Here is a 55,965-nt window from a genome sequence, read left to right on the forward strand (position 1 = left end):
CGACAGACGCACGATCACGCGCTTCGGATAAAACGCCGCACCGAGCGTCGCGATCCCTTCGGTCAGACGGCCAACGTAAAACTCTTTCGGCGAGTCGTAGCCTTTCATCATCTCGCGAATTTCGTTCTGCAGCTTTGCGTCCTGGTCGTCAAACTCCAGCAGCGCGCGCGGGTGAACGCCAATCATACGGTTGATGATGAATTCCAGACGCGCCAGGCCCACGCCTTCGTTCGGCAGGCAGGCGAAGTCAAACGCGCGGTCCGGGTTACCGACGTTCATCATGATCTTCAGCGGCAGGTCCGGCATGGTATCGACGCTGGAGCTTTTCACGCTGAAGTCAAGGATGTCAGCATACACGTAGCCGGTATCCCCTTCGGCACAGGAGACGGTCACGTTCTGTCCGTCCTTCATGCGTTCGGTTGCGTCACCGCACCCGACAACCGCCGGGATCCCCAGCTCGCGGGCGATGATCGCCGCGTGACAGGTACGCCCACCACGGTTGGTGACGATAGCCGCGGCTTTCTTCATGATCGGTTCCCAGTCCGGGTCGGTCATGTCGGTTACCAGCACGTCGCCCGGTTCAATGCGGTTCATCTCGCTGATATCGTGGATCACTTTCACCGGACCGGCACCAATGCGGTGACCAATCGCGCGGCCTTCCGCCACGATTTTGCCCTGCGCGTGGAGGGTATAACGCTCCATCACCTGGCCGCGAGAGCGAACCGTTTCCGGGCGCGCCTGGACGATGAACAGCTTGCCGGTGTGACCGTCTTTGGCCCATTCGATGTCCATCGGACGGCCGTAGTGTTTTTCAATCTGCACCGCCTGCTTCGCCAGCTCCTGCACTTCGGCGTCGGTCAGGGAGAAGCGGTCGCGCAGCTCCTGCGGTACATCTTCAATCTTCACCTGCTTGCCATGCTCCTGGGTCGGGGCATAGATCATGCGGATTTTTTTCGAGCCCATGGTGCGACGAACCACCGCCGGACGGTTGGCGGCAAGCGTCGGTTTGTGGACGTAGAATTCGTCAGGGTTCACGGCCCCCTGCACCACCATCTCACCCAGGCCCCACGCGGAGGTGATGAATACCACCTGGTCGAAGCCGGACTCGGTATCAATGGAGAACATCACACCGGAAGAGCCCACGTCGGAACGCACCATACGCTGTACGCCCGCAGAGAGCGCGACGCCGCGATGGTCATAGCCCTGATGCACGCGATAGGAGATAGCGCGATCGTTAAACAGGGAGGCGAACACGTGTTTCACCGCCACCAGTACCGCGTCATACCCCTGAACATTCAGGAAAGTTTCCTGTTGTCCGGCGAACGAGGCATCCGGCATGTCTTCTGCGGTTGCCGAGGAGCGCACGGCGAAAGAGGCCTGCGCATCATCAGCGGAGAGCTGGTTGTACGCATCGTGAATGGCTTTTTCCAGTTCCGGCTGGAAAGGTGTGTCGATAATCCACTGGCGGATCTGCGCCCCGGCTTTAGCAAGCTCGGTAACGTCATCAATATCCGTTTTATCCAGCAGGTCGTAAATGCGCTGGTTTACACCGCTCTGGTCTAAAAACAGGTTAAACGCATCGGCGGTCGTGGCAAACCCGTTTGGTACGGAGACACCCATACCGGACAGATTTGTAATCATTTCACCCAGGGAGGCATTTTTGCCCCCAACTCTGTCTACATCATTCATGCCGAGTTGGTTATACCAAAGCACCAGCGGTGACGAGCCATTGTTGGACATCGAAACAATCCTTTTGTGATATTTGATCGGAGTAAGAAACACCTGACTACGTATTTATACTGGCATATTTATTTACGCTAAAAAAACGGTGAATCGTGTAAGCAATTTAAATTTTCAACTTTTCGGATACTTTCCCTCCACCGGATAAGCCGATGATTCCTATATATTCAGCCAAAAACCACAAAAATGACGTCGCTATTTGAAAAATGAAATCCACTTTTCAGGAAAATCAAAAACACCATTTCATTTTAAATTCAGATAACTTCTTTGCTGTGCAATTAACTTTTTTAATTTATGCTTTCAGACAATTAGGTCCGATATTCAGGGTGGATAAAATGGATAATGCTGTCGATCGCCACGTTTTTTATATTTCTGATGGTACGGCGATTACCGCTGAGGTGCTGGGGCATGCGGTGATGTCACAGTTCCCCGTTTCGATTAACAGCATCACGCTGCCGTTTGTGGAAAATGAGAGCCGCGCGCGGGCGGTCAAGGACCAGATTGATGCCATTTACCAGCAGACGGGCGTACGCCCGCTGGTGTTCTACTCCATCGTGATCCCGGAAATTCGCAACATCATTCTGCAAAGCGAAGGCTTTTGTCAGGATATCGTGCAGGCGCTGGTGGCCCCGCTGCAGAGCGAGCTGAAGCTCGACCCGACCCCCATCGCACACCGAACCCACGGGCTGAACCCTGGCAACCTTACCAAATACGATGCGCGTATCGCCGCCATTGACTACACCCTGGCGCATGACGACGGCATCTCGCTGCGAAACCTCGACCAGGCGCAGGTCATTTTGCTGGGCGTCTCCCGCTGCGGCAAAACCCCTACCAGCCTCTACCTGGCGATGCAGTTTGGTATTCGTGCCGCCAACTACCCGTTCATTGCCGATGATATGGACAATCTGGTGCTGCCTGCCGCCCTGAAGCCACTGCAGCACAAGCTGTTCGGGCTGACCATTAATCCGGAGCGCCTTGCCGCCATCCGCGAAGAGCGCCGCGAGAACAGCCGCTACGCCTCCATGCGCCAGTGTCGAATGGAGGTCTCCGAAGTGGAAGCACTGTACCGCAAAAACCAGATCCCTTGGCTGAACAGCACCAACTATTCGGTTGAAGAGATCGCCACCAAAATTCTCGACATCATGGGTCTTAATCGCCGCATGTACTAATATGCTAGTACATTAGCTCAGATTCAGGTATCATCCACCACATCCTCGGGGTGGAGCCGCCCCGAACTTGAAATCAGCAGGGATTGGTTTAAGGTGATGCCCATCACTTCCCGGTAGTCTGCCGATGAAGCAAAAAATTTCTGAGACATTCCATGAATAAAACCGACGAACTCCGCACAGCGCGCATTGACAGCCTGGTTACACCGGCTGAACTGGCACAGCGGCATCCACTTTCCGCAGGCGTTGCGGAGCATGTTACGGCCTCGCGCCGACGCATTGAAAAAATTCTTAATGGTGAAGACAAACGTCTTCTGGTGGTAATTGGCCCCTGCTCGATCCATGACCTGGACGCGGCGATGGATTATGCAAAACGGCTACAGGGGCTGCGGGAACAACACCAGCATCGCCTTGAGATCGTGATGCGGACCTACTTTGAAAAACCCCGTACCGTGGTGGGCTGGAAAGGATTAATTTCAGACCCCGATCTCAACGGCAGCTATCGCGTTAACCATGGGATTGAGCTGGCACGTAAGCTGCTTTTGCAGGTGAACGAGCTGGGCGTTCCCACAGCCACCGAGTTTCTCGATATGGTGACCGGCCAGTTTATCGCCGATCTGATCAGCTGGGGCGCGATTGGCGCGCGGACCACCGAGAGCCAGATCCACCGTGAAATGGCCTCTGCCCTCTCCTGCCCGGTCGGGTTTAAAAACGGAACCGATGGCAACACCCGGATTGCGGTCGATGCGATCCGCGCTGCGCGTGCCAGCCACATGTTCCTCTCGCCGGATAAGAGCGGCCAGATGACCATCTACCAGACCAGCGGTAACCCGTACGGGCATATCATTATGCGCGGCGGCAAGAAACCGAACTATCACGCCGGGGATATCGCCGCGGCCTGTGAAACGCTGGCCGAGTTCGATCTGCCGGAACATCTGGTGGTGGACTTCAGCCACGGTAACTGTCAGAAACAGCACCGTCGCCAGCTGGATGTCTGCGATGAGATCTGCCAGCAGATCCGCAGCGGTTCAAGCGCCATTGCGGGCATTATGGCCGAAAGCTTTATCCGCGAAGGCACGCAGAAAATCGTGTCGGGTCAGCCGCTGGTTTACGGCCAGTCGATCACCGACCCGTGCCTGAGCTGGGAAGACAGCGAACTGCTGCTGGAGAAGCTGGCGTCTGCGGTAGATTCGCGCTTCTGATGTTATTGTCGGGTGGCGCTGCGCTTACCCTACCTACGATACGTACCCTTCTCCCTCTCCCTGTGGGAGAGGGTCGGGGTGAGGGCATCTGACCGCACTTCACCCCCAAATTTGATCCTCTCACCCTTTTTTCACAAAAACGCTTGCCGCGAATTTGCAGTTTATTGATAATGATTATCATTGTTACATTGATTGTTATTTATAAACATTATGTCACGTACGGATAACACTGCGGCAACGCCGCCAAAAACAGACACAGTATCCGCCCCCGCCGAGCGTCGCATTGACAGCAAAACCCTGCTGGGCGATGAGGGACGGGTCATTATCGAGCATGACGGTCAACGCTACCTGCTGCGCCAGACCCATGCCGGAAAATTGATCCTCACAAAATAAACAACACAAAAACTCCGCCAGCCACCCAGGTGAACCCCAGGCAGCCAGCGCTTTCAATTCTTAATGGAGAGTTGCTATGCCACACCTGCCTTCCGCGCCTTTACGTCCGTCACTTCTGGCGCTGGCGATTGTCAGCACCCTGCCGGGCGTCGCGTTTGCTACCACAGATGAAATGACCGTGACCGCCACGGGTAACGCCCGTAGCGCCTTCGAAGCCCCCATGATGGTGAGCGTGATTGACGCCAGCACACCGGATAAACAGACTGCCAGCTCGGCAGCCGACCTGCTGCGTAACGTCCCCGGCCTGACGCTCGATGGCACCGGACGTACCAACGGCCAGGACGTTAACCTGCGCGGTTATGACCGTCGCGGCGTGCTGGTACTGGTTGACGGCGTGCGCCAGGGAACCGACACCGGCCACCTGAACAGCACGTTCCTCGATCCGGCTCTGATTAAACGTATCGAAGTGGTGCGCGGTCCGTCGGCCCTGCTGTACGGCAGCGGCGCGCTGGGCGGTGTGATTGCCTATGACACCGTCGATGCCAAAGATCTGCTTGAGCCGGGTAAAAACAGCGGCTATCGGGTGTTCGCTACCGGTGCGACGGGCGATCACAGCATCGGCATGGGGGCCAGCGCCTATGGCCGCACCGATACCCTGGACGGGCTGCTCTCCTGGTCGAGCCGGGATCGTGGCGATCTGCGCCAGAGTGACGGCACCACCGCCCCGAACGACGAATCCATTCAGAACATGCTGGCGAAGGGCAGCTGGAAAATCGACGCGGCCCAGAGCCTGACCGGCTCCCTGCGCTATTACAATAACGCTGCACAGGAGCCGAAAAACCCGCAAACCAGTGCAGCAGACAGCAGCAGTAACCCGCTGACCGACCGCTCCACCATCCAGCGTGACGCGCAGCTCGGCTATCACCTTGCCCCACAGGGTAACGACTGGCTGAACGCCGACGCGAAAATTTACTGGTCCGAAGCGCGTATCAACGCCCAGAACATCGACGGCAGCGGTGAGTTTCGCAAACAGACCACCAAAGGCGGCAAAGTGGAGAACCGCACCCGCCTGTTCAGCGATTCCTTTGCCTCACATCTGCTGACCTACGGCGGTGAGTATTATCGTCAGGAGCAACGCCCGGGCGGGGCAACAACGGGCTTCCCGCAGGCACAAATCGATTTCAGCTCCGGCTGGCTGCAGGATGAAATCACCCTGCGCGACCTCCCCGTGACCCTTCTTGGCGGCACGCGCTACGACAACTACCGCGGCAGCAGCGACGGCTACAAGGATGTGGATGCCGATAAGTGGTCCTCCCGCGCCGGGTTAACCGTCAGCCCGACCGACTGGCTGATGCTGTTCGGCTCTTACGCGCAGGCGTTCCGCGCGCCAACCATGGGCGAAATGTATAACGACGCCAAACACTTCTCCATTGGCCGCTTCTATACCAACTACTGGGTGCCCAACCCCAATCTGCGCCCGGAAACCAACGAAACGCAGGAGTATGGTTTTGGTCTGCGCTTTGATGATCTGATGCTGGCCAACGATGCACTGGAGTTTAAAGCCAGCTATTTCGATACCAACGCCAAAGACTACATCTCCACCACCGTCGATTTTGCGGCGGCGACCACCATGTCATATAACGTCCCGAACGCCAAAATCTGGGGCTGGGACGTGATGGCGAAATACTCCGCCGACCTGTTCAACCTCGACCTCGCCTATAACCGCACGCGCGGAAAAGATACCGACACGGGCGAGTACATTTCCAGCATTAACCCGGATACCGTCACCAGCAAGCTGGATATTCCGCTGGCACAAAGCGGCTTCTCCGTCGGCTGGATCGGCACCTTTGTCGATCGCTCAACGCACATCAGCAGCAGCTACAGCGAGCAACCCGGCTACGCGGTTAACGATTTCTACGTGAGCTACACCGGCCAGGCGCAGCTTAAAGGCGTCACCACGACGCTGGTGCTGGGCAACGCCTTCGACAAACAATACTGGTCGCCACAGGGCATTCCGCAGGATGGCCGAAACGGGAAGATTTTCGTCAGTTATCAATGGTAATCCCCGCCCCGGCTGGCCGGGGCAATGCTTTGAGAGGAAAAGACAATGAATCACTACACACGCTGGCTTGAGCTAAAAGAAGAAAATCCGGGTAAGTACGCGCGCGACATTGCAGGTTTAATGAACATCAGCGAAGCCGAGCTGACCTTCGCCCGTGTGGGCCATGACGCCTGGCGCCTGCGCGGTGACGTCCGCGAGATCCTGGCCGCGCTGGAAGCGGTGGGCGAAACCAAATGCATCTGCCGCAACGACTACGCCGTTCACGAGCAGGTCGGCGCCTTTACCCATCAACACCTGAGCGGCCACGCCGGGCTGATCCTCAACCCGCGCGCGCTGGATCTGCGCCTGTTCCTTAACCAGTGGGCGAGCGTATTTCATATCAGCGAGGCCACCGCCCACGGCGAGCGGCAGAGCATTCAGTTCTTCGACCACCAGGGCGACGCCCTGCTGAAGGTTTACGCCACGGATAACACCGACCTCACCGCCTGGGGCGATCTGCTCACCCGCTTTATCTTTGCCGGGAATCCGCCGCTGGCGTTGAAAACGGCCGATGTCCCGGCTCACGCTGAAAACCCGGACGCCTCGCTCGTGGACACAGAGTGGCGTGCCATGACCGACGTGCATCAGTTCTTCAGCCTGCTCAAGCGTCACAACCTCAGCCGCCAGCAGGCGTTTCGCCTGGTGGGCGACGATCTGGCTTGCAGGGTCGACAACACCGCGCTGGCCCAGCTGCTGGAAACGGCGCGCCAGGACGGGAACGAAATCATGATTTTCGTCGGCAACCGCGGCTGCGTGCAGATCTTCACCGGCGTGGTGGAAAAACTGATGCCGATGAAGGGCTGGCTGAACATCTTCAACCCGGCTTTCACCCTCCATCTGCTGGAAGGCGCCATCGCCGAATCCTGGGTCACGCGCAAACCGACGGCTGACGGGCATGTCACCAGCCTGGAGCTGTTTGCCACCGACGGCACGCAGATTGCCCAGCTGTACGGCCAGCGGAGCGAAGGCGAACCCGAGCAGAGTCAGTGGCGCAGCCAGATCGACGCCTTAACGGCAAAAGGGCTGGCCGCATGAAAAAATGGCTTGCCCTGATCAGCGCCCTGCCGCTGCTGGCACTTGCTGCGCCGCAGGAGAAAATCGTCGCGCTCGGCGGCGACGTCACCGAGATTGTCTATGCGCTCGGCGCGGCATCTTCGCTGGTGGCACGCGACAGCACCAGCCAGTGGCCACAGGCGGCGAACACGCTGCCGGACGTGGGCTATCTGCGCCAGCTAAATGCCGAAGGCATTTTGTCCATGCGCCCCACGCTGGTGCTGGCCAGTGCACAGGCACAGCCGTCTCTGGCGTTAAAACAGGTAGAGCAGAGTCACGTCAGGGTGATCACCGTTCCGGCAGGCAATGACCTCAGTGTTATCGATGAAAAGGTTCGGGTTATTGCTGAGGCGACGCACCACGAGGCAGAAGGGGAAACGCTGCGCAACTCGCTGCGTCAGGCGCTGTCGGCGCTTCCCGCGTCACCGCTCAATAAACGGGTGCTGTTTATTCTCAACCACGGCGGGATGACCGCGATGGCCGCCGGGCAACAAACCGCAGCGGATGCTGCCATTCGTGCGGCAGGGCTGCAGAACGCGATGCAGGGTTTCACTCGCTATCAGCCGCTGTCTCAGGAAGGCGTTATCGCCAGCCAGCCCGACCTGGTGGTGATCTCGCAGGATGGCGTGAACGCTCTGGGTGGGGCGGATGCGGTGTGGCAACTGCCCGGTCTGGCGCAAACTCCAGCGGGACGTCACCGCCAGATGCTGGCCATCGACGATATGGCGCTGCTGGGCTTTAGCGTGCGAACGCCACAGGCGATCCAGCAGTTACGCCGTAAAGCGGAGCAACTGCCCTGATGTCCCGACGCGCCGTACTGGCATTGTGGTTGCTGGCCGCGCTGCTGGCCGTCATGACGCTGGCGGCCAGCGGTGTGGGCGCGTTGCGCCTGCCGGTCAGCCTGCTGTGGACCGGCAGCGACGACGCGCTGCGTCAGATCTGGCTGACGATCCGCCTGCCCCGCGTGCTGCTGGCGCTGGCAATCGGCGGCTCACTGGCGCTGGCGGGCTGTGTGATGCAGGGACTGTTTCGTAACCCGCTGGCCGATCCGGGCCTGCTGGGGATCAGCAGCGGCGCAGCACTCGCCGTTGCGCTGTGGGTGGTTATTCCGCTCTCGCTGCCCGCGCTGGTGATGCTGTACGCCCCGATGCTGGCGGCGTTTCTCGGCGCGCTGGCCGCGACTTTCGTCATTTTCCTGCTTAGCCGGCAACGTGACAGTTCCCTGTCGCGACTGCTGCTGGTGGGGATTGCCATCAATGCCCTGTGCGGGGCGGCCGTCGGCGTGCTGTCATGGCTCAGTAATGATGCCCAGCTTCGCCAGCTCTCACTCTGGGGCATGGGCAGCCTCGGCCAGGCGCAGTGGTCAACGCTGCTGGCCGTCTGCTCGCTGATGGTTCCCACCATGCTGGTTATCTGGCGCCTGGCTGGTGCCCTCAACCTGTTGCAGCTTGGCGAGGAAGAGGCGCACTACCTCGGGGTGGAGGTGGCCGTTGTACAGCGGCTCCTGCTGCTGTGCAGCGCCCTGCTGGTGGCCGCCGCGGTGGCCGTCAGCGGTGTCATCGGCTTTGTTGGCCTTGTGGTGCCACACCTGGTGCGCATGTGGCTGGGGGCCGACCACCGGGCGGTGATCCCCGGCTCAGTACTGGCCGGTGCGTTACTGTTGCTGGCTGCCGATACGCTGGCGCGTACCCTGGTCGCCCCGGCGGAAATGCCGGTCGGTTTATTGACCAGTCTTCTCGGTGCGCCGTGGTTCCTGTGGCTTATCTTTCGTCGCGGAGGTGCGCATGGCTGAACGCTACTGTGCGGAAAATATTGTCTTTCACGCCGGGCAACGGACGCTGATCGACGACGTGTCGCTGACCCTCTCTCAGGGCGAACTGGTGGCGTTGATTGGCCCCAACGGTGCCGGGAAATCGACCTTGTTACGCCTGCTTACCGGCTATCTCAAACCCGCGAGCGGACGGTGCAGTCTGGCGGGAACGCCGCTTGCGGCCTGGCCGCCGGACAGACTCTCCCGCTACCGGGCGGTCATGCGCCAGAATACCCAGCTCGGATTCGACTGGCCGGTAGAAGCGGTGATCGGGATGGGGCGTGCGCCGTGGACGCGCCGCCCTGAGGCGTCGGTGATTGAGGAGGTGATGGCTATCTCCGGCTGTTTACCGCTGGCGGGCAGGCAGTTTGCGGCGCTCTCCGGCGGGGAGCAGCAACGCGTTCAACTCGCCCGCGCACTGGCACAGCTCTGGTGCGACGGTGCGCCGCGCGGCTGGCTGTTTCTGGATGAACCCACGTCCGCGCTGGATCTTTACCACCAGCAGCATCTGCTGCGCCTGCTCTCTTCCCTGACCCGTCGGGGGCATCTGCATGTCTGTGTGGTGCTGCACGATCTCAATCTGGCGGCGCTGTGGGCGGATCGGATCCTGCTGTTACATAACGGCAAAATGGTCGCTCAGGGAGCCCCGGAGGCGGTTCTGCAGGCCGATACGCTGACGCGCTGGTACGGCGCGCAGGTGCACGTTGGCCGACACCCGGCTCATGCCGCACCGCAGGTGTTTCTCGCCCCCTGACCGGGCTGATAAAAATCTTTCAGGGTTTCCAGCAGGGCATGCGCCGCTTTTGAGAGCTGCGTGTGCCCTGGATGGATCACCCCGATACATTTTTCTATCGGCGGGCTGTCCAGCGGAATACAGACCGCACCCAGCGATGTCATTTGCGCCTCGCACAGCGCCGGTACGGCACTGCCGCCCAGCCCGCTGGCGACCATCCTTCCTACCGTCACCAGCTGATGGCTCTCCAGCGCCACCTCCAGCTTGCGGCCGCTACGGGCCAGCTCCTCTTCCATCATCAGGCGCACCGCCGAGGGGCGCTGCAGGGTAATGAAATCCAGCGTCAGCAGTTCATTCCAGGAGAGGCGTTTTTTCATCGCAAGGGGGGACGCTTTCGGCACAATGGCGACAAACCGGTCGAGGCCCAGCGGCGTAAACAGCAGGTTATGCGTCGGTGCTGGTTCAAAGGCGATCCCCATCTCGACCCGCCCTTCCCGCACCATCTCAATCACCTGTTCGTTGATGACATCATGCACGGTGACGTTGATCCCGGCATGGCGATCGCGAAACGCTTTCAGCACCTCCGGCAGGACGTTAGCCGCAAACGACGGCATGGCCGCGACCGAGATTTTGCCACGCTGCAACGTAAAGCACTGGTGCATTGCCTCTTCAACGTTATCCCAGTCAGCCAACAGCTGCCGCGCCATCGGTAAAAAGGTTTCGCCCTCCTGCGTCAGGGTGACCTTACGCGTGCTTCGCTGCAGCAGCGGGCCCCCCAGCGCATCCTCCAGCCCTTTAATCGTCAGGCTGAGGGCTGGCTGAGAAAGATTTAACCGTTCGCTGGCGTGCGCAAAATTGAGAGTGTGAGCTACCGCTAAAAACGCGCGTAACTGTTTGACACTCATTCTCATTTTTCTTCCTGTTAACTAATTGAAAAAATTTAGCTAACAGGAAATTAATAAAAAAACCAAATGAGTGGGTCACAAATTCAAAATTAACAAAAGAGTCGTCGCCCCCAATGATACCGCCACGGACAACGGGAGGGATGGCTATGGCAGGACTGGATAAACGCGTCGGCAGCTATGCGCAGGCGCTGGAGGGGCTGACGGACGGGATGACATTGCTGGCGGGCGGCTTTGGCCTGTGCGGTATTCCTGAAAATCTGATTGCGGAAGTCAAACGCCGTCAGGTGCAGGGCCTGACGGTGGTATCGAACAACTGCGGCGTGGATGGTTTCGGGCTCGGGCTGCTGCTGGAGACACGCCAGGTGCGGAAGGTGGTGGCATCTTACGTCGGCGAGAACGCGCTGTTCGAACAGCAGGTGCTGAGCGGCGAGTTGGAGGTTGAGCTGACGCCCCAGGGCACGCTGGCCGAAAAGGTGCGCGCGGGCGGGGCCGGTATTCCGGCATTTTACACGGCCACCGGCTATGGCACGCCCGTGGCCGCCGGGAAAGAGGTACGTCAGTTTGCCGGTAAGCACTACATCCTTGAAGAGGCCATTACCGGCGATTTTGCGCTGATCAAAGGCTGGAAAGCGGACTGGTACGGCAACGTTATCTACCGCCACACCGCGCAAAATTTCAACCCGCTAATGGCCACCGCAGGACGGATAACCGTGGTGGAGGTGGAAGAGATTGTCCCGCCGGGTGAGCTGCCGCCGTCCGCCATTCATACCCCGGGAATTTATGTCGACAGGCTGATTGTCGGCCAGTTTGAGAAACGCATTGAACAGCACACGCTGCGCGCAGAGGGAGTCTGACCATGTTAACCCGCGAACAGATGGCCATGCGCGTCGCCCGTGAGCTGCGCGACGGTTACTACGTCAACCTGGGGATCGGTATCCCGACGCTGGTGGCGAACTACATCCCCGCCGGCATGGACGTGATGCTCCAGTCAGAAAACGGACTGCTGGGGATGGGGGAATTTCCCGATGCGCAGAGCCTTGATGCCGACATGATTAACGCCGGTAAGCAGACCGTCACCGCGCGAACCGGTGCCGCCATTTTCGACTCGGCCCAGTCCTTCGCCATGATCCGGGGGGGTCACGTCGACCTCACGGTGCTCGGGGCGTTTGAGGTGGACATGGAAGGCAACATCGCCTCGTGGATGATCCCCGGAAAGATGGTGAAAGGCATGGGCGGCGCCATGGATCTTGTCGCCGGGGCGCAGAACATCATTGTCGTGATGACCCACGCGTCGAAGAGCGGTGAGTCCAAACTGCTGTCGCGCTGCACGCTACCGCTCACCGGCGTGGGCTGCATCCGCCGGGTGTTAACCGACCTGGCCCTGCTGGAAATTAAAGACGGTGCGTTCATTCTGCGTGAATACGCCCCCGGCGTCGGCATTGACGAGATCGTCAGCAAAACTGCCGGAAAAATCATCGTGGCGGACGACGTTCGCGAAATGCGCTTTAGCTGAGGACTCAACATGAAAAACGTCATGATAGTCGGGGCAACGCGAACGCCGATTGGCAGTTTTCGCGGTTCGCTCTCTCCCCTTTCCGCCGTTGAACTTGGTGCTGTCGCGGTGCGCCGCCTGCTTGAAGAGAGCTCGCTTTCGGCAGGTGACACAGACGAACTGATTTTTGGGCAGGTGCTGACGGCAGGCTGCGGACAAAACCCGGCACGTCAGACGGCTATCGCCGCCGGACTGCCCGTCAGTACCCCTGCCACCACGGTCAATCTGGTCTGTGGCGCGGGGCTGAAGGCGGTACAGCTTGCGGCACAGGCTATCCGCTGTGGAGACGCAGAGGTGGTGATCGCGGGCGGTCAGGAGAGCATGAGCAATGCCCCTTACCTGCTGGATGGCGCCCGTTCCGGGCTGCGTTTTGGCCACACGGGCCTGCAGGACAGCATGATCGTCGACGGCCTGTGGGATGCGTTTAACGATTACCACATGGGGATCACCGCGGAAAACGTCGCCCGGCAGTACGGCATTTCACGCGAACAGCAGGATGCCTTCGCCGCCGGGTCACAGCAAAAGGCGGCGTCTGCCATCGAATCTGCTCGCTTTGAGGCCGAGATTACCCCGGTAACGGTGAAACAGGGCAAGAAGCCGCCATTGGTGATTCGTCATGACGAACAACCCCGGCCAGGAACCACCGCAGAGCAGCTTGCGCAACTGCGCCCCGCGTTTCGCCAGGAGGACGGCACGGTCACGGCGGGGAATGCCTCCACCCTGAACGATGGCGCCGCCGCGGTGTTGATGATGAGCGAAGAAAAAGCGCGGGCGAGCGGACTACCGGTGCTGGGCCGGATCGTGAGCTACGCCGTTACCGGGGTCGACCCGTCCGTAATGGGCATCGGCCCCGTCAGCGCCTGCCAGACCGCGCTGGCGCGGGCAGGCTGGACGCTGGATGAGGTGGATCTCATCGAAGCCAACGAAGCTTTTGCCGCGCAGGCGCTGGCGGTTGGTAACCTGCTTGGCTGGGATGCGCGCAAGGTGAACGTTAACGGTGGCGCTATCGCGCTGGGCCATCCGATTGGTGCATCCGGCTGTCGGATCCTTGTGACGCTGCTGCATGAGATGCAGCGCCGTGACGCCAAAAAAGGGCTGGTCACTCTGTGCATAGGCGGCGGGCAAGGCATTGCGCTGACCGTCGAGCGTTAAACCTCTCGTGAGTACCCGAATATAACAACAGTAAGGAGTCGCAATGAGTGTGTTAATTGCCCTGGCGGCGCTGGCGCTGCTGATGCTGGCGGCCTATCGCGGATATAGCGTTATTCTTTTTGCGCCCATTGCGGCGCTGGGTGCCGTGCTGTTAACCGACCCGGGCGCTGTCGGCCCGACGTTTACCGGCCTGTTTATGGAAAAGATGGTGGGCTTCGTCAAGCTCTACTTCCCGGTGTTCCTGCTGGGCGCCGTGTTTGGCAAGCTGATTGAACTCTCCAGCTTCTCACGCTCCATTGTTGCCGCAGCGATTCAAATCCTTGGCCGCCGCCACGCCATTCCGGTGATTGTGCTGGTCTGCGCACTGTTAACCTACGGCGGCGTGTCGCTCTTTGTGGTGGCGTTTGCCGTTTATCCTTTCGCCGCCGAACTGTTTCGCCAGAGCGGGATCCCCAAACGGCTGATCCCGGCGACCGTGGCGCTGGGGGCGTTCTCGTTCACCATGGACGCCCTGCCCGGCACGCCGCAGATCCAGAATATTATCCCCACCAGCTTCTTCGGCACTAATGCCTGGGCTGCCCCCTGGCTGGGGCTGATTGGCTCGCTGTTTATTATCTGCTTTGGCCTGCTCTGGCTGGAGCGCCAGCGGCGGAAAGCGCTCAATAACAATGAAGGTTACGGCACGGATCTGAAAAACGAACCGGAAACGCCGGACAACATTAACCTTCCCCATCCGCTGATTGCAATTTCCCCCCTGCTGGTGGTGGGGATCCTCAACCTGCTGTTTACCCGCTGGATCCCCGGCTGGTATGGCACCAGCCACGAGCTGACCCTGCCCGGACTGGCAAAGCCGATTGTGACCGAGGTCAGCAAGATCACCGCCATCTGGGCCGTGGAAGCTGCGCTGATTTCCGGTATCGTGCTGGTGCTGATCTTTGGTTTTCGCAACATCCGGGGACGTCTGGCGGAAGGCAGCCGGACGGCAGTGAGCGGCGCGATCCTGGCGGCGATGAATACCGCCTCGGAATATGGTTTCGGTGCAGTTATCGCCGCCCTGCCCGGCTTTCTGGTCTTATCCCACGCGCTGGCGGCTATTCCGAACCCGTTACTGAATGAAGCGATCAGCGTAACCGTTCTCGCCGGGATCACCGGTTCGGCTTCAGGTGGGATGAGCATTGCGCTGGCGGCCATGGCAGATAGCTTTGTCGCCGCCGCCCATGCCGCGAATATTCCGCTGGAGGTCCTGCACCGGGTGGCTTCTATGGCCAGCGGTGGCATGGATACACTCCCCCATAACGGCGCGGTGATTACGCTGCTGGCCATCACCGGTCTTAGCCATCGTCAGGCCTATGGCGGTATTTTCGCCATCACGATCATCAAAAGTCTGGCGGTGCTTTTTGTCATTGCCGTGTTCTATCTCACCGGCATTGTGTAAGGAGAATAAAATGAATCTGAACGGTAAAACGGCGCTGGTGACCGGCTCGACCAGCGGTATTGGTCTGGGCATCGCCCGCGTACTGGCAAAGGCCGGAGCGCAGCTGATCCTCAACGGTTTTGGCGACAGTGACGCAGCAAGAGAAGAGATCGCCCGGCTGGGGAAAAAACCGGGTTATCACGATGCAGATCTGCGTGACGCTCTGCAAATCGACGCGATGATGCGCTACGCCGACACGCAGTTCGGCGGAGTGGATATTCTTATCAATAATGCCGGGATACAGCATGTCGCCCCGGTTGAGGCGTTCCCGGTGGAGAAATGGAACGACATTATTGCCATTAACCTGTCGTCGGTGTTTCACACCAGCCGACTGGCGCTGCCTGCAATGCGCGAGAAAAACTGGGGACGCATCATTAATATCGCCTCCGTGCATGGGCTGGTGGCGTCAAAAGAGAAGTCAGCCTATGTCGCCGCCAAGCATGGGGTGGTCGGTTTTACAAAATCCCTGGCGCTGGAGACTGCCCGCACCGGTATTACTGCTAACGCCATCTGCCCGGGATGGGTGCTTACGCCGCTGGTTCAGCAGCAGATCGACAAACGTATCGCAGAAGGTGTGCCTGCGGATCGGGCGCGCGAGCAGTTGCTTGCGGAGAAACAGCCATCAGGAGAGTTTGTTACGCCAGAACAGCTGGGTGAACTGGCGCTGTTTTTATGTAGCGACAGCGCCGTGCACGTGCGGGGCGCGGCGTGGAATATGGATGGCGGGTGGGTCGCCCAGTGACGTATCGGCCGGGCAAGCCTGTGCTTCCCGGCCAAAACATTAGCTTGAGCAGCTGACCTCCAGCCGCTTGCCCCAGTCAGGCGGGCGGCTGACATAATCGTCGTCCCGGTCGGCAAACGGCGTGCGCAACGCTACGTGCAGCCGGTGTAATTCTGCATACTCACCTTGCTCCGCCTGCTCAATCGCCCGCTGCGCCAGCCAGTTGCGCAAGACCATCGCCGGGTTCGCCGCGTTCATCTGCGCCTGCCGGGTCGCGTCATCCACCTGCTCTTGTTGCAGGCGCGCGCGGTAAGTGGCAAACCAGTCGTCAAACGCCTGTCGGTCGATAAACTCATCGCGCAGCGGTGAGGCGGCGCTATGCTGCTCTGTCTGGCCGAGCATACGGAAGGTACGGGTATAGTCGCTGCCCTCACGCGCCATGAGCGCAAACAAGCCATTCAGAATAGTGTTATCGCCCTTCTCCTGCGTCATCAGCCCCAACTTGTTGCGCATCAGCGTGCCGTATTCGCGCAGCAATGTCTCCTGATAGCCGTCGAGCGCATCATTCAGGGCATCAACGTCGATAAACGGCGACAGGGATTGCGCCAGACGCTGCAGATTCCACAGCCCCACCGCCGGCTGATTATCAAAGCTGTAGCGCCCCTGATAGTCCGAGTGGTTGCAGATATACCCCGGCTGGTAGTCATCGAGAAAACCAAACGGACCGTAATCAAAGGTCAGCCCCAGAATTGACATGTTGTCGGTATTCATCACGCCATGGGCAAAGCCTACGGACTGCCAGCGGGCAATCATGATTGCCGTGCGGGCAACCACATCCCGGAACCAGAGGTGGTATTTGTCGGCCTCGTCCTGTAACTGCGGCCAGTGCCGTCGGATGGCGTAATCGGCAAGCTGGCGTACGTTTTCCGGCTCGCGGCGATAATAAAAATGTTCAAAATGGCCGAAACGCAGATGGCTTTGCGCAATGCGCATCAGCATGGCGCCTTTCTCTACCGTTTCGCGGACCACCGGGGTGTCACTGGTCACTATCGTCAGCGCGCGCGTGGTGGGAATACCCAGCGCATGCATCGCTTCCGACGCCAGACTTTCACGAATGGTTGAGCGCAGTACCGCGCGCCCGTCGCCCATGCGTGAATAGGGTGTGAGACCCGCCCCTTTCAGGTGCCAGTCGACCGTCTCTCCGCCGGGGAGCTGTTGTTCGCCGAGCAGGATCCCACGGCCGTCCCCCAGCTGTCCCGCCCAGACGCCAAACTGGTGTCCGCTATAGACCTGAGCGAGGGGCTGCATGCCATCGAGCAGCGTTTCCCCTCCCCAGACGCCCGCGCCGTCTGAAGGCTGGAACATTTCCGGTGGGATAGCCAGGTCGTTCGCCAGCGAATCGTTATGCCAGACAAGACGGGAATGATGTAATGGTGTTGGTTTGAGTGCGGTATAAAAACCCGGCAACTCGTCATGCCAGTGCGCAGTAAAAGACAGGGTCATAAGTCCTCCTGCTTTTAGTGTAGAGGGTTTACCCGGACTTAAACACGGGCGAAAGAAAGGGTTATCACTGAACCAGCGTGGTGACGCGCTCTGCAGAGACGGCTGGCCACAGCGCCCCCTGCATGGCACCAAAGTTGAAGGATAAAACGCGCTGCAACAGGGCATGATCGTCAATACCGGCGACGAGCACAGACTGACAATGTGACGTTATTTGCCACAGAATAGCGCGCATAAAGGGCTCAAAAGAAAGCGCTGCCGCGTGCTGCTGGATAAACCCTTTGTCCAGAATGACACGTTTAAACAAACCATCATAAACGGCTTTAAGCGAGGCTTCACCGGCACCAAAGTTTGCCAGCACCAGCGGAAAATGAATCGCCATTCTCGCCAGTTCGGGATCGTCTTTTCCGTTATTTAAACCTGGATAATTCTCATTAACAGTAAACTCAAGAAATGGATAACGCTCAAGTATTGAAACAGCGTTCCCATTACTTAATAAAAACTCAACTATTACAGGTGTAATATTGATCCATGCAATTAACTGATGCTGAATAAAAAACAGTTTGCAGGTATCAAGCAATTGCAGTTTTTCTTGAAACAACGCTAACTCTTCTGCCGGAGTCAGACGCGGGATAACGAGTTCAGTGGGGATCCGTACATCGCTGCCGACGCCAGTAAAGTTAACCGTCACCTCTAATCCTTTAAGCTCACCGGCATTATTGCGGGCAGGCTGGAGCAACAGTTCAGACTGGTAGGCATTATCTAACGTAATAATCATTGCACTCGCCCCGCATTAAAGATGAGAGAGGACATCCTGGAGCAATTGCTGACACAATTCCACTGTCTTGATTTTAATAAGTTTAATTTCATTAGATCCGTATTAATTTTCAGATTTATCCCTGAATCTAAAATAATCTTATCCTGGTTGCTGCGTAATAGCCAGTTTTAGATAAAACAGACACATAAGGACATAAGTAATTTGTTGTAAATTTAACTTTAATCATCTTATTTGCAAAAAAACGGCATGGTTTAATTGTGCCATGCCGTCAGAAATGCGTGGTCGGTGGCGGACTAAATACGTCGTGCCTGCCAGAAATTTTTACGCCAGTAAACATTATCGAGCGAAGAACGCATCACCCCACGACTGGTCGAGGCATGAATAAACTGGTTATCCGTATCATAAATGCCAACATGCAGACCACTTTCACCCGAGCCGGTTTTGAAAAAAACCAGGTCGCCGGGTAACAACTCATCTTTATCAATTTCGGTACCGATTTCAGCCTGTTTGCGCGTTTCGCGTGGAAGCTGCAAATCAAACTTATCCCGGAACGTCATCAGCACAAAGCCGGAGCAATCCACCCCACCGCGACTCATGCCACCGTAGCGATACGGTGTCCCGCGCCAGTTGCTCAGCTGATCGTTCAGGCTGGCAATCACGGTGATTGAATCTGAAAGTCGTGGGTTAGGCGGCGGTGCGCGATGGCTACTGCATCCCGCAAGAAATAACGCTGCCACCATGAGAAACCAGAATCGCATGTCCAGACGAATCCTCTGCTTTTTTTATTCTTTTCGTAATTTAGCGTGCAATGGCGCTAACAGGCAAGAAACGGTTACTCGTGTGCGGTAGAAATCAGCATCTTATGCCCTTCGATATCCAGCCTGCGGAACGGCATATGGTAAGCACGAGCGAGATTTGGCGGCGTAAGGACGCTATCGCGCGTGCCGCTGGCAATCATCTTCCCGCGCGCCAGAAGCCATACGCTGTGCGCATGGCGCAGCGTATGGTTAAGGTCATGGCTGCTCATCACCACGGCAATGCCTTGTTGACACAGCGCGCTGAGGAGCGTGTCCAGCGCCGCCTGTTGCGCCACGTCCAGACCGCTCATCGGCTCGTCCAGCAACAACAGTCGCCCGTGAGGGTTGCCCGCCGGATGGATCTGAAGGATCACCGCCGCCAGACGGACGCGCTGCCACTCGCCACCGGAAAGCTGGCTGGCATGCCGGGAAAGTTTGTCCTCTAACCCCAACGCTGCCGCCACTTCGGTGAGCAGCGCGGTCTGCTGTTTATCGTGCAGATGCAGCATCAGATAGTGCCAGACCGGCATCGCAAACGGCGGGACCTGCTGCTGAACAAGGTAGCTCCGCCGGTGCGCCAGCGCGACCGCCGACCAGTCACCAAGGGGGCTATCGAGCAAGGTGATCGAGCCTGGCCCGACTGTCAGCCCCGCCATGCGCGCCAGCAGCGTACTCTTCCCTGCCCCGTTCGGCCCCACCAGATGCAGGATTTCACCTGCACGGATGGCCGCCGTCACCGGCTCCAGACGCCCCGTCTCGGCAACGTCCGTGAGCTGCATCAGCTGCGTCATTATTTCGCCAGCGCCAGCTTGATTGACTCCATGACGATAGGATCTTCAGGCGTCATATCCGGAGAAAAACGCTGAACGACCTGGCCGTCACGACCAATCAGGAATTTTTCGAAATTCCACAGGATGTCGTCCGGATAGAGCGGTGCTCGCCCTTTGCTGGCCATACGCTCGTAAAAGCCACTGCCTTCCGGTGCCACGGCGGTCGGCGCGGCGGCCACCAGTTTGGCATACAGCGGGTGACGATTTTCGCCATTCACATCAATTTTGCTGAACATCGGGAACGTCACGCCATAGGTGGTGCTGCAAAACGTTTTGATCTCCTCTTCGCTGCCCGGCTCCTGACCCAGGAACTGATTGCACGGGAAGCCCAGTACGGTAAAGCCGTCTTTCTCCCAGGCTTTCTGAATGTTCTCCAGCTGCTCGTACTGCGGCGTCAGACCACATTTGGAGGCTACGTTCACAATGAGCAACACGTTGCCTTTGTAGCGTTCCAGGGTGGTTTTGTCCCCGTCGATGGTGGTCACTTCGGTATTCAGAATATCAGACTGCATAGCATTTCCTCAGGTTATCGATTTAACGTCCAGCTTTTAATAGTAGCCAGATAAACACCGGCGCGCCCAGCGTGGCGGTGACCACACCGATGGGCAACTCAGCGGCGTTCAGGGCGAGCCTGGCGATGATATCCGCCACCAGCAGCGTTGCCGCACCGGCCACTGCCGAGGCGGGAAGTAAGATTCGATGGTCGGTGATGCCACACAGACGCAGCATGTGCGGGATAACCAGCCCGATAAAGCCAATCGCCCCCGCCAGCGCCACGCTCACTCCCACCAGCCAGCCGATTGCAATCACCAGCGCGTTGCGCCAGACGCCAATCGGCATCCCGAGCTGGCGGGCTGAGGTTTCACCAAGAGCGAGAATATTCAGCGGCTGCGACTGCACGCCCGCCCACAGTATGACCGGGACCAGCAGCACCATCAGCCAGCCCTGCCGCCAGTCTACGCCGCCAAACCCGCCCATCATCCAGTACATCAGCTGACGCAGATCGAACGAGGTAGAGAAGTAGACCGCCCAGGTCATCAACGCGCTGCAGATGATCCCCAACGCAACCCCGGCAAGCAGCAGCCGACTGGTTGATAAATGGCGTCGTGCGAAGCGCAGGAGAATAAGGGTGATCAGCAATGCCCCGAGAATGGCACTGAGGCTAACGCCCCAGGGGGAAAGCGCCCCACCGCCGAGCATCACCGCGGCAATCAGCCCTACACCGGCGCCATTTGAGACACCGAGCAGCCCCGGCTCTGCCAGAGGGTTTTCAAACAACGCCTGCATAATGGTGCCTGAGAGCGCCAGCGCGGCACCGACCAGGATCACCGCCAGCGTGCGCGGCAGACGAATTTGCCAGACGAAAAGCTGCCCTTCAGGACCAAACCAGCGTGCCGGGCTTAGCCACTGGTCGCCGGCACACAGGCTGAAACCGGCGGCAACAAAAAGCAGCAGCACCAGCAAAAGCAGGCGGCGTCGATCGGAACGCTGTTGGCGATGGGCAAAATCAAGCATGTGTACGGTTTTATTAGCGTGAGATGTAATTGATTTTACGGCGGGTTTGCCAGCGAGAGCAAAGAAAAAAGGCCGCGAGAGCGGCCTTTTTAGTTAGTTCATATTACTCTGTTTTGGGCGTTGCGTTTTCGACACGGCTTTTTAACTTCTGTCCGGGTCTGAAGGTCACCACGCGGCGGGCTGTAATGGGAATATCTTCCCCCGTCTTCGGGTTACGGCCCGGACGTTGGTTTTTGTCTCGCAAATCAAAATTGCCAAAGCCGGAGAGTTTTACCTGCTCACCATTTTCCAGAGCACGACGGATCTCTTCGAAAAACAGCTCTACCAGCTCTTTGGCATCCCGTTTGCTAAGCCCAAGCTTATCAAACAGATATTCTGACATTTCAGCTTTTGTAAGCGCCATAGGTTCAATCCCTCAATGATGCCTGGAATCGCTCTTTTAATGCCTCTACACATTTGGCGACGGTAGCGGCAATCTCCTCTTCTTCGAGTGTACGGCTGGTATCCTGAAGGATAAGGCTGATAGCGAGGCTCTTGAAACCTTCTGCTACGCCCTTGCCGCGGTACACGTCAAATAAGTTTACGCCAACTACCTGATTTACGCCAACTTTCTTACACTCGGCCAAAATATCTGCTGCAGGCACGTTTTCAGCGACCACAACCGCGATATCACGGCGGTTTGCCGGGAAGCGAGAGACGTCCTGCGCCTGTGGAATCACGCGGTCTGCAACCGGACTCCATTCCAGCTCAAACACGATGGTACGGCCGTTCAGGTCCAGTTTACGTTCCAGCTCAGGATGAACAACGCCAATAAAACCAATGCGTTTGCCCGCTAAATAGATAGCCGCACTTTGGCCCGGGTGGAGCGCCGGAATGGCTTCTGCACGGAATTCAATTTCAGATAATTTACCGGTCAGATCGAGAATCGCTTCCAGATCGCCCTTCATATCGTAGAAATCAACCGTGCCTTTTGCCAGGTCCCAGTGCTCTTCATAGCGATTACCGCTGATGGCGCCAGCCAGCATGAGATCCTGACGGATGCCTAAATTTGCCTGATTATCCGGCACAAAGCGCAAACCGCTTTCGAAAATTCGCACACGGTTTTGCTGACGATTCTGGTTGTAGACAATCGTGCCCAGCAGGCCGGTCCACAGAGACAGGCGCATTGCCGACATCTCGCTGGAGATCGGGCTTGGCAGGATCAGCGCCTCCTGGCCTGGATGGATCAGCTGCTGCAGCTTAGGATCGACAAAGCTGTAGGTGATCACTTCCTGATAACCTTTGTCGTTCAGCATGGTTTTCACACGCTTCAGGGAGAGATCGGCTTCACGGTGGGAGCCCATCACCAGACCGGCCTGTACCGGCTCGTCAGGGATGTTGTTGTAGCCGTAGACGCGGGCCACTTCTTCCACCAGATCTTCTTCAATCTCCATGTCGAAACGCCATGACGGCGCAACGGCTTTCCACTCGTCCTGCCCTTCCGTCACGTCGCAACCCAGACGTTTCAGAATATCGGTGACCTGTGCATCGGCAACGTGGTGGCCAATCAGGCGATCCAGCTTGCTGCGACGCAGGGTAATGGTCGCGCGCTTCGGCAGCGTGCCTTCGTTGGTTACATCAATAACCGGGCCCGCTTCGCCGCCGCAGATGTCGATCAGCAGACGGGTCGCACGTTCCATCGCTTTGTACTGCAGCGCCGGGTCAACGCCACGCTCGTAGCGGTGAGAGGCATCGGTGTGCAGACCATGACGACGCGCACGACCGGTAATAGAGAGCGGGCTGAAGAAGGCACATTCCAGCAGAACGTTTTGCGTTTCATCGTTCACGCCAGAGTGTTCGCCACCGAAGATCCCGCCCATCGCCAGCGCCTTGCCGTGATCGGCAATCACCAGCGTGTCGGCATTCAGTTTTGCTTCGCTGCCGTCCAGCAGAACCAGGGTTTCACCCTCTTTCGCCATACGCACGATAATCCCGCCGTCGATACGATCTTTATCGAATGCGTGCATTGGCTGGCCCAGTTCCAGCAGAACATAGTTGGTCACGTCAACAACCGCATCAATAGAACGGATACCGCAGCGACGCAGTTTTTCTTTCATCCACAGCGGGGTTGGCGCTTTGACGTTGATACCTTTCACCACACGACCGAGGTAGCGTGGGCAGGCCTCAGGCGCGTCTACCTGAATAGGCAGGATGTCGCTGATGGTAGCAGCAACCGGGACGATCTCCGGCGCGTTCAGTTCGGTCTGGTTCAGCACCGCAACATCGCGAGCCACGCCGATAATCCCTAAGCAGTCTGCACGGTTTGGCGTCACGCTGATTTCGATGGTGTTGTCATCGAGCTTCAGGTATTCGCGGATATCGGTGCCGATTGGCGCATCCAGCGGCAGTTCAATAATGCCGTTGTGATCGTCGGAAATACCCAGCTCGGAGAACGAGCACAGCATGCCTTCAGACGGCTCGCCGCGCAGTTTGGCCGCTTTAATTTTGAAATCGCCCGGCAGCACAGCGCCGACAGTCGCCACGGCCACTTTCAGGCCCTGACGGCAGTTTGGCGCGCCGCAGACGATATCCAGCAGACGATCGCCACCCACATTAACTTTGGTGACGCGCAATTTGTCAGCGTTAGGATGCTGACCACATTCAACCACTTCGCCCACAACCACGCCGGTGAAGGCGCCAGAAACCGGCTCTACACCGTCAACTTCCAGACCCGCCATGGTGATCTGGTTGGAAAGCGCTTCGCTGTCCAGCGTGGTGTTCACCCATTCGCGTAACCACAGTTCACTGAATTTCATTGTTCTGTCCTGCCCTTATTTAAACTGTTTGAGGAAACGCAGATCGTTTTCGAAGAATGCACGCAAATCGGTCACGCCATAACGCAGCATGGTCAGACGCTCCATGCCCATCCCAAACGCAAAGCCGGAGTAAACTTCCGGGTCGATACCCACGTTGCGCAGTACGTTCGGATGCACCATGCCGCAGCCCAGCACTTCCAGCCATTTGCCGTTTTTGCCCATCACGTCCACTTCCGCAGACGGTTCGGTGAACGGGAAATAGGACGGACGGAAACGAACCTGCAGATCTTCCTCAAAGAAGTTGTTCAGGAAGTCGTGCAGCGTGCCTTTCAGGTTGGTGAAGCTGATGTTTTTATCAACGATCAGCCCTTCCATCTGGTGGAACATTGGGGTGTGGGTCTGATCGTAATCGTTACGGTAGACGCGGCCCGGTGCAATGATACGGATCGGGGGTTCCTGCTCCTTCATGGTACGGATCTGTACGCCGGAGGTCTGAGTACGCAGCAGACGGGTGGCGTCGAACCAGAAAGTGTCGTGGTCAGCGCGTGCCGGATGATGGCCTGGAATGTTCAGAGCGTCGAAGTTATGGTAATCATCTTCGATTTCCGGGCCAGTCGCCACGGTAAAGCCGAGCTCACCGAAGAAACTTTCAATACGATCGATAGTGCGGGTCACCGGATGCAGGCCACCGTTTTCGATACGGCGCCCAGGCAGAGAAACATCGATCGTCTCTGCCGCCAGACGCGCATTCAGCACGGCACTTTCCAGCGCCGCTTTACGCGCGTTCAGAGCCTGTTGCACCTGCTCTTTGGCTTCGTTTATCACCGCACCGGCTGCCGGGCGCTCTTCCGGCGGCAACTCACGCAGGGTAGTCATTTGAAGGGTCAGATGCCCTTTCTTACCCAAATATTCGACGCGGACATTGTCTAACGCGGCAACATCTGAGGCCTGATTAATGGCGGCTGTTGCACTGGCAACCAGCTCTGCGAGATGTGACATGATTTTCCTCATTATGTCGGTACAGACACCGATTTGGTGGACGTATTCTCTCAAATTCAGGCACAAAAAAAGCCTCCATCGGGAGGCTTATCTGGCGCTGTTTTTCGTTTCATCTTTCACGCGCTAGCCTCCTGAAGTCAGGTGCTAAAGTAAAAGAAGAAGCGGGAAATAGCAGCATTCATGCTTGCGTTACCTTGTGTGGTAAAAACCGTTAAGACCTTATTGAAAAGCCTGCACGGATAAAAGTCAATCTTCTGATAAGGTTATACCCTAAATAATTCGGAACGAACGCAGCCAACGCAGGTACAGCTTGAAGTATGACGGGTATATGAAAAGAGGGAGCCAGGCCCCCTCTCTCAACTGGCTTATGCCAGTGCTGCTTTCGCTTTTTCGACCAGCGCGGTGAACGCGACTTTGTCGAATACTGCGATGTCAGCCAGGATCTTACGGTCGATTTCAACAGAGGCTTTTTTCAGGCCGTTGATGAATTTGCTGTAAGAAATACCGTTCTGACGTGCTGCTGCGTTGATACGCGCAATCCACAGTTGACGGAACTGACGCTTACGCTGACGACGGTCACGGTAAGCGTACTGACCTGCTTTGATAACAGCCTGGAAGGCAACGCGGTATACGCGTGAACGCGCACCGTAGTAGCCTTTAGCTTGTTTCAAAATTTTCTTGTGACGTGCACGTGCAATTACACCACGTTTTACGCGAGCCATGTGTGCTCTCCTGTATCTATTCTAAGTTAAAAAAGTTAAACGTTAACGACTTATGCGTACGGCAGGCACGCGATAACCAGGCCCAGATCGCCTTTAGAAACCATGGCTTTTGGACGCAGGTGACGTTTACGCTTGGTAGCTTTCTTAGTCAGAATGTGACGCAGGTTAGCGTGCTTGTGCTTAAAACCACCTTTACCGGTTTTTTTGAAGCGCTTAGCAGCACCGCGTACGGTCTTAATTTTTGGCATTTTAATAACTTCCACTTCGCATTGTTAAATAAACGAAACATAGGCGAGCAAAACCTATGAGGCCCGAAGGCTCCACAGATTTTGCTGCTTGAAGGCCTTACTGTTTCTTCTTAGGAGCGAGCACCATGATCATCTGGCGGCCTTCGATCTTCGTAGGGAAGGATTCGACTACTGCCAGTTCACTCAGATCGTCACGGACGCGGTTAAGCACTTCCATACCAATCTGTTGGTGGGCCATTTCACGACCGCGGAAACGCAGTGTGATCTTGGCCTTATCGCCATCTTCCAGAAAGCGAATCAGGCTGCGGAGTTTTACCTGATAATCGCCATCGTCGGTACCAGGACGGAATTTAATTTCCTTAACCTGGATAACTTTTTGCTTCTTCTTCTGTTCCTTAGAAGACTTACTTTTTTCATAAAGGAACTTGCCGTAGTCCATGATACGACAAACTGGCGGTTCGGCGTTAGGGCTGATTTCAACTAAATCTACTCCAGCTTCTTCAGCTTTTTCGATTGCTTCTCTCAGACTCACAATCCCCAGCTGCTCGCCTTCCAGACCTGTTAAGCGAACTTCCTGGGCGCGAATCTCGCCATTGATACGATTCGGACGTGCCGTTTGAACTCGTTTTCCGCCTTTAATACCTTATTCCTCCAGTTGTTGAAGACTGCGGCTGCGAATCTCTTGTTGCAGCTTCTCAATCACTTCACTTACGTCCAGGCTGCCCAGGTCTTTACCACGGCGGGTGCGAACGGCAACTTTGCCTGCTTCCACCTCTTTATCACCACAGACCAACATATACGGGACACGACGTAAAGTGTGCTCGCGGATTTTAAAGCCAATCTTCTCATTTCTCAAGTCTGCTTTTACGCGAATGCCCGCATTTTGTAGTTTCTGCGTCAATTCTTTAACGTAATCCGCCTGAGAATCGGTAATGTTCATGACCACTACCTGCACCGGCGCAAGCCAGGTTGGGAAGAAGCCCGCGAACTCTTCGGTCAGGATGCCAATGAAGCGCTCCAGAGAACCAAGAATAGCACGGTGAATCATTACAGGGACCTGACGCTCGTTGTCTTCGCCAACGTAAGAGGCGCTTAAACGCTGAGGCAGGGAGAAGTCCAGCTGTACTGTGCCGCACTGCCAAGCTCTGTCGAGACAGTCATACAGGGTAAATTCAATTTTCGGACCGTAGAAGGCGCCCTCACCCAGCTGGTATTCAAACGGAATTCCGTTCTCTTCCAGCGCCACGGCGAGATCCGCTTCTGCACGATCCCAGGTCTCATCGCTACCGATACGTTTTTCCGGACGCGTTGAGAGTTTGACCACGATCTTCTCGAAGCCAAAGGTACTGTACATATCGTAGACCATACGAATACAGGCGTTAACTTCATCACGTACCTGATCTTCAGTACAGAAGATATGCGCATCATCCTGCGTAAAGCCACGAACACGCATCAGACCGTGCAGCGCACCTGATGGCTCGTTACGGTGGCAGCTACCGAACTCTGCCATACGCAGCGGCAGATCGCGGTAAGATTTCAGACCCTGGTTAAAGATCTGAACGTGGCCCGGGCAGTTCATTGGCTTGATGCAGTATTCTCGGTTCTCAGAAGAGGTGGTGAACATCGCATCTTTGTAGTTGTCCCAGTGGCCGGTTTTTTCCCACAGCACACGGTCCATCATGAACGGACCTTTCACTTCCTGATACTGGTACTCTTTCAGCTTGGAACGCACGAAGGTTTCCAGTTCACGGAAAATAGTCCAGCCGTCGTTATGCCAGAAGACCATACCCGGTGCTTCTTCCTGCATGTGGTACAGGTCAAGCTGTTTACCGATTTTACGGTGGTCACGCTTCGCCGCCTCTTCCAGGCGCTGCAGGTAGGCGTTCAGGGCTTTTTTATCTGCCCACGCGGTACCATAAATACGCTGCAACATCTTGTTGTTGCTATCGCCACGCCAGTAGGCGCCAGCAATTTTCATCAGTTTGAAGTGATGGCAGAAGCGCATGTTCGGCACGTGCGGCCCGCGGCACATGTCGATGTATTCCTGGTGATGATACAAGCCAGGCTTGTCATCATGAGCAATGTTCTCATCAAGAATAGAGACTTTATAGCTCTCGCCACGCTTCACGAAGGTTTCACGCGCTTCGTGCCAGCTGACTTTCTTCTTAATGACGTCATAGTTGGTTTCGGCGAGCTCGTGCATACGTTTCTCGAGCGCGTCGATATCTTCCTGGGTCAGGGTGTGGTCAAGGTCAACGTCGTAGTAGAAGCCGTTGTCGATAACCGGGCCGATCGCCATTTTGGTGTTTGGCCACAGCTGTTTGATGGCATGACCTAACAGGTGCGCACAGGAGTGACGAATGATCTCCAGACCTTCTTCATCTTTTGCGGTGATGATAGAGAGTTGCGCGTCGTTTTCGATCAGATCGGATGCATCAACCAGCTCACCGTTCACACGGCCCGCGATGGTCGCTTTCGCGAGTCCAGGACCGATGTCCAGGGCAACATCCATTGGGCTAACGGCGTGGTCGAAATGGCGTTGGCTGCCATCAGGAAGAGTAATTACAGGCATTTTATATCCTTATTTGCAGTGATGCCCCACACATAAGAGCATATACAAAGAAAATAATCATAGTTTAACAAGAGATTACGACACCATCTGACCAACAATCGTCAAATTGGCTCGTCATCCTGCACCTGCCAAAATCAGAATAATGCCGGTTTACGGCAGGCTTTCTAATGGTAACACTAATGACAGGGCGTATGCACCCTCTGCGACCAGTTTGAACGTATGAGGGCACGATCGCCTGCCAGAGCTCGCAATACCCGATTGTTGAGCTATTCTTGAACAGGTCCTGACACAGCCATGAGGCATCACATGAATGTATCCAGTAGAACCGTAGTGATATTGAATATACTTTCTGCTGCCGGTTTAGCGTTGATCCTTGCCGAGAGATTTCATTGGTTCTAGCCCAACCGATGATGTGGCATAACCTTCTGTCCCCGACAGCGCGTATTTTGATAGACTGAAGGCATCAACAGACAAGGATTAGGTTATGCCAACAAAACGATTTGCCGTCAAACACTGGAAAATGGTGCTGGTCTTAATTGCCATCTGCGGTGCAATGCTGCTATTGCGTTGGGCGGCGATGATTTGGGGCTAAGCGGGAATTTGACGCAACGGCGTACAGAATAAAACACGTTATCGATATTCCACCTGTTTTTCGTCAAGGCGAAATACAGGTGGAATAATGGCGTACACAATTACCTGTCAGGACCATTCACCTGCTACCAGTTTATGTACATCAAACGCGTCATTCATTGATTGACCGGTAGACGGCGCGCCCGGCGCGATGTTTGACCCGGCTTCAACGTCAGAAGCGTGAGTCATTCCAACCTGACTGGCATCATCTGCAGCGAATACACCAAACGAAAGTGCAGAAAGCACCATGGCTGCAGCAGTATTTTTGATTTTTTTCATACTATTATTCTCTTTCTGAAGACATGCAATACTTCTCAAGGCAAATAAATGCCTGTGTATTGAGTATAACGCTGGTTCATCCTTTTGCCTCGCCTGGTTATTATCAATTTGTGTCAAATAAACAGAATGCGGTCTGGCCAGGATGAATTATGAAGAAATTAAGAAGATTTTGAGGACCAATTATTTTAAAACGGCGTTTAATATAAAACAGCACAGTTTCTGAAAATAAAAAACGGGCCGAAATAATCGGCCCGTCTGCATTACATCTTATAGCCCAGTGAAACGGTGGTTCTGCGGTCGGTATGATCCGGCGCAGTCTCTGGAGGCGAAGAGTTCCAGGTCACGTTATAGGCCACTTTCAGGCCAAAGTGTTCGTTGATGTCCACATTCAGCGCTGTCTCAGAATTCAGCGTTGTGTCCCCGGCGCCAAACACAGAAACACCCTGGGTGAACTTCGTGTTGTCGGTCATCTGCCAGGCGTAGGTGCCAGACGCATAGCCGAGCGGTTGCGTTTTGGTATCGCCGTCGGTGAACTCGTCATAACGGACACCCGGACCGAATTCGAAGCGGAAGCTATGAACCGGACCGTTCAGGAACTGACGACCATAACCTGCGGTGAACACATCGCGTTGACGATAGCCGTTGTAGCGGTCAGTCAGCCAGCTTGCCTGGCCAAACAGGTAGTCATAGTCAGTCATGTTGTAACGGCTACGTCCACCTACCGCGTATTTCTCGGAGGAGCGTTCATCGTTAGCGGAGGTGTTGCTGGCGTTTCCCCACAGAGACCAGGCGGTGGTGTTACCGTACCAGGTCAACGTGCTATCCGCCGTCAGAGAGGAGCTTTTCGTGTTACCGGATTGCGCCAGGTACCCGGCGTTCAAATTACCTTCAAAAGGTTTTTTCGCCGCGGTGGGATCGTCCATGACAGTAAAAACGGAATCATCAGCGGTTGCGTTCATAGCCGCAAACACGCCACCCGCCAGCATCAGTGCAGCGGGCACTGTCTTCAAAAGCTTCATTTTATTAAGGAGTCCGTACAACAAAAAAAGAGACCACACGGTCCCGGAAACTTTCTTGAGGATCAATGACAAGGCGTCCAGAGAAAGGTAACAAATTATAAAAAGCCGCAAATAACATAGCAATGTTTTCTTATTTCATTTTTTGAATAAGAACGATCCCAAAATGCGTTTTATTTTATATATCGCTTAGCCTTCGCTTTGTCATTATTCATATTGAAAATCATACTGTTATTTACATTGCCTTCCTGCCAAATGGTGCCAGACTAAAAGGAACCCACGCTAAAAGGAGGTAATGATGGTTTCTATCTACACTCTGACGCTCTCCCCTTCCCTCGATTCCGCCACCCTCACGCCGCAGATTTACCCGGAAGGTAAACTCCGCTGCAGTGCCCCGGTGTTTGAGCCCGGCGGCGGAGGGATCAACGTGGCACGCGCCATCACCCATCTCGGTGGGAAAGCCACGGCGATATTCCCCGCAGGCGGAGCCACCGGCGAACATCTTGTCTCTCTGCTGGCAGATGAACAGGTCGCCGTGGAGACGGTCGAGGCCAAAGACTGGACACGTCAAAATCTGCACGTGCACGTGGAGTCCAGCGGAGAGCAATATCGCTTTGTGATGCCAGGCGCCAGACTGAGCGACGACGAGTTCCGTCAGCTTGAAGAGAAAGTGCTGACGATTGAAAGCGGTTCACTGCTGGTCATCAGCGGCAGTCTGCCGCCCGGTGTCAGTACGGAAAAGCTGACGGCGCTCATTCGGGCCGCACAGCAGCGCGGCATCCGCTGTATTGTAGACAGCAGCGGCGAGGCGTTGCAGGCAGCATTAGAGCCAGGCAATCTTGAGCTGGTCAAACCAAACCAGAAAGAGCTGAGCGCGCTGGTTAACCGCGAACTCACTCAGCCAGATGATGTGCGCAGCGCGGCCCAGGAGCTGGTGCGCACGGGTAAAGCGCGGCGCGTGGTGGTCTCTCTTGGCCCACAAGGGGCGCTGGCCGTGGATGAAACGGGGTCAGTGCAGGTTGTCCCGCCGCCGATGAAAAGCCAGAGTACCGTAGGCGCAGGCGACAGCATGGTTGGGGCAATGACGCTAAAACTGGCCCAGGGCGCGACGCTGCTGGAGATGACACGCTACGGCGTGGCGGCAGGTAGCGCGGCAACCATCAACCAGGGAACGCGGCTGTGTTCGCTGGCCGATACGCAAAAAATTGTCGATTACCTGTCCCGAAATTAACCCGCTTTCCCCTTCGCGCTGAAGGGGAAATGCAGTGCAAAGTCGCCAAACACACACTATCGACTATGCTAAGAAAACTTTCATGATAACAATGAGGTGAATTATGAGCAGTGGTGACATCACCCGCTACGTCGTTACCGTCAACATTCATGAAGCGTCGCTGACCGAGCTGAATGAGCTTAACAACGCCTTTACCCGGGCCAATTTCCTGCTCACGCTGACGGATGAAGAAGGCAATATTCATGATTTAGGCACGCTGGCATTCGGCCTGATAAGCGCCCTCAGCGAAGAGGAGGTTCGCGCGCTGGCGGAAAGCCTGGCTGAGAGCGTGACAGATAAACCTGCCGAAATTGATGTGGATACCTGGGAAACCTGGCAGAAAAAAGAACAATAAGTGCCCTGCATGAAGGTAAACCGCTCAGGTGTGCGTTAGTTCGTATTTTTTTACCGCAGTTATGCGCTAACTTTATGATCTGGCAGACAACATGGGAGAGAGATCATGTGGCAGGCTATCAGTCATCTTTTACGTGAACAACTGGGCGAAGGTGAAATTGAACTGCGTAACGAACTGCCAGGCGGAGAGATCCACGCCGCATGGCATATACGCTACTCAGGGCGCGATCTCTTCGTAAAATGCGACGAGCGAGAGTTGCTCCCGATTTTCACCGCCGAAGCCGATCAACTGGAACTGTTGTCGCGCAGCAAAACGGTCACCGTCCCGGAGGTGCTGGCCGTGGGCTGCGACCGCGACTACAGCTTTCTGGTGATGGAATATCTCCCTGTCCGTCCGCTGGATGCCCACAATGCGTTTATTCTGGGACAGCAGATAGCGCGCCTGCATCAATGGAGCGACCAGCCGCAGTTTGGTCTCGACTTTGATAACGATCTCTCCACCACACCACAACCGAATGCCTGGCAACGCCGCTGGTCAACCTTTTTTGCCGAGCAGCGTATCGGCTGGCAACTTGAGCTCGCCGCCGAGAAAGGCCTCGAATTTGGCAACATTGATGCCATCGTCGAGCATATACAGCAGCGCCTGGCCTCTCATCAGCCTCAGCCTTCTTTGCTGCATGGCGATTTGTGGTCCGATAACTGCGCGCTGGGCCCCAATGGGCCTTATATATACGATCCGGCCTGCTACTGGGGCGACAGAGAGTGCGACCTCGCCATGTTGCCCCTCCACCCCGAGCAGCCGCCACAAATTTATGACGGCTATCAGTCAATCTCCCCCTTACCGCAGGGCTTCCTCGACCGCCAGCCGGTGTATCAGCTTTATACCCTGATGAACCGCGCAATCCTGTTTGGGGGTGAGCATCTGGTGAACGCACAGCGGGCGCTTGAGCGCGTACTGGCCGCGTGAAGGCAGGACGGGTGGCCTCAGGCCACCCTGTGATTATAAAAAGCCGAGCAGTGAGAAAAAGAAGTAGCCCGCCACAATAATGATCACCGGCAGGACATAGAGCGGAAAGATTTGCAGGAAGATAGAGTGACGTGGCACCACGATGCGGGACTCGATCTGTTCACGCGTCATCCCTTCCGGGCCTTTGGCCTGTTCCAGAATCATCTGGTCTTCCACCCCTTCACGTAAAAAACGGGTCTGACGGCTCATGCGTGCGCCTGACGCCTGTAACGCCATGGCGATAAAAATCAGCGCATAAATCACCCAAAACCCGATATTCAGCTGCTGGTGAAAGTCCGGCGTGGGCGAGTTGAACCAGAAGATATTCAAAAATGGCGTGTTAAAACGCATCATCTCAATCATGACATGCGCAAAATCAAGCATGACCGCATTGATACCCGGCTGTTTTTCGCTGTGATCGTACATAAACTTGAGCACAGAAATCAGCGTAGAAATAACGGCAGGAATAAAAATCACCCAGCCAGCAACCCGTTTTAAGACAGCAATGCGTCCAGCTTGTTGATACGTCATCAGTTCCTCTTCATAAAGACGCGTTATTTGTGGCTAAGTCTACCTCCTGACCGTCATTTTCGCCCGATCTTTAAAGGCAATATGCTAAATTGCAGATTGTACTTAGCACGTATCGTCTGTCGTACACCCTTAATAAGGAGACGTTGTGATGTCGACACCGCGCCAAATTCTTGCCGCTATTTTTGACATGGATGGATTACTGATCGATTCCGAACCGCTCTGGGATCGTGCTGAACTGGACGTCATGGCCAGCCTCGGCGTCGATATCAGCCGCCGCCATGAACTTCCGGATACGCTGGGCTTGCGTATCGATATGGTGGTTGACCTGTGGTATGCCCATCAGCCATGGGTGGGCCCGGATCGCGATGAGGTCACCGCCCGCATTATCAGCCGCGCCATTGCGCTGGTGGAAGAGTCCAGGCCGCTGCTGCCGGGCGTCCGTGAAGCTGTCGCCCTGTGCAAGGCGCAGGGGCTGAAGGTGGGACTGGCCTCCGCCTCCCCGCTGCACATGCTGGAAAAAGTGCTCACCATGTTTGAGCTGCGTGACAGTTTCGATGCGCTGGCCTCTGCGGAAAAGCTCCCCTACAGTAAGCCCCATCCCCAGGTGTATATGGACTGTGCTGCTAAGCTCGGTCTTGATCCGCTAACCTGCGTGGCGCTGGAAGATTCCGTTAACGGCATGGTGGCCTCAAAAGCTGCGCGGATGCGTTCCATTGTCGTTCCTGCTGAAGAGGGCCGACACGATCCCCGTTTTGCGCTTGCCGACGTGAAGCTAAACTCCCTGGCTGACCTGACGGTGCAACACCTGCGAGGCGAATAAACGCTCTGTTTCAGGCAGCCTCGTGCTGCCTGAAAATAAAATAAAACACCGTTCCATTTCGGTTGCATTTCTCACGCCCGACTCCTATTCTAAGTTTCAGAACGACAATCACCTGCTTCTGAGGCGCGAATGATACTGGATACCTTTACTCTTTCAGGAAAAGTGGCCATCGTCACCGGATGCGATACCGGTCTGGGGCAAGGCATGGCCATCGCGCTGGCACAGGCGGGCTGCGATATCGTGGGCGTCAACCGTAAAGCGCCTGAGCAAACAGCGGCCAGCGTGACGGGGCTCGGCAGACGGTTTACGGCCATTCGGGCCGACCTCGGCCAGCAGGCGAGTCTTCAGGGCGTTGTGGAGCGTGCCGTCGCTGAGATGGGGCGCGTCGATATTCTGGTGAATAACGCCGGGACGATTCGCCGGGAAGATGCGCTGGCGTTCACGGAAAAGGACTGGGATGAGGTGATCGACCTCAATCTGAAATCCGTCTTCTTCCTCTCACAGGCCGTGGCAAAGCAGTTTATCGCCCAGGGTCAGGGTGGGAAAATCATCAACATCGCCTCAATGCTCTCCTTCCAGGGCGGCATCCGCGTGCCCTCTTATACCGCCTCAAAAAGTGGCGTGCTGGGGATCACCCGTCTGCTGGCGAACGAGTGGGCGGCGCATGGCATTAACGTCAACGCTATCGCACCGGGTTACATGGCGACCAATAATACGCAGCAGCTGCGTGATGACGAGCAGCGTAGCCAGGAAATCCTTGACCGCATTCCTGCCGGGCGTTGGGGCGTACCGGAAGATCTGCAGGGCCCGGTGGTGTTTTTGGCCTCCGCCGCCTCAGACTACGTGAACGGCCATACCCTGGCCGTCGACGGGGGCTGGCTGGCGCGTTGACCCGCTTTGTGACAAAGAGTTACACCGTCACCTCTTTCGCCTACTGTATAAAAACCCTATACTGTATGAATTGACAGTTTCCTGGGTTTTATCATGACGGCGGAAGGCCACCTGCTTTTTTCCATTGCGTGCGCAGTATTTGCCAAAAACGCTGAGCTTACCCCCGTGCTTGCACAGGGGGACTGGTGGCATATTGTTCCTTCTGCCGTGCTGACCTGCCTGTTGCCCGACATCGACCATCCTAAATCTTTTCTTGGGCAACGCCTGAAGTGGATCTCAAAACCTATCGCCCGTGCGTTTGGCCATCGCGGGTTTACGCACAGCTTGCTGGCCGTGTTTGCCCTGCTAACGCTGTTCTATTTAAAAGTACCTGAAAGCTGGATAGTGCCCGCCGATGCCATTCAGGGCATGGTGCTGGGCTATTTGAGTCATATTCTCGCCGATATGCTGACGCCTGCTGGCGTGCCGCTGCTGTGGCCCTGCCGCTGGCGTTTCCGCCTGCCTGTTCTCGTTCCCCAGAAAGGGAATCAGCTTGAGCGCGTGTTGTGCATGGCTCTGTTCGCCTATGCCGTCTGGATGCCGCAGACATTGCCCGAAAACAGTGCAGTGCGCTGGTCATCTCAGATGATCAATTCGCTGCAATTTCAGTTCAATCGCTTTATTCATCACCAGATTGAACAGTAAACCAGCAAAATTATCGCATTTGTCATAACCCATTCCATTTGGATATAAGCGCGACATCACACTTCTGCTAACCTTGCGCCAACAGGACCGGTAAAAACCGGCCACATAATAAATCAGGAGAACGGGGATGAATTTTCCACTCATCGCGAACATTGTCGTGTTCGTTATATTGCTATTGCTTCTCGCCCAGGCGCGTCACAAACAGTGGAGCCTGGCGAAGAAAGTGCTGGTGGGTCTGGTCATGGGTGTCGTGTTTGGCCTGGCCTTACATGCCGTCTACGGCTCCGATAGCCCGATACTGAAAGACTCCATTCAGTGGTTCAATATTGTCGGTAACGGCTATGTCCAGTTGCTGCAGATGATCGTCATGCCGCTGGTATTTGCCTCTATTCTGAGCGCTGTTGCTCGTCTGCATAACGCTACGCAGTTGGGTAAAATCAGTTTCCTGACCATCGGTACGCTGCTGTTTACCACGCTGATTGCTGCGCTGGTGGGGGTGCTGGTGACCAACCTGTTCGGCCTGACCGCCGAGGGTCTGGTTCAGGGTACCGCTGAAACCGCGCGTCTGACCGCAATTCAGACCAACTACGTAGGTAAAGTCGCTGACCTGACGGTGCCGCAGATGGTGCTCTCCTTCATTCCGAAGAACCCGTTTGCTGACCTGACAGGCGCCAGCCCAACTTCCATCATCAGCGTGGTGATTTTCGCCGCCTTCCTGGGCGTGGCGGCACTGAAACTGCTGAAAGACGATGCGCCGAAAGGCGAGCGCGTGCTGACCGCTATCGATACCCTGCAAAGCTGGGTGATGAAGCTGGTTCGTCTGGTGATGCAGCTGACCCCTTACGGTGTTCTGGCGCTGATGACCAAAGTGGTTGCTGGCTCTAACCTGCAGGACATCATTAAGCTGGGCAGCTTCGTCGTCGCCTCTTATCTGGGTCTGGGCATTATGTTTGTCGTACACGGCATCCTGCTGGGTGTGAACGGCGTAAGCCCGCTGAAATACTTCCGTAAAGTCTGGCCGGTGCTGACCTTTGCCTTCACCAGCCGTTCCAGCGCCGCATCTATTCCGCTGAACGTCGAAGCGCAGACTCGTCGCCTGGGTGTACCTGAGTCTATTGCCAGCTTCTCGGCCTCCTTTGGTGCCACGATTGGTCAGAACGGGTGTGCGGGTCTCTACCCGGCGATGCTGGCCGTGATGGTTGCGCCAACGGTTGGGATCAATCCGCTGGATCCGGTCTGGATTGCTACGCTGGTCGGTATTGTCACCATTAGCTCCGCAGGCGTTGCGGGCGTGGGCGGCGGTGCTACCTTCGCCGCGCTGATTGTTCTGCCTGCGCTGGGCCTGCCGGTGACGCTGGTGGCCCTGCTGATCTCCGTTGAACCGCTGATCGACATGGGGCGTACCGCACTGAACGTGAGCGGCTCAATGACGGCCGGTACGCTGACCAGCCAGTGGCTGAAGCAGACCGACAAAGCCATCCTGGATAGTGAAGACGACGCCGAGCTGGCGCACCGTTAATCATTGAAAATAAAAAAACCGCCATCAGGCGGTTTTTTTATACGTGTTATTTTTCAAACTTCTTCATCCTGTCGAATTTGTACCGCCCACCGCTGGGCCGCTTCCGGCACGGTAAACACCGGGGAACGACGGAAATGCTCGCCAATCAGCACAAAGGCCACATATTTGCCACGTAACTGCCAGACATCGCGATAGCCATCCACCTTCAGCGCATGTTCAGGGGGAGCGGGTTCGACACGGGGCACGTAGCTAATAACCTGGCGATTTTGTTGACGAAGAGGTTTCATAAGCGACTGGTTCATTAAAGCACATTCTGAAAGCAGGAAATTTCTATGATAGCCGATCCTGCCCCCACGCGTCGCGTCTTGCGTGTGGTGGACCGCCTCTTTTACTAAGGCGGTGTCTGAAAAAGCTGAGTTCGCCTGCCCTTTCCGTACATTGTTCTATAGTTAACAGGGTTTTTTAGGAATGAATAAAGGAGAAGCGTGCAATGTCGAACAAAGATAACACACATCAATCACCCATTCATGGCACTGAAGAATCACAGCCGGGTATGGACTCCCTTGCACCTGAAGATGGCTCTCATCGCCCTTCACCGGGTCCCTCAGCCCCTGGCGAGCAGCCGACCGCGCCCGGTAGTATGAAATCGCCGGACACCGGCAATGAGAAACTAAAATCACTCGAGCCACACCGCAAAGGCGGAGAAGGCTATGCGTTGACCACCAATCAGGGGGTGCGCATCGCTGACGATCAGAATTCCCTGCGCGCGGGATCCCGCGGACCGACTCTGCTGGAAGACTTCATCCTGCGGGAAAAAATTACCCACTTTGACCATGAGCGTATCCCGGAGCGTATCGTGCACGCGCGCGGTTCCGCCGCTCACGGCTATTTCCAGCCCTACAAGAGCCTGAAGGAAATCACCAAAGCTGACTTCCTTTCAGACCCGGATAAGATCACCCCCGTGTTTGTGCGCTTTTCCACCGTGCAGGGTGGCGCAGGTTCGGCTGATACCGTGCGAGATATTCGCGGCTTTGCCACCAAGTTTTATACCGAAGAGGGTATCTTCGACCTGGTCGGCAATAACACCCCGGTCTTTTTCATTCAGGATGCGCATAAATTTCCTGACTTTGTCCATGCGGTAAAACCGGAGCCCCACTGGGCGATACCGCAGGGACAAAGTGCGCATGACACCTTCTGGGACTATGTCTCCCTGCAACCCGAGACGTTACACAACGTGATGTGGGCGATGTCTGACCGCGGGATCCCGCGCAGCTATCGCACCATGGAAGGGTTTGGCATTCATACCTTCCGGATGATCAACGCCGAGGGCAAAGCGACGTTTGTCCGTTTCCACTGGAAACCGGTCGCCGGGAAAGCCTCGCTGGTGTGGGATGAAGCCCAGAAGCTGACCGGGCGCGATCCGGACTTCCATCGCCGCGAGCTGTGGGAATCCATTGAAGCGGGCGACTTCCCGGAATATGAGCTGGGGTTACAGCTGATCCCGGAAGAGGACGAATTCAAATTCGATTTTGACCTGCTGGATCCGACCAAACTGATCCCCGAGGAGCTGGTACCGGTTCAGCTGGTGGGCAAAATGGTGCTTAACCGCAACCCGGATAACTTCTTTGCCGAGAACGAACAGGCGGCCTTCCACCCCGGGCATATCGTCCCGGGCCTGGATTTCACCAACGATCCGCTGCTGCAGGGGCGACTGTTCTCCTACACCGATACGCAGATCAGCCGACTCGGCGGGCCGAACTTCCATGAAATTCCGATTAACCGCCCCACCTGTCCGTACCACAATTTCCAGCGCGACGGGATGCATCGTCAGGATATTGATACCAACCCGGCCAACTATGAGCCGAACTCCATCAACGATAACTGGCCGCGCGAAACGCCTCCTGGCCCGAAACGGGGTGGATTTGAGTCGTATCAGGAACGTGTGGACGGCAACAAAATCCGCGAGCGCAGCCCGTCATTTGGAGAGTATTACGCCCACCCTCGCCTGTTCTGGAACAGCCAGACACCGATTGAGCAGCAGCATATTATCGGCGGCTTCAGCTTTGAACTGAGCAAGGTTGTGCGGACCTACATCCGCGAGCGCGTGGTCGATCAGCTGGCACACATTGATATTCAACTCGCCCAGAGCGTGGCCGATAACCTCGGCATTACGCTGACGGATGAGCAACGCAATCTTGCCCCGCCAAAAGAGGTCAACGGGGTGAAAAAAGATCCGGCGCTCAGCCTGTACGCGGTGCCGGGAGGCTCGATTAAAGGCCGGGTGGTGGCGATCCTGCTTAACGACAAAACTCGCGCCAGCGACGTGCTGGGGATCATGCAGGCGCTGAAAACCAAAGGCGTACACGCCAAATTGCTCTACTCCCGAATGGGTGAAGTGACTGCCGATGACGGGTCAGTGCTGCCGGTTGCCGCCACCTTTGCCGGTGCGCCATCCCTGACAGTGGACGCGGTGATTGTGCCGTGCGGCGATATTGCCAGCCTGCTGAGCAACGGTGACGCGGTCTATTATCTGCTTGAAGCCTATAAGCATCTGAAACCGATCGCCCTTTCCGGTGATGCGCGACAGTTTAAAGCACGCCTGAACGTGGCCGATCAGGGTGAAGACGGGATTGTGGAAGGCGATAACGTCGACGACGCGTTTATGACGAAGCTGTTTGATCTGCTAGCCGCGCACCGCGTCTGGTCGCGCAGCAGCAAGATTGACCAGATACCGGCGTAAAAAAAGCCGGGTGGCGCTTGCGCTTACCCGGCCTACATTTCGACTGGTTTTGTAGGCCCGGTAAGGCGAAGCCGCCACTGGGCTTTGTCTTAAAGATCCCCGAAAGTCCCCAACCGATACCCGCGCTCGGCAATCGCGTATTTCAGCGACGGCGACGTCAGCACCTCCAGCTCCGCCAGGCGCGGCCAGCAGTAGGCGCTCTTACGGACGGTGTTATCGACAAACGCAGGATGCGCCATCACCTCCAGCGACCGTTCCCCCCGGGCTGCGGAATCATCCAGCACCTTCAGGAACAGCGCTTCGTCGATCTCCTCACCGTAAAATGCGCTGCTGAACCCCTCCGATGTGGTCACGGCAAAGTCCGGCAACCCGCGCACGTCACGATCCACACGCATCGCCACGCCTTTACGCTGAGCAAAATCCGCAACGAGCGGAAAAATCGCCGGGATCATATGCACATGATGATGGCTGTCGATATGGGTTGGTTCGCGACCAAAGAGGTCAACAAAACGGTTGTACTGACAGTCCAGCTCGCGAGCAATCTCTTCGAGCGGCAGCGCGTCCTGCTCCGCCAGTTCCCAAATCCATTTCCCGAGTTGCCCGTCACGCGTCAGGCCCGGCATCGCTGAAAGCGGCCTCCCCAGCGTCAACACAAAGTGCATGCCCACGCCCAGCTCAGGCGCTTCACGGCTCAACTGCGCCGCGTGCTCTATCGCCTCTCCATTCACCAGCGCGGTGGTCGAGGTCACCACACCCCGTCGGCAGGCTTCAACAATGCCGTAGTTTTGCCCCTTAGACAGGCCAAAATCATCAGCATTGACGATCAGCAGGTTTTCCATCGCACGTCCTCTTAACGGTGTTGATGCTTGAGCTTCTCAACCGTGGCGGCAAAGTTTGGCAGCCATTTTTCATGCGCCAGTATCATCTCGCTGGCCAGCCCTTCCGCATCGCGGTCGGAATGCACCAGCGGGCTGAGGTTCAGCGCCAGCAGCACGTCATTCAACTCACCGCTCAGCGCAGCGTTGCTGGCCGCCACTTCAAACCCTTTGATGGTATGGATGAGCCCCATCACTTTGTCATCAAAGTGGGTAATACGCGGATGCGGTTTTGCCCCCTCACGGCCCAGGATACAGGTCATCTCTACGGCCCAGTCGGCCGGGATATTGTCGATATGGCCATGGTGCGGCACATTGACGTAGTGCTCAGCCTGCTTGTCATTGTAAATGGCGTTGATCACTTCGCACGCCGCGTCGGAATAGTACGCTCCACCGCGCTGTTCAAGCTCTTTCGGCTTCACGTTCAGGTTTGGATCTTTATACAAATCAAACAGCTGCTTTTCAACTTTCTGCACAACCTGAGCGCGGGCACCGCCTTTATAGTACTCGCCCATTTCGATGGCCAGCATCTCTTTCTGCTTGAAGTAGTAAAGCAGATACGAGCATGGCAGCAGATTCAGGGAACGGATGAGCCCTTCGCTGAACGGCAGGTCGAAGATATTTTTTACGGATGCTGCGGTCAGGCGGCCGGAAGCCACGCCGTCCAGCAGTTCAGCAAAGCGAGACTGGCCGTTTACTATCACATCTCTGATGAACACCATGTGGTTGAGACCGAACAGATCAATAGAGAGATCGTCGTTGTCGGTCAGCTCCAGCACGTCGCGGATGAACATCTTCATGCCAATCGGAATATTGCAGACGCCGATAAAACGCTTGAAGTTGGTATGGCGATAGACCGCCTCGGTGACCATCCCGGCCGGGTTGGTAAAGTTAATCACCCATGCGTTCGGGCAGATCGCCTGCACATCTTTGATGATGTCGAAAATGACCGGGATGGTGCGCAAACCTTTAAACAGGCCGCCCGCGCCGTTGGTTTCCTGTCCCAGATAGCCGTGGCTCAGCGGAATGCGTTCGTCCAGTTCACGCGCTTTGAGCTGGCCCACGCGCAGCTGAGTGGTAACGAAGTCAGCGTCCTGCAATGCCAGGCGACGATCGAGGGTTTTATGCACGGTTAAGGGCACACCGGCTTTTTCTACCATCCGCTGGCACAGGTCAAAAATAATATTTAGCTTTTCCTGCCCTTCTTCAACATCCACCAGCCATAATTCACTGACCGGTAATTCATGATAACGTTTCAGGAAACCTTCCAGTAATTCCGGGGTATAGCTGCTGCCGCCGCCAATGGTCACGACTTTTAATTTCTTTTGCATAACATCTCCCTTAGCGTATCAGGTTAATCGCCTGCAAGGTATAGCGGACTCTTCCCGCTATTTGGGCAAGCAATCAAGTCAATATTCGTGGCGAATAAACTCGCCAGGCACTAATTAATTACCGTCAAATTCTTCCGGTAACTGTTTGGTGTGAATGAGGTAAATTTCTTAAAGGTTTTAATAAACAGGCTGGGGCTACTGTAACCGGACTCATAAGCAATATCGGTGACAGAGTAGTTGGTAATTTCCAGCTGTTTTTTGGCAAAATTAATGCGGATTTCATTAATAATTTGCACGGGTGTTTTACGATAATAACGCTGTGTCGCCCGGGTCAGGTATTCCTGGGATTTTCCGGACAGTGACACCATATTTTCCAGAGCATTCTCGCTGAACTGCCCTTTGTCGTGCATCAACTCGACGGTACTGCGCAGCCATTGCGGAATGTCGTCGCTCACCTGCTGCTCTTCGCGGTGATGGCGAAGGCGGTTCATCACATAGAACGTCACGGTTTCAATAAATTCATCGAACTCATTGTCGCGGAAGTTGAGCGAGGCGATCACCGTTTCGATCCAGGTCATAAATTCGTTTTTCACGCGATAGACCTGTGACGCCACAAAGCAGAACGGCACCAGCGGCAGATAGTGTTTCTCAAAGAAACGTCTGCTGACGCCAACATTCAGAATACGGGTGGCCCCAAATTCGTAAAAGCTCTGGTGATAAGATCCCATCGGCAGGAAAACAAAATCACCGCGCTCCAGCAGGACACGCTTGCCGTTAATCTCCTGATAGTAGCGGCCGGTCAGAACAATCGTGAACTCGTAGTAGTCATGCTGATGCAGACCACTGGCGCTCTCCGTCTTGTTGTAAATAACCACGTGAAAATTCTTGCCATTAAACAGCTGCTGTTCAAGTGCGGTTTTAATTTCCATCGTGCTGACCTCCTGCTACTCAGTCTGACTTACTGCAGCTTCTCGTGAAGCTCAATTAACTCTGCCACCAGCTCGCGTGCCAGCATCGAGGTCATCAGGTGATCCTGTGCATGCACCAGCACCAGGCTGACTTTCATCTTCCCTTCCCCCTGGTCGCCTTCGATAAGCTTAGTCTGCACCAGGTGCGCTTCATTCAGCGCGATACGGGATTGATCCATCATGGTCTTAGCGGCGGCAAAATCGCCCTGCTTGGCCTGCTTCAGGGCGGCATACGCCAGGCTACGTGCTTGCCCGGAGTTGATGATAAGCCCCATCACCACTTCTTCCAGATCGCTCTCTACGGCGTCTTCGGCTACGATACTATCCAAATCTAACATCTTTAAGCTCCTTTTCGCTGGCGCGGGTTACCCCGCGCCAGGCAATATTTAGAATTTCAGTGCGAGGGCGATATCCTCTTCGCTCTCTTCTTCATCAATCACGGTCGCGGCTTTGTTGGCTATCGCCACGAATGGCATGTAGAGCAGTGTTGCAATCCCGAGGTTGAATATCGCCAGCAGGAAGGCCGCGACGCTACCGTTGGTGTTGAAGAACGCCCCCAGCCCCGCCGGCATGGTCCACGGCGCAATGTTGGTAACAGGCGGGATAATGCCCAGGTAATAGGCCGTCAGAGTGATCCCCGCAAGCAGCGGCTGAATCAGGACGAATGGAATGAACATCACCGGGTTCATGATGATAGGCAGACCAAACAGAATCGGCTCGTTAATCTGGAAGATGCCTGACGGCAGCGCCAGCTTCGCAACCTGACGATGGTCAGCGCGACGAGAGACAATAAAGACCGCGATGATCAGACCCAGCGTCGCCCCGGTACCCCCCAGGAAGATATAAGAGTCCAGCATCGGCTTCGCCCACACATGGAAGGTTTTACCGGCTGCCAGCGCCGCATCAACGGAGCCGTACTGCTGATAAAGTGCAACGTTTTCCAGTGCCCATGGGGTCATGATACCGCTGTCCAGCGCGGCCAGTGCCAGTGAACCATGTACGCCGAAGAACCACAGCAGGGAGGTGAAAATCACGTACGCCCAACCGACCACGCCACCCATCGACGCCAGCGGCGTAGAGATAGAGTCCATGATGATCTGGTGGAAGTTTGTGCCCCAGTGAGAGAGCGCCCAGGCAATAATCCCCATGATGGAGAGAATAATGAAGCCTGGAATCAACGCGGAAAATGAACGGGAAACGGAGCCCGGTACGCTATCCGGCAGGCGAATTACCCAGTTGCGACGGATAATAAAGGTGAACATCTCGGCAACCACCAGACCGATAACGATACCGGAAATAATGTTTGCCCCACCCAGCCAGTTGGCACCCACAGCATAAGCTTCACCCACGCTGTATGGGGTGACGGTCATAAAGGCGGCAACGGACAATAACCCCGCGGCCAGCGGATCCACCTTACGTTCTTCGGCTAATGCCATCCCAATAAAGAAAGGCGCCATCAGCGACATAATACCCAACGTACCGTTATATACGTTGCCGCCGATGGCTTTAAAACCGTTAAGGGTTTCAATGGTTGAAGCGTCTAACCGAATTCCTAATGAATAAAAAAAGGAACCTTCACCAAAGCTCAGAAAAACGTTGTTAATTAAAACGAACATTGCCCCGGCCAGCGTCAACGGCATTAATTTAATAAAGCCGTTTTTGATGGCGTTAACGTGAGGCTGCTTTCCTATTTTAACAGCAAAAGGAAGGAGTACCTTTTCAAGTGAAGCGATGACTTTACTCATAGGAAAATACCCTTAAATGCCGCAACGTATGTCGCGGCGTATTGTGTGTGAAATAACTCTTTGACGGGAAAAATAAAAATTAATTAGCAGCTTTTTTAATTGCTGCCACAGCAGCTTTCAGTACACCTAAACCATCAATCTTACCGTACAGCCCTGAGTCGATAACCTCGACCGGTTTATTCGGTAACAGACGTTGAATTTCTGGCAACATGTAAGCGATCTGCGGACCCAGTAAAATAACATCTGCGGTCTGGCCTTTTTCACCCGCCAGCGTTTCCGGGAACGCTTCGATCACCACCGGCACTTCATACTTTTCGGCCTGTGCACGCATCTTCGACACCAGCAGTGACGTTGACATGCCTGCAGAGCAGAACAGGTAGATATGTTTCTTTTCCATCATGATTTCCCTCTTTTATGACTACCTGCCGTCTCGCTATCACTCGACTCGCTCTCCTGGCTGACAGGTAATGTGCTGACTGTTGTTTATCGTTGGAGTGAGTATACGTAATGGTACAGAGGGGGGATAATTCTGCACAGGCCTAAATTGTCTCTCATTGACCTGGCTTGTTGACTACCTTCACATTTCAGGCAAATAATTCGCGCAAAGAAATAAGATTTACGTATGCATAAAAAAACCGGCCCAAAGGCCGGCTTGTTAACATCCTCAGGCAAGCAGGGTTACTGCGCCTTAGGTGCTTGCGGATCGGTATCGTATTCAGCACAGGTCTGGTAACCGGAATTGATGACGTGACCGGTGTCATCCAGAGCAACAAAGTATGTTTCTGCCTTACCATCACGTTGACCCAGGATATAGGTCTGGCAGGTACCACGCGCATGGATCATGGTCACTTCTGACGAAGGCTTACCGGCAATCGCAGCCACCTGCGAACGGGTCATGCCTTTTTTGACATCTTTTACTACCGGCTGTGTAAACTGATCTTTGGTGCGATCGTAAGCCGTACACCCTGCCAGCATAGTCAGTACCGCCGCTGCGCTAAGAATTCCTGCTACGTTCTTGTTCATATTCCGTCCTCTTGTTTATCAGCGTGTTATCTAAGCATGGGATAAAAAGTACTATTGTTCAACTTTGCGAGTTACGCCAGACGAATTTCGGAAAATTCCAATAAAACAACGATAAGCTGCTAAAACGCCGCAAAATAGCGCACTCGAAACTGTGATCCTTGTCGTTTTACGCCTGAAGGGTTAGTTTTAACAGTTAACACATTCTGTTTATGGTCTGCATATGGAGGGCGTGATGGCTCTGCAACACGAGATTATTCAGGCGCTGGGCGCGAAGCCTGCGGTAGATGCAAATGAAGAGATCCGCCGAAGCGTTGATTTTTTAAAATCCTATTTAAAAACGAACTCGTTTCTGAAAACGCTGGTACTGGGCATCAGCGGCGGACAGGACTCGACGCTGACCGGCAAACTCTGCCAGATGGCCATTTCAGAGCTGCGCGAAGAGACGGGAGATGAAGCGCTGCAGTTTATCGCCGTGCGTCTTCCGTATGGCGTGCAGGCAGACGAACAGGATTGTCAGGATGCCATCGCCTTTATCCAGCCAGACCGCGTACTGACGGTCAATATCAAAGGATCGGTGCTGGCGAGTGAGCAGGCGCTGCGTGAAGCGGGCATTGAGCTGAGCGATTTTGTGCGCGGCAATGAAAAAGCGCGCGAACGTATGAAAGCGCAGTACAGCATCGCAGGCATGACCAAAGGCGTGGTTGTCGGGACCGATCACGCGGCAGAAGCCATCACCGGTTTCTTCACCAAATATGGCGACGGGGGCACCGACATTAACCCTATCTTCCGTTTAAACAAGCGTCAGGGTAAACAGTTGCTGGCTGCGCTGGGCTGCCCGGAGCATTTATACAAGAAAGCGCCAACGGCGGATCTGGAAGACGATCGCCCTTCCCTGCCGGATGAAGCGGCGCTCGGTGTGACCTATGACAACATCGATGATTATCTGGAAGGCAAGAAACTGGACGAGAGTATCGCGAAGATTATCGAAGGCTGGTATCTGAAAACCGAGCACAAACGCCGCCCACCCATTACCGTGTTTGACGATTTCTGGAAGAAATAAAAGCAAAACGGTAACCCAGGTTACCGTTTTTAGTGTTTGCGCCCTCTCCCGAGGGAGAGGGTTGGGGTGAGAGCATCAGGCGACCCGGCTCTTTTTTAACCACCCCACACCTGCTACACTGTATAGCTGAACAGTATATGGAGTCGTATGTGAGCAGGCGTCAATCTGCCCCGCGTCTGGAGTTTGAAGCGGCGGCTATCTATGAATATCCCGAACATCTCCGCCCCTGGCTTGAGGAATTGCCTAAACAGCCGGGCGTGTACATCTTTCATGGCGAAAGCGACACTCTGCCGCTCTATATCGGCAAAAGCGTGAATATTCGCAGCCGGGTGCTGTCCCATCTGCGCACGCCGGACGAAGCCGCCATGCTCCGCCAGTCGCGACGCATCAGCTGGTATCCGACGGCAGGGGAAATGGGAGCGCTCTTACTGGAAGCCCGGCTGATCAAAGAGCAACAGCCCTTGTTTAATAAGCGTCTGCGCCGCAATCGTCAGCTCTGCTCGCTGCAGATAACCGCGGGCAAACCGCAGGTTGTCTATGCGCGCGACGTCGATTTTTCGCACGCACCGAATCTGTACGGCCTGTTCGCCAACAAACGTGCTGCGCTACAGGCGCTGCAAACGCTGGCGGACGAGCAGCAGCTTTGCTACAGCCTGCTGGGGCTGGAGGCCACCACTCGTGGACGCGCCTGTTTCCGCTCTGCGCTCAAACGCTGTGCGGGTGCCTGCTGCGGCAAAGAGAGCGTCGAGGATCATCACGCCCGGCTTCTTGGCGGGCTGGCGGCCATCAGCGTGAAGTGCTGGCCATGGGAAGGGGCCGTTGCGCTAAAAGAGGTGGGAGAGACAATGACACAGTACCACATTGTTCATAACTGGTTCTGGCTGGGGGCGGTCGATAATCTGCAGGAGGCCGCCACCCTGTTACGCACACCCGCCGGCTTCGACCATGATGGCTACAAAATTCTCTGTAAGCCCGTGCTGACCGGCGAGTTTGACGTTATTGTGCTTAATGACCAGGCAGCCAGTTGATTTCGCTGAATAATAACCTGCCGTGCGATTCCAGCAAACGCAGGGTGTGGGTTCCCTCCTCCCAGCTCGCGCCCTGATCGGCTGTCAGCAATTTATCCCCCAGCTGCCACGCACCGCTTAAGACGAAGACCACACCCCCGCGTGAGCCAAAGGTAGTGAAGGTGCGGTCCGCCACCCGCACTTTCGCCTGGCAGCAATCCCGCCGGGTCATGATGTTGAAGTCCATCGACATCTGCCCGTCGCTTAACAGCGCTTTTACCGGCTGGTCGCCGGAAAAACAAAAGGGCTGATGGTGCTTCAGGGTATGGCAAAACGCCTGACCGGCATCGAGCGTCACTTCCCCCCCTTCCAGCAGGGTGATAACCCGGTCAACACCGGGAAAGGAGGAGAATTCGCCATTGCTGGCGATCGTCGCAATGCTGGCACGCCAGAAAAAATCGCGCGTCGCGGGAGGAAAACAACAAATTTCGCGCGTCTCACCAGCACCATTGCGCCAGAGACTGACCGGCATTTTACGGATATCAAAGAACTCCATCACCACTCCTGAATGGCGCAACGAGCGCCAGGGCAAGGATATCGCTATCGTTGCTGTCTTGTTTGTTATGATTGAATAGTTACAGACGTAGTATCGGCAGCAGAGCGGGCAAGCCTTAGCGGGACGCTGATAAAAAATCTAACGTCATGAATTCTCTGAAGCGATGACAGGAGAATACCGCGCCTGTTGCGGCAGACAAGAGGGTAAGAAAGAAAAAACCGCCGGTCCTGTCCACAGCATTTGCGCTTTTGTAGACAGGATCCCGGCGGTCTTAAGAGAGTGAACCGTTTATTCGGTTGGTGCTGGCATTTTACCTTCCATTGCCGGACGTTCTGTCAGACGCTTCTCAAAATTGGCATTAAATTGTTTTTTCTGTTCCGGCGTCAGAATGTTGTAGATCTTGTTCTGGGTTTCCATATGAGCCAGCATGCGGGCTTTATGCTGCTCAGCCATTTTGTCGATCTGCGCTTCGGCTTTTGCCTTATCGAAGCTGTCGCTGGCGATAATGTCATGCATCGCGCGGCGCTCTTCCAGCGGAGGACGTTTCATCTGGTCACGCTGGCTTTTCATGATGTCGCGGATCTGCTGTTTCTGCGCATCCGTCAGGTTCAGATCTTTGAACATCATCATCTCGTGCATACCCGGCTTGCCTTTGTGATGCATCATCATTTTGCCTTCAGCAGGCGCGGCAGTGGTGGTTGCGGTATCTGCGGCGAACGCCATGCTGGTAGCGCCCAGAGCCAGGGTAGAAGCAACAAACAGTGCAGTAAACTTACGCATAATTTATTTCCTTACTTTCAGTTATTCTTCGGCGCTATGCCGTGTTGACGAGATTAACTTTACGGGGTTTATCGTCAATTAGTCAGAGCAACGGTAAAACAATGAAAGTGTAAAAAACAAATTTTCGTCAAATATGGAGAAAATAAGGATAAAGCGTGGAGAGTTGCAACAAAAATATGCAATAAGCTGATTATTAAGAGATTGTGCAGAAGTATAACCAACTGCCGTTTAATAATAAAGCAATTATCCAGGAATATTCTGCAAAGAAAATGCGATCGCCTTAATCGCTAAGAATATAGTTTTAATATTCCCCTCCCGCAGACAGGAGGGGACACGATCAGGACACTTTTTCCAGCATCAGCCCGGCCCGCAGACCAAAGGCCACCGTCGGGTTGGGGAACAGCACATATTCGGTTGTTTTCTGCACTTCATAGCGCTCGCCGCCGTCCTCCGCCAGTAATGCCCCCTTGCGAAACGGCGTAAAATTGAGCGTGTGGGCCGCCATATGTAGCTGGAAAGCCTCGCTACGGCGGGTGATCTGCTGCACAACCCGATAACGCTCGACGGGCTGGCTGGTATGCTCCGGCTCCGTCCCCCCCAGCAGCGCCCGCAGCGCAAAATGCGTCGGGGCAAAGCGCGTAAGATCGTTTTGCCCAAACGGCAGCGCTTTTCCCAGTTCCAGCGTGCAGGCCAGCGCGCCGAAGCGTTCACAGGTGAAGTGGGTAAAGGTTCCCCCCGGCGACTGATGGAAGACCAGCGCTTCCAGCCCCGCATCCCCCAGCCAGCGCAGAAAATCTTCCTCCCAGGGCTGATTACGCTGCGGCAGTACGCCAAAACGCACGTGATACGAGGCGCGGATCGCCGTATGCAGATCGAGATGCCAGCGCGATGGCCCCGCGTCGGTGAAAAAGGAGGTGACGATCTGCTCCAGCCACTGCGCCCGTGCCGTTTCATCACTTTGTGGGAATTGCGACCAGCGGCCACCGAACATGCGGTTGATGTCGCTCACCAGATAGCGTTTGTTTTGCGCCAGCGCAGGCGGGTTTCCCAGAACCACCAGCAGACGGCAGTGCAGCGCGATCTCCCCGCTATACAACGCGCGCAGCAGCAGGTCGACAATCTCGACGGGCGCCGTTTCATTGCCGTGAATGCCGGTTGAGAGCAGAAGCGACAGTTCACTCCTGGCGGTCGGTGTCAGTTCAAGCACGCCGCGCCCCAGCCACCGCCAGTGGAATGAGGGGCCCTCCCCCTCACGTTGTGAGGGCGTTTCGTCTGCCAGCGTCAGCGCCAGTAAATTTTCCATAGCGCCTCCTTTAGCGCTGGAACGGGTAAACCGAACCCAGCTGCAGGAGTGAGGTTAACGCGTCCAGCGCCTCGCGGCCTTCGCGCAGCAGCTGCGGGTCAACCAGATCGGCCTGCGTTAACCGGTCGCGATAGTAGCGGTCCACCCAGTCGTTGAGGGTGTTAAACAGCGTCTCATTCATCATCACTGCCGGGTTAACGGCCTGCATTTCGGCAGGCGTCAGGACCACGCGCAGGCGTAAACAGGCCGGACCGCCCCCGTTTGCCATGCTCTCGCGCAGATCAAAGACGCGCAGTTCCGCAATCGGGTTATCGGCTTTCACCAGTTCAGTCAGATAACGCCACACGCCCGGGTGATCGCTGGACTCCTGCGGCAGCACCAGCATCATGCTGCCATCGTCCCGGCTCAACAGCTGGCTGTTAAAGAGGTAGGTCTCAACCGCATCCTGCACGCTCACCGCCTGCGTCGGCACCTGAATCGGCGTAAACTCGGGCACGCGTTCATGCAGCGTGGCGAGGAGTTTCTCCTGATGGGCGAACGCCTGCTCGTGGCAGAACAGAACCTGGCGGTTAGAGACGGCAATCACGTCGTTATGGAACACGCCCTGGTCGATCACATGCGGGTTCTGCTGGGCAAAAATCACCTGCGACGGATTGACCTGATTCAGACGCGCCACGGCCTGGCTTGCCGCCAGCGTCTGTCGGGCCGGGTAGCGGGTTGGCGCAGAGTGGCCACCCTCTTCCCGCCCGTAAATAAACAGCTGTAACCCCGGTTCGCCGTAATCGCCGCCCAGACGGTTATGGTTGGCAGCACCTTCATCACCAAACATCGCCACCTGCGGCAGAGCCGGATGGACAGCAAAATGGGCGTCATTATGGAAAATGGCGCGCAGCACGCGCTCCGTGGTCTCCGCTTCGGTGGCGCGGTGGAATTTGTTGTTCAGGTTCGCCACCGTCAAATGGACCTTGCCATCCAGCGTATCGGCAGAGGGCGCAACGGTCGCCGCATTGGCCACCCACATTGAGGAGGCAGAACTCGCCGCCGAGAGCAGGTGTGGCGTCTGCGTTCCCGCTTTCTCCACCACCTGTTCATCAGTGCCGCTAAAACCAAGCTGACGTAACACCGCCACGTTTGGACGCTCCTGCGGCGGGATCACCGCCTGCGGAAAACCCGCGTCCGATAGCGCCTTCATTTTCAGCAGCCCCTGCTTTGCCGCCAGTTTCGGGTTGGAGACCTGAAAACGGTGTTTCGTCGAGGCTTCATTACCAAAGGAGAGCCCGGCATAGTGGTGCGTCAGTCCCACCAGGCCGTCAAAATTGACTTCACGCGCTTTCATGGCGATCTCCCTGACTAAAATCCAGACCAGGACTCAGCGTTTCCGGCAGCGTCAGCGCAGGTGTTTCCAGGCTCGCCATCGGCCACGCGCAGTAATCTGCGGCATACCACGCGCTGGCGCGATGGTTCCCGGAAGCCCCTACGCCGCCAAACGGGGCGGTACTCGCGGCACCGGTCAGCGGTTTGTTCCAGTTAACAATCCCGGCGCGCGCTTCGAGCAGCAGCTGATCAAACTTCTCGCGCTGCGGTGAAATCAGACCGCTCGACAGGCCGTAGCGGGTGTTGTTGGCCATCGCAATGGCACTGTCAAAATCGTCATAGCGCCAGACGCACAGCAGCGGCCCAAAGACCTCTTCATCCGGCACGTTGCTCGCGCCGCTCATCTCAACAATGCCCGGCGTCAGCAGCGACGTGCCCGGCTGAACCTGCTTCGGCTCCAGCAAGGTTTTCGCGCCGCGTGAGACATGGTCCTGCCAGGCTTTCAGAACGTTCAGCGCCGCCTGTTCGGAGATGAGCCCGCCGATAAACGGCTGCGGGTCGGCATCCCACGTCGCAGGCACCAGACGCGCGCTCACCTCAACCAGACGCCTGAGGAACGCATCGCCCTGCGCCCCGCGCTTCACCAGCAGACGACGCGCACAGGTGCAGCGCTGGCCGGCAGTAATAAAGGCCGACTGGATGGTCAGGTGGACTGCCGCATCAATATCATCAGGATCTTCAACAATGAGCGGGTTGTTCCCCCCCATCTCCAGCGCCAGAATTTTTTCCGGCTGCCCGGCCAGCTGGCGATGCAGCTGATAGCCCGTCCCGGCGCTGCCGGTAAACAGCAGGCCATCAATATCACTTAACGCGCTCAGCGCCTGGCCGGTTTCACGCCCGCCCTGGACCAGGTTCAGCACGCCCGGCGGCAAACCCGCCTGCTCCCAGAGCTTCACCACCACCTCACCGGTCAGCGGCGTTAATTCACTCGGTTTGAAAATGACGCTATTTCCCGCCAGCAGTGCGGGCACAATATGCCCGTTTGGCAGATGCCCCGGGAAGTTGTAGGGGCCAAACACCGCCAGTACGCCATGGGGGCGATGGCGCAGCGTGGCCGCGCCGTCAGCCATTTCGGTATGCTGCTCGCCGGTGCGGGTATGGTACGCCTTTACCGAGATGGCGATTTTGTTGATCATCGCCGTCACTTCAGTCGCCGCTTCCCAGCGTGGCTTGCTGGTCTCCAGGGCGATCGTGCGGGTCAACTCGGTTTTATTCGCTTCCAGCAGAGAGGCAAACTTTTCGACAATCCCCTGGCGCACGGTGAACGGCTGTTTCGCCCACGCCGGAAACGCGCGGCGCGCGGCGTGGCAGGCCTGTTCAACCTGCCCGGCGCTGGCATCATTACCTTTCCAGAGCACCTCGTTGCCGACCGGATTGGTCTTCACTCGCTGTTCGCCTTCGCCCGTTACCCAGTCTCCGTTGATCCATAAAGTCATGCTGTTTTCTCCTCAGGGCAGAGTCGCACCAGGCGAACCGTATCGCCGGCATTACATTTCAGGGCATCCAGTTCTGCAGCCGTCAGCACCAGACGTTCACATTTCGGGTTGGTACGCACCAGCATGGCGCGGAAGTTGGTGTAATTTTCGTTCGCCACCAGGCACGCCGGCCAGTCACCCGGCGCGGACTGACCTTCAGAGACGTCAACCAGTCGGCTTTTACGGATCGCGCGCACGCGGTCGATGTCGCACTCCAGCGTCGGCCCGCCGTCAAAGATGTCGACATAGTTACGGTAGCGGAAGCCTTCTTTCTCCAGCACCGCGCGGGCAGGCGCAGTTTGCGGATGGACTTCGCCAATCACCGCCTGCGCTTCCGGGGTTAAGAAATGGGTATAGATAGGGTGTTTCGGCATCAGCTCAGCGATAAACGCTTTCTGCCCGGTGCCGCACAGATAGTCTGCCCGGCTGAACTCCATCGAGAAGAAACGCTCGCCCAGGCTCTCCCAGAACGGCGAATAACCTTTATCGTCGATCACACCGCGCATTTCAGCCACCACCTTTTCGTTAAAACGATCGCGGAAAGCGGCCATAAACATAAAGCGCGATTTGGAGAGCAGATACCCGTTGCCCTCTTTACGCCACGCCGGGTCAAGGAACAGCGTGCAAAGCTCGCTGGCACCGGTGTGGTCATTACAGAGAAACAGCGTCGGCAGCGCGTTATAGACGTTCAGCTCTTTCGAGGCATGAACCATGGTGCCCACGCGGTAGTTGTACCACGGGTCATTAAGACCAACGGCCACTTCGATGGCGCAGATCCCGGCTACGGTCCCCGTGTCGGTATCTTCCAGCACGAACACATAGCCCTGTTCGCTTTTTGGCAACGTCCCCTGCCAGGTTTGCAGGGCGCGCTCAATACGCGCCGACAGCGTTTTTTCATCGGCAGGAAGCGAGGTCAGCCCGCCCCCCGTCTTACCGGCAAGCTGCATGAGCCCGGCGAGATCGCCGCGCTCAACGGGACGGATGACCATCATGATGACACCCCGGATTTCACACGTTCACAGGCCAGCGCAAAACGGTCTAAACCGGTGCTCACCTCTTCCTCGCTGACAATCAGCGCAGGGGCAAAACGCACCACGTTGGCACCGGCAATCAGCACCATCACGCCCTGTTTCGCCGCTTCCTGTGAAATAAGTTTAGCTTTTCCGGCAAACTCCGGCGTCAGTTCGCAGCCAATTAACAGCCCCAGGCCGCGAATCTCTTTAAACAGACCGGTCTTGCTGTTAATGGCGTTCAGACGCTCCACAAACCAGTCGTGACGCTGTTTAACCCCCTTCAACACTTCCGGGGTATTGATGATATCCAGAACCTGTCCGGCCACGGCCGTTGCCAGCGGGTTACCGCCATAGGTGGTGCCATGCGTGCCCACGACCATTACGCTGGCGAATTTATCGGTGGTTAGCATCGCGCCAATCGGGAAGCCGCCGCCCAGCGCCTTCGCCGTTGAGAGAACGTCCGGCGTTACGCCGTAGTGCATATACGCATACAGCTCACCGGTACGGCCTACGCCGGTCTGCACTTCATCGAAAATCAGTACCGCGTTATGACGATCGCACAGTTCCCGCAGCCCTTGCAGGAACGCTTTCTGTGCGGGCAGCACACCGCCTTCCCCCTGCATTGGCTCGACGATCACCGCGCAGGTGGTGTCGTCGATCAGCTCGCGGGCTGACTGCAGATCGTTATACACCCCGTGGCGGATATCCGGCGGCAGCGGCGCAAAGTCCTGAGAGTAGGACGGCTGCCCCCCTGCGCTGACGGTAAAGAGCGTGCGGCCATGGAACGCGTTCTTAAAGGCCACAATCCCGCTCTTGTGCACACCGAATTTATCGTGCGCATATTTGCGTGCCAGCTTCAGCGCCGCTTCGTTTGCCTCCGCGCCCGAGTTGCAGAAAAAGACTTTCTCCGCAAACGTCGCGTCGATCAGTTTTTTCGCCAGACGCAGCGCCGGTTCG

Annotated in this window: 59 protein-coding genes (2 of these 59 running past the window's edge); 25 read left to right on the plus strand and 34 right to left on the minus strand. The window is 56.1% G+C overall.

The features are described 5' to 3' along the window. Positions 1-1,740 carry the 5' portion of a phosphoenolpyruvate synthase gene (gene ppsA, locus ACOTX3_RS08485; RefSeq protein WP_013096979.1) on the minus strand. 639 nt of this gene lie to the left of the window's left edge, so only the first 1,740 of its 2,379 coding nucleotides appear in the window; the start codon lies at positions 1,738-1,740; the stop codon falls past the left edge of the window. 335 nt (positions 1,741-2,075) lie between these two features. Here ppsA and ppsR point away from each other — a divergent pair, with 335 nt between their 5' ends. The 8 genes from ppsR to ACOTX3_RS08525 all read left to right on the plus strand — a co-directional run bounded on the left by ppsR (position 2,076) and on the right by ACOTX3_RS08525 (position 10,219). Beyond that, positions 2,076-2,909, plus strand: coding sequence for a posphoenolpyruvate synthetase regulatory kinase/phosphorylase PpsR (ppsR, locus tag ACOTX3_RS08490; RefSeq protein WP_023620693.1), 834 nt, complete (start codon positions 2,076-2,078; stop codon positions 2,907-2,909). 152 nt (positions 2,910-3,061) lie between these two features. Beyond that, complete coding sequence (aroH, locus tag ACOTX3_RS08495; protein ID WP_038980294.1) at positions 3,062-4,108, plus strand: 3-deoxy-7-phosphoheptulonate synthase AroH; 1,047 nt, start codon at positions 3,062-3,064, stop codon at positions 4,106-4,108. Positions 4,109-4,318: 210 nt separating this feature from the next. Further along, complete coding sequence (hemP, locus tag ACOTX3_RS08500; RefSeq protein WP_013096982.1) at positions 4,319-4,501, plus strand: hemin uptake protein HemP; 183 nt, start codon at positions 4,319-4,321, stop codon at positions 4,499-4,501. A gap of 76 nt (positions 4,502-4,577) precedes the next feature. Then, positions 4,578-6,563: a TonB-dependent hemoglobin/transferrin/lactoferrin family receptor gene (locus ACOTX3_RS08505; RefSeq protein WP_057071549.1), complete on the plus strand. Its 1,986-nt coding sequence runs from the start codon at positions 4,578-4,580 to the stop codon at positions 6,561-6,563. Between the two features lie 45 nt (positions 6,564-6,608). Further along, entirely contained in the window at positions 6,609-7,637 is a 1,029-nt protein-coding gene (gene chuS, locus ACOTX3_RS08510) for a hematinate-forming heme oxygenase ChuS (protein ID WP_058679429.1), read from the plus strand. After that, positions 7,634-8,455: a heme/hemin ABC transporter substrate-binding protein gene (locus ACOTX3_RS08515; protein WP_058679430.1), complete on the plus strand. Its 822-nt coding sequence runs from the start codon at positions 7,634-7,636 to the stop codon at positions 8,453-8,455. Before chuS ends, ACOTX3_RS08515 begins: the two co-directional genes overlap by 4 nt. Further along, the gene (locus tag ACOTX3_RS08520; RefSeq protein ID WP_038980287.1) at positions 8,455-9,447 is read left to right on the plus strand and encodes a FecCD family ABC transporter permease; all 993 of its coding nucleotides are present in this window, start codon (positions 8,455-8,457) and stop codon (positions 9,445-9,447) included. The genes ACOTX3_RS08515 and ACOTX3_RS08520 overlap by 1 nt, the downstream gene beginning before the upstream one ends. After that, complete coding sequence (locus tag ACOTX3_RS08525) at positions 9,440-10,219, plus strand: heme ABC transporter ATP-binding protein (RefSeq protein ID WP_058679432.1); 780 nt, start codon at positions 9,440-9,442, stop codon at positions 10,217-10,219. Before ACOTX3_RS08520 ends, ACOTX3_RS08525 begins: the two co-directional genes overlap by 8 nt. Here the strand turns inward: ACOTX3_RS08525 and ACOTX3_RS08530 are convergent. Then, positions 10,186-11,109, minus strand: a complete 924-nt coding sequence (locus ACOTX3_RS08530; RefSeq protein ID WP_058679433.1) for a LysR family transcriptional regulator — start codon at positions 11,107-11,109, stop codon at positions 10,186-10,188. The genes ACOTX3_RS08525 and ACOTX3_RS08530 overlap by 34 nt on opposite strands. Before the next feature lie 140 nt (positions 11,110-11,249). Here ACOTX3_RS08530 and ACOTX3_RS08535 point away from each other — a divergent pair, with 140 nt between their 5' ends. The 5 genes from ACOTX3_RS08535 to ACOTX3_RS08555 are packed head-to-tail and all read left to right on the plus strand — an operon-like array spanning position 11,250 to position 16,023. Then, positions 11,250-11,957, plus strand: coding sequence for a CoA transferase subunit A (locus ACOTX3_RS08535; RefSeq protein ID WP_058679434.1), 708 nt, complete (start codon positions 11,250-11,252; stop codon positions 11,955-11,957). A gap of 2 nt (positions 11,958-11,959) precedes the next feature. After that, the gene (locus tag ACOTX3_RS08540; RefSeq protein WP_013096990.1) at positions 11,960-12,616 is read left to right on the plus strand and encodes a 3-oxoacid CoA-transferase subunit B; all 657 of its coding nucleotides are present in this window, start codon (positions 11,960-11,962) and stop codon (positions 12,614-12,616) included. A 9-nt stretch (positions 12,617-12,625) separates the two neighbouring features. Next, positions 12,626-13,807, plus strand: a complete 1,182-nt coding sequence (locus ACOTX3_RS08545) for an acetyl-CoA C-acetyltransferase (protein ID WP_038980282.1) — start codon at positions 12,626-12,628, stop codon at positions 13,805-13,807. A gap of 43 nt (positions 13,808-13,850) precedes the next feature. Then, a complete protein-coding gene (locus ACOTX3_RS08550) occupies positions 13,851-15,242 on the plus strand; it encodes a GntP family permease (RefSeq protein ID WP_058679435.1) in 1,392 nt (463 codons plus the stop codon). Positions 15,243-15,252: 10 nt separating this feature from the next. Continuing rightward, positions 15,253-16,023, plus strand: a complete 771-nt coding sequence (locus tag ACOTX3_RS08555) for a 3-hydroxybutyrate dehydrogenase (RefSeq protein ID WP_013096993.1) — start codon at positions 15,253-15,255, stop codon at positions 16,021-16,023. Between the two features lie 39 nt (positions 16,024-16,062). Here ACOTX3_RS08555 and selO read toward each other — a convergent pair whose 3' ends face one another. The 14 genes from selO to thrS form a co-directional block, all read right to left on the minus strand. After that, on the minus strand, positions 16,063-17,505 hold the full coding sequence (selO, locus tag ACOTX3_RS08560; protein WP_013096994.1) for a protein adenylyltransferase SelO: 1,443 nt from the start codon (positions 17,503-17,505) through the stop codon (positions 16,063-16,065). A gap of 64 nt (positions 17,506-17,569) precedes the next feature. Then, on the minus strand, positions 17,570-18,280 hold the full coding sequence (locus ACOTX3_RS08565; protein WP_038980279.1) for an EAL domain-containing protein: 711 nt from the start codon (positions 18,278-18,280) through the stop codon (positions 17,570-17,572). A 293-nt stretch (positions 18,281-18,573) separates the two neighbouring features. Continuing rightward, positions 18,574-19,038, minus strand: coding sequence for a C40 family peptidase (locus tag ACOTX3_RS08570; RefSeq protein ID WP_023620702.1), 465 nt, complete (start codon positions 19,036-19,038; stop codon positions 18,574-18,576). A 74-nt stretch (positions 19,039-19,112) separates the two neighbouring features. Then, complete coding sequence (btuD, locus tag ACOTX3_RS08575) at positions 19,113-19,868, minus strand: vitamin B12 ABC transporter ATP-binding protein BtuD (RefSeq protein WP_045902862.1); 756 nt, start codon at positions 19,866-19,868, stop codon at positions 19,113-19,115. Beyond that, positions 19,868-20,419 carry a glutathione peroxidase gene (locus ACOTX3_RS08580; RefSeq protein WP_020688363.1) on the minus strand — a complete coding sequence of 184 codons (552 nt, stop codon included), beginning with the start codon at positions 20,417-20,419 and terminating at the stop codon, positions 19,868-19,870. The genes btuD and ACOTX3_RS08580 overlap by 1 nt, the downstream gene beginning before the upstream one ends. Before the next feature lie 22 nt (positions 20,420-20,441). Then, positions 20,442-21,422: a vitamin B12 ABC transporter permease BtuC gene (gene btuC, locus ACOTX3_RS08585; RefSeq protein WP_038419164.1), complete on the minus strand. Its 981-nt coding sequence runs from the start codon at positions 21,420-21,422 to the stop codon at positions 20,442-20,444. A gap of 103 nt (positions 21,423-21,525) precedes the next feature. Further along, on the minus strand, positions 21,526-21,825 hold the full coding sequence (gene ihfA / locus ACOTX3_RS08590; RefSeq protein ID WP_013097001.1) for an integration host factor subunit alpha: 300 nt from the start codon (positions 21,823-21,825) through the stop codon (positions 21,526-21,528). Positions 21,826-21,829: 4 nt separating this feature from the next. Beyond that, complete coding sequence (gene pheT / locus ACOTX3_RS08595; protein WP_058679436.1) at positions 21,830-24,217, minus strand: phenylalanine--tRNA ligase subunit beta; 2,388 nt, start codon at positions 24,215-24,217, stop codon at positions 21,830-21,832. A gap of 15 nt (positions 24,218-24,232) precedes the next feature. After that, complete coding sequence (gene pheS / locus ACOTX3_RS08600) at positions 24,233-25,216, minus strand: phenylalanine--tRNA ligase subunit alpha (protein ID WP_013097003.1); 984 nt, start codon at positions 25,214-25,216, stop codon at positions 24,233-24,235. Between the two features lie 137 nt (positions 25,217-25,353). Then, complete coding sequence (gene pheM, locus ACOTX3_RS08605) at positions 25,354-25,398, minus strand: pheST operon leader peptide PheM (protein WP_159108210.1); 45 nt, start codon at positions 25,396-25,398, stop codon at positions 25,354-25,356. 183 nt (positions 25,399-25,581) lie between these two features. Next, entirely contained in the window at positions 25,582-25,938 is a 357-nt protein-coding gene (gene rplT / locus ACOTX3_RS08610; RefSeq protein ID WP_000124850.1) for a 50S ribosomal protein L20, read from the minus strand. A 50-nt stretch (positions 25,939-25,988) separates the two neighbouring features. Then, the gene (rpmI, locus tag ACOTX3_RS08615) at positions 25,989-26,186 is read right to left on the minus strand and encodes a 50S ribosomal protein L35 (RefSeq protein WP_001124225.1); all 198 of its coding nucleotides are present in this window, start codon (positions 26,184-26,186) and stop codon (positions 25,989-25,991) included. Positions 26,187-26,283: 97 nt separating this feature from the next. Next, on the minus strand, positions 26,284-26,826 hold the full coding sequence (gene infC / locus ACOTX3_RS08620) for a translation initiation factor IF-3 (protein WP_023616141.1): 543 nt from the start codon (positions 26,824-26,826) through the stop codon (positions 26,284-26,286). A gap of 3 nt (positions 26,827-26,829) precedes the next feature. Then, positions 26,830-28,758, minus strand: a complete 1,929-nt coding sequence (gene thrS, locus ACOTX3_RS08625; protein ID WP_013097005.1) for a threonine--tRNA ligase — start codon at positions 28,756-28,758, stop codon at positions 26,830-26,832. 306 nt (positions 28,759-29,064) lie between these two features. Here thrS and yncL point away from each other — a divergent pair, with 306 nt between their 5' ends. Both yncL and yniD read left to right on the plus strand, forming a co-directional pair. Further along, the gene (yncL, locus tag ACOTX3_RS08630) at positions 29,065-29,157 is read left to right on the plus strand and encodes a stress response membrane protein YncL (protein ID WP_023620707.1); all 93 of its coding nucleotides are present in this window, start codon (positions 29,065-29,067) and stop codon (positions 29,155-29,157) included. Positions 29,158-29,242: 85 nt separating this feature from the next. After that, positions 29,243-29,350, plus strand: coding sequence for a small membrane protein YniD (gene yniD, locus ACOTX3_RS08635; protein WP_008500658.1), 108 nt, complete (start codon positions 29,243-29,245; stop codon positions 29,348-29,350). Between the two features lie 107 nt (positions 29,351-29,457). Here yniD and ACOTX3_RS08640 read toward each other — a convergent pair whose 3' ends face one another. Together ACOTX3_RS08640 and ACOTX3_RS08645 are read right to left on the minus strand one after the other, a co-directional pair. Next, positions 29,458-29,667, minus strand: coding sequence for a hypothetical protein (locus tag ACOTX3_RS08640; protein ID WP_023620708.1), 210 nt, complete (start codon positions 29,665-29,667; stop codon positions 29,458-29,460). A gap of 260 nt (positions 29,668-29,927) precedes the next feature. Continuing rightward, on the minus strand, positions 29,928-30,686 hold the full coding sequence (locus ACOTX3_RS08645; RefSeq protein ID WP_058679122.1) for a DUF481 domain-containing protein: 759 nt from the start codon (positions 30,684-30,686) through the stop codon (positions 29,928-29,930). 295 nt (positions 30,687-30,981) lie between these two features. Here ACOTX3_RS08645 and pfkB point away from each other — a divergent pair, with 295 nt between their 5' ends. The 3 genes from pfkB (at position 30,982) to ACOTX3_RS08660 (ending at position 33,274) form a co-directional block, all read left to right on the plus strand. Next, positions 30,982-31,914, plus strand: coding sequence for a 6-phosphofructokinase II (pfkB, locus tag ACOTX3_RS08650; protein ID WP_020688369.1), 933 nt, complete (start codon positions 30,982-30,984; stop codon positions 31,912-31,914). Between the two features lie 103 nt (positions 31,915-32,017). Next, positions 32,018-32,308 (plus strand): type V toxin-antitoxin system endoribonuclease antitoxin GhoS, encoded by a 291-nt coding sequence (ghoS, locus tag ACOTX3_RS08655; protein ID WP_013097009.1) that lies wholly within the window; start codon positions 32,018-32,020, stop codon positions 32,306-32,308. 105 nt (positions 32,309-32,413) lie between these two features. After that, entirely contained in the window at positions 32,414-33,274 is an 861-nt protein-coding gene (locus ACOTX3_RS08660; RefSeq protein WP_058679123.1) for a fructosamine kinase family protein, read from the plus strand. Between the two features lie 33 nt (positions 33,275-33,307). Here the strand turns inward: ACOTX3_RS08660 and ACOTX3_RS08665 are convergent, their stop codons facing one another. Then, positions 33,308-33,844 (minus strand): YniB family protein, encoded by a 537-nt coding sequence (locus tag ACOTX3_RS08665; RefSeq protein WP_013097011.1) that lies wholly within the window; start codon positions 33,842-33,844, stop codon positions 33,308-33,310. Positions 33,845-33,992: 148 nt separating this feature from the next. Between ACOTX3_RS08665 and hxpB the strand changes: the two genes are divergently transcribed. The 4 genes from hxpB to tcyP all read left to right on the plus strand — a co-directional run bounded on the left by hxpB (position 33,993) and on the right by tcyP (position 37,758). Further along, positions 33,993-34,664: a hexitol phosphatase HxpB gene (gene hxpB, locus ACOTX3_RS08670; RefSeq protein WP_013097012.1), complete on the plus strand. Its 672-nt coding sequence runs from the start codon at positions 33,993-33,995 to the stop codon at positions 34,662-34,664. A gap of 129 nt (positions 34,665-34,793) precedes the next feature. Continuing rightward, entirely contained in the window at positions 34,794-35,555 is a 762-nt protein-coding gene (gene kduD / locus ACOTX3_RS08675; RefSeq protein ID WP_038979918.1) for a 2-dehydro-3-deoxy-D-gluconate 5-dehydrogenase KduD, read from the plus strand. Positions 35,556-35,648: 93 nt separating this feature from the next. After that, complete coding sequence (locus ACOTX3_RS08680; RefSeq protein ID WP_013097014.1) at positions 35,649-36,239, plus strand: metal-dependent hydrolase; 591 nt, start codon at positions 35,649-35,651, stop codon at positions 36,237-36,239. Positions 36,240-36,366: 127 nt separating this feature from the next. Further along, positions 36,367-37,758, plus strand: a complete 1,392-nt coding sequence (tcyP, locus tag ACOTX3_RS08685) for a cystine/sulfocysteine:cation symporter (protein ID WP_038419159.1) — start codon at positions 36,367-36,369, stop codon at positions 37,756-37,758. A gap of 53 nt (positions 37,759-37,811) precedes the next feature. On the opposite strand, the gene cedA is transcribed toward tcyP, so the two are convergent. Next, positions 37,812-38,060, minus strand: a complete 249-nt coding sequence (gene cedA, locus ACOTX3_RS08690) for a cell division activator CedA (protein WP_071829998.1) — start codon at positions 38,058-38,060, stop codon at positions 37,812-37,814. Positions 38,061-38,248: 188 nt separating this feature from the next. Between cedA and katE the strand changes: the two genes are divergently transcribed. Next, positions 38,249-40,498 (plus strand): catalase HPII, encoded by a 2,250-nt coding sequence (gene katE / locus ACOTX3_RS08695; protein WP_058651488.1) that lies wholly within the window; start codon positions 38,249-38,251, stop codon positions 40,496-40,498. 89 nt (positions 40,499-40,587) lie between these two features. Here katE and chbG read toward each other — a convergent pair whose 3' ends face one another. The 7 genes from chbG to osmE all read right to left on the minus strand — a co-directional run bounded on the left by chbG (position 40,588) and on the right by osmE (position 46,440). After that, the gene (chbG, locus tag ACOTX3_RS08700; RefSeq protein ID WP_058651487.1) at positions 40,588-41,337 is read right to left on the minus strand and encodes a chitin disaccharide deacetylase; all 750 of its coding nucleotides are present in this window, start codon (positions 41,335-41,337) and stop codon (positions 40,588-40,590) included. 11 nt (positions 41,338-41,348) lie between these two features. Next, entirely contained in the window at positions 41,349-42,704 is a 1,356-nt protein-coding gene (locus tag ACOTX3_RS08705) for a 6-phospho-beta-glucosidase (protein ID WP_029882007.1), read from the minus strand. A gap of 110 nt (positions 42,705-42,814) precedes the next feature. Further along, a complete protein-coding gene (chbR, locus tag ACOTX3_RS08710) occupies positions 42,815-43,633 on the minus strand; it encodes a transcriptional regulator ChbR (protein ID WP_013097020.1) in 819 nt (272 codons plus the stop codon). A gap of 29 nt (positions 43,634-43,662) precedes the next feature. After that, complete coding sequence (gene chbA / locus ACOTX3_RS08715) at positions 43,663-44,010, minus strand: PTS N,N'-diacetylchitobiose transporter subunit IIA (RefSeq protein WP_058651486.1); 348 nt, start codon at positions 44,008-44,010, stop codon at positions 43,663-43,665. Between the two features lie 48 nt (positions 44,011-44,058). Then, entirely contained in the window at positions 44,059-45,417 is a 1,359-nt protein-coding gene (gene chbC / locus ACOTX3_RS08720; RefSeq protein WP_013097022.1) for a PTS N,N'-diacetylchitobiose transporter subunit IIC, read from the minus strand. Positions 45,418-45,496: 79 nt separating this feature from the next. Then, positions 45,497-45,814: a PTS N,N'-diacetylchitobiose transporter subunit IIB gene (gene chbB, locus ACOTX3_RS08725; protein WP_013097023.1), complete on the minus strand. Its 318-nt coding sequence runs from the start codon at positions 45,812-45,814 to the stop codon at positions 45,497-45,499. A 281-nt stretch (positions 45,815-46,095) separates the two neighbouring features. Then, positions 46,096-46,440, minus strand: a complete 345-nt coding sequence (osmE, locus tag ACOTX3_RS08730) for an osmotically-inducible lipoprotein OsmE (protein ID WP_003857836.1) — start codon at positions 46,438-46,440, stop codon at positions 46,096-46,098. A gap of 232 nt (positions 46,441-46,672) precedes the next feature. Between osmE and nadE the strand changes: the two genes are divergently transcribed. Further along, on the plus strand, positions 46,673-47,500 hold the full coding sequence (nadE, locus tag ACOTX3_RS08735; protein WP_013097024.1) for an ammonia-dependent NAD(+) synthetase: 828 nt from the start codon (positions 46,673-46,675) through the stop codon (positions 47,498-47,500). Between the two features lie 137 nt (positions 47,501-47,637). Continuing rightward, positions 47,638-48,528: an excinuclease Cho gene (gene cho, locus ACOTX3_RS08740; protein WP_020688382.1), complete on the plus strand. Its 891-nt coding sequence runs from the start codon at positions 47,638-47,640 to the stop codon at positions 48,526-48,528. Here the strand turns inward: cho and ves are convergent. The 7 genes from ves to astC form a co-directional block, all read right to left on the minus strand. Then, complete coding sequence (ves, locus tag ACOTX3_RS08745; protein WP_013097026.1) at positions 48,506-49,063, minus strand: environmental stress-induced protein Ves; 558 nt, start codon at positions 49,061-49,063, stop codon at positions 48,506-48,508. The genes cho and ves overlap by 23 nt on opposite strands. Positions 49,064-49,351: 288 nt before the next feature. Continuing rightward, positions 49,352-49,843 (minus strand): ATP-independent periplasmic protein-refolding chaperone Spy, encoded by a 492-nt coding sequence (gene spy, locus ACOTX3_RS08750; protein WP_014831529.1) that lies wholly within the window; start codon positions 49,841-49,843, stop codon positions 49,352-49,354. Between the two features lie 337 nt (positions 49,844-50,180). Continuing rightward, on the minus strand, positions 50,181-51,146 hold the full coding sequence (gene astE, locus ACOTX3_RS08755) for a succinylglutamate desuccinylase (RefSeq protein ID WP_058679125.1): 966 nt from the start codon (positions 51,144-51,146) through the stop codon (positions 50,181-50,183). 10 nt (positions 51,147-51,156) lie between these two features. Beyond that, positions 51,157-52,482, minus strand: a complete 1,326-nt coding sequence (gene astB, locus ACOTX3_RS08760; RefSeq protein ID WP_058679126.1) for an N-succinylarginine dihydrolase — start codon at positions 52,480-52,482, stop codon at positions 51,157-51,159. Then, complete coding sequence (gene astD, locus ACOTX3_RS08765; RefSeq protein ID WP_013097030.1) at positions 52,469-53,956, minus strand: succinylglutamate-semialdehyde dehydrogenase; 1,488 nt, start codon at positions 53,954-53,956, stop codon at positions 52,469-52,471. Before astD ends, astB begins: the two co-directional genes overlap by 14 nt. Then, positions 53,953-54,987: an arginine N-succinyltransferase gene (gene astA, locus ACOTX3_RS08770; protein ID WP_058679127.1), complete on the minus strand. Its 1,035-nt coding sequence runs from the start codon at positions 54,985-54,987 to the stop codon at positions 53,953-53,955. The genes astD and astA overlap by 4 nt, the downstream gene beginning before the upstream one ends. Next, on the minus strand, positions 54,984-55,965 hold the 3' portion of the coding sequence (gene astC / locus ACOTX3_RS08775) for a succinylornithine/acetylornithine transaminase (RefSeq protein ID WP_029882003.1). 239 nt of this gene lie beyond the right edge of the window; only the last 982 of its 1,221 coding nucleotides appear in the window; its start codon lies beyond the right edge, outside the window — the gene reads right to left on this strand; the stop codon is at positions 54,984-54,986. Before astC ends, astA begins: the two co-directional genes overlap by 4 nt.

This window comes from Enterobacter cloacae complex sp. IR5384, assembly GCF_049237265.1.
GTDB lineage: Bacteria > Pseudomonadota > Gammaproteobacteria > Enterobacterales > Enterobacteriaceae > Enterobacter > Enterobacter cloacae.

What these genes read in the sequence shown, in the direction of transcription:
- ppsR (WP_023620693.1), top strand. Translation starts at nt 2,076, where the DNA reads ATGGATAATGCTGTCGATCGCCACGTTTTTTATATTTCTGATGGTACG.
- aroH (WP_038980294.1), top strand. Translation starts at nt 3,062, where the DNA reads ATGAATAAAACCGACGAACTCCGCACAGCGCGCATTGACAGCCTGGTT.
- hemP (WP_013096982.1), top strand. Translation starts at nt 4,319, where the DNA reads ATGTCACGTACGGATAACACTGCGGCAACGCCGCCAAAAACAGACACA.
- ACOTX3_RS08505 (WP_057071549.1), top strand. Translation starts at nt 4,578, where the DNA reads ATGCCACACCTGCCTTCCGCGCCTTTACGTCCGTCACTTCTGGCGCTG.
- chuS (WP_058679429.1), top strand. Translation starts at nt 6,609, where the DNA reads ATGAATCACTACACACGCTGGCTTGAGCTAAAAGAAGAAAATCCGGGT.
- ACOTX3_RS08515 (WP_058679430.1), top strand. Translation starts at nt 7,634, where the DNA reads ATGAAAAAATGGCTTGCCCTGATCAGCGCCCTGCCGCTGCTGGCACTT.
- ACOTX3_RS08520 (WP_038980287.1), top strand. Translation starts at nt 8,455, where the DNA reads ATGTCCCGACGCGCCGTACTGGCATTGTGGTTGCTGGCCGCGCTGCTG.
- ACOTX3_RS08525 (WP_058679432.1), top strand. Translation starts at nt 9,440, where the DNA reads ATGGCTGAACGCTACTGTGCGGAAAATATTGTCTTTCACGCCGGGCAA.
- ACOTX3_RS08530 (WP_058679433.1), bottom strand. Translation starts at nt 11,109, where the DNA reads ATGAGAATGAGTGTCAAACAGTTACGCGCGTTTTTAGCGGTAGCTCAC.
- ACOTX3_RS08535 (WP_058679434.1), top strand. Translation starts at nt 11,250, where the DNA reads ATGGCAGGACTGGATAAACGCGTCGGCAGCTATGCGCAGGCGCTGGAG.
- ACOTX3_RS08540 (WP_013096990.1), top strand. Translation starts at nt 11,960, where the DNA reads ATGTTAACCCGCGAACAGATGGCCATGCGCGTCGCCCGTGAGCTGCGC.
- ACOTX3_RS08545 (WP_038980282.1), top strand. Translation starts at nt 12,626, where the DNA reads ATGAAAAACGTCATGATAGTCGGGGCAACGCGAACGCCGATTGGCAGT.
- ACOTX3_RS08550 (WP_058679435.1), top strand. Translation starts at nt 13,851, where the DNA reads ATGAGTGTGTTAATTGCCCTGGCGGCGCTGGCGCTGCTGATGCTGGCG.
- ACOTX3_RS08555 (WP_013096993.1), top strand. Translation starts at nt 15,253, where the DNA reads ATGAATCTGAACGGTAAAACGGCGCTGGTGACCGGCTCGACCAGCGGT.
- selO (WP_013096994.1), bottom strand. Translation starts at nt 17,505, where the DNA reads ATGACCCTGTCTTTTACTGCGCACTGGCATGACGAGTTGCCGGGTTTT.
- ACOTX3_RS08565 (WP_038980279.1), bottom strand. Translation starts at nt 18,280, where the DNA reads ATGATTATTACGTTAGATAATGCCTACCAGTCTGAACTGTTGCTCCAG.
- ACOTX3_RS08570 (WP_023620702.1), bottom strand. Translation starts at nt 19,038, where the DNA reads ATGCGATTCTGGTTTCTCATGGTGGCAGCGTTATTTCTTGCGGGATGC.
- btuD (WP_045902862.1), bottom strand. Translation starts at nt 19,868, where the DNA reads ATGACGCAGCTGATGCAGCTCACGGACGTTGCCGAGACGGGGCGTCTG.
- ACOTX3_RS08580 (WP_020688363.1), bottom strand. Translation starts at nt 20,419, where the DNA reads ATGCAGTCTGATATTCTGAATACCGAAGTGACCACCATCGACGGGGAC.
- btuC (WP_038419164.1), bottom strand. Translation starts at nt 21,422, where the DNA reads ATGCTTGATTTTGCCCATCGCCAACAGCGTTCCGATCGACGCCGCCTG.
- ihfA (WP_013097001.1), bottom strand. Translation starts at nt 21,825, where the DNA reads ATGGCGCTTACAAAAGCTGAAATGTCAGAATATCTGTTTGATAAGCTT.
- pheT (WP_058679436.1), bottom strand. Translation starts at nt 24,217, where the DNA reads ATGAAATTCAGTGAACTGTGGTTACGCGAATGGGTGAACACCACGCTG.
- pheS (WP_013097003.1), bottom strand. Translation starts at nt 25,216, where the DNA reads ATGTCACATCTCGCAGAGCTGGTTGCCAGTGCAACAGCCGCCATTAAT.
- rplT (WP_000124850.1), bottom strand. Translation starts at nt 25,938, where the DNA reads ATGGCTCGCGTAAAACGTGGTGTAATTGCACGTGCACGTCACAAGAAA.
- rpmI (WP_001124225.1), bottom strand. Translation starts at nt 26,186, where the DNA reads ATGCCAAAAATTAAGACCGTACGCGGTGCTGCTAAGCGCTTCAAAAAA.
- thrS (WP_013097005.1), bottom strand. Translation starts at nt 28,758, where the DNA reads ATGCCTGTAATTACTCTTCCTGATGGCAGCCAACGCCATTTCGACCAC.
- yncL (WP_023620707.1), top strand. Translation starts at nt 29,065, where the DNA reads ATGAATGTATCCAGTAGAACCGTAGTGATATTGAATATACTTTCTGCT.
- yniD (WP_008500658.1), top strand. Translation starts at nt 29,243, where the DNA reads ATGCCAACAAAACGATTTGCCGTCAAACACTGGAAAATGGTGCTGGTC.
- ACOTX3_RS08640 (WP_023620708.1), bottom strand. Translation starts at nt 29,667, where the DNA reads ATGAAAAAAATCAAAAATACTGCTGCAGCCATGGTGCTTTCTGCACTT.
- ACOTX3_RS08645 (WP_058679122.1), bottom strand. Translation starts at nt 30,686, where the DNA reads ATGAAGCTTTTGAAGACAGTGCCCGCTGCACTGATGCTGGCGGGTGGC.
- pfkB (WP_020688369.1), top strand. Translation starts at nt 30,982, where the DNA reads ATGGTTTCTATCTACACTCTGACGCTCTCCCCTTCCCTCGATTCCGCC.
- ghoS (WP_013097009.1), top strand. Translation starts at nt 32,018, where the DNA reads ATGAGCAGTGGTGACATCACCCGCTACGTCGTTACCGTCAACATTCAT.
- ACOTX3_RS08660 (WP_058679123.1), top strand. Translation starts at nt 32,414, where the DNA reads ATGTGGCAGGCTATCAGTCATCTTTTACGTGAACAACTGGGCGAAGGT.
- ACOTX3_RS08665 (WP_013097011.1), bottom strand. Translation starts at nt 33,844, where the DNA reads ATGACGTATCAACAAGCTGGACGCATTGCTGTCTTAAAACGGGTTGCT.
- hxpB (WP_013097012.1), top strand. Translation starts at nt 33,993, where the DNA reads ATGTCGACACCGCGCCAAATTCTTGCCGCTATTTTTGACATGGATGGA.
- kduD (WP_038979918.1), top strand. Translation starts at nt 34,794, where the DNA reads ATGATACTGGATACCTTTACTCTTTCAGGAAAAGTGGCCATCGTCACC.
- ACOTX3_RS08680 (WP_013097014.1), top strand. Translation starts at nt 35,649, where the DNA reads ATGACGGCGGAAGGCCACCTGCTTTTTTCCATTGCGTGCGCAGTATTT.
- tcyP (WP_038419159.1), top strand. Translation starts at nt 36,367, where the DNA reads ATGAATTTTCCACTCATCGCGAACATTGTCGTGTTCGTTATATTGCTA.
- cedA (WP_071829998.1), bottom strand. Translation starts at nt 38,060, where the DNA reads ATGAACCAGTCGCTTATGAAACCTCTTCGTCAACAAAATCGCCAGGTT.
- katE (WP_058651488.1), top strand. Translation starts at nt 38,249, where the DNA reads ATGTCGAACAAAGATAACACACATCAATCACCCATTCATGGCACTGAA.
- chbG (WP_058651487.1), bottom strand. Translation starts at nt 41,337, where the DNA reads ATGGAAAACCTGCTGATCGTCAATGCTGATGATTTTGGCCTGTCTAAG.
- ACOTX3_RS08705 (WP_029882007.1), bottom strand. Translation starts at nt 42,704, where the DNA reads ATGCAAAAGAAATTAAAAGTCGTGACCATTGGCGGCGGCAGCAGCTAT.
- chbR (WP_013097020.1), bottom strand. Translation starts at nt 43,633, where the DNA reads ATGGAAATTAAAACCGCACTTGAACAGCAGCTGTTTAATGGCAAGAAT.
- chbA (WP_058651486.1), bottom strand. Translation starts at nt 44,010, where the DNA reads ATGTTAGATTTGGATAGTATCGTAGCCGAAGACGCCGTAGAGAGCGAT.
- chbC (WP_013097022.1), bottom strand. Translation starts at nt 45,417, where the DNA reads ATGAGTAAAGTCATCGCTTCACTTGAAAAGGTACTCCTTCCTTTTGCT.
- chbB (WP_013097023.1), bottom strand. Translation starts at nt 45,814, where the DNA reads ATGGAAAAGAAACATATCTACCTGTTCTGCTCTGCAGGCATGTCAACG.
- osmE (WP_003857836.1), bottom strand. Translation starts at nt 46,440, where the DNA reads ATGAACAAGAACGTAGCAGGAATTCTTAGCGCAGCGGCGGTACTGACT.
- nadE (WP_013097024.1), top strand. Translation starts at nt 46,673, where the DNA reads ATGGCTCTGCAACACGAGATTATTCAGGCGCTGGGCGCGAAGCCTGCG.
- cho (WP_020688382.1), top strand. Translation starts at nt 47,638, where the DNA reads ATGGAGTCGTATGTGAGCAGGCGTCAATCTGCCCCGCGTCTGGAGTTT.
- ves (WP_013097026.1), bottom strand. Translation starts at nt 49,063, where the DNA reads ATGGAGTTCTTTGATATCCGTAAAATGCCGGTCAGTCTCTGGCGCAAT.
- spy (WP_014831529.1), bottom strand. Translation starts at nt 49,843, where the DNA reads ATGCGTAAGTTTACTGCACTGTTTGTTGCTTCTACCCTGGCTCTGGGC.
- astE (WP_058679125.1), bottom strand. Translation starts at nt 51,146, where the DNA reads ATGGAAAATTTACTGGCGCTGACGCTGGCAGACGAAACGCCCTCACAA.
- astB (WP_058679126.1), bottom strand. Translation starts at nt 52,482, where the DNA reads ATGAAAGCGCGTGAAGTCAATTTTGACGGCCTGGTGGGACTGACGCAC.
- astD (WP_013097030.1), bottom strand. Translation starts at nt 53,956, where the DNA reads ATGACTTTATGGATCAACGGAGACTGGGTAACGGGCGAAGGCGAACAG.
- astA (WP_058679127.1), bottom strand. Translation starts at nt 54,987, where the DNA reads ATGATGGTCATCCGTCCCGTTGAGCGCGGCGATCTCGCCGGGCTCATG.